Here is a 56,757-nt window from a genome sequence, read left to right on the forward strand (position 1 = left end):
ACCAAACCTTCCTTTCATTACTGTGTGAGACTTGATACTTTCGCTTTATGTGAATCCGGAGATCCACCCGCGTCGCGCATCAAGCGCCCACACTTATCGGCTGTTAGTTTTTAAAGATCATTCGTGAAGAAGCTCTGCTTTCTTCGCGTCCGTCATCAAACGGGAGGCGAATTATGCGATGCAGCCCGCAGCCCGTCAACCCCTCACCTGCAATTATTTTCAAAAAGTTGAGAAACGGAACGAGCAGTACTTTTTCAGCGTACCCGCAAATAGTTAGGTATCCAACACAATTTGCCGACCTGCCCCGACTACGAACACACGAAAGAACTGCCGCCGCCGTCTCGCATCAATTAAAGCTCTCTCGCCGGCCGCCGTTAAACTGGATATCCCGCCACTCAAACGATCGCTGCTCAATGGACGAATCAGCAGACCAGCAAGTCCCGAATCCCGCGCCAGCAGCGCCTTCGTCGGTCCTCAGCGCCGACGCGGTACCGGTAGGCACACCGCTCGAATGGCCGATCGTCGATGCAGACGGCTCGCTGCTTTTTGCAAGCGGCACAGTTCTCGCAACTGCCGACGAAAAAGCCTTTCTCTTCAAGCACTTCGAGCCGCGCCGCGGCGACCTGGCGGACGCGGCAGCACAGCCGGCAGCCGTAGCGGATACGCATGCCGAACCGCAAACACCGCTGACGCTCGCCGACATGCACGTCGAAATCGGGGCATTGGTTGGCGTACGCTTGCAAATGGGCAGCGGCGCGCCAATGCATCCATGCCGCATCATCGGTTTTGCGCCGAATCATTCGCTGTTCATCACTCCGCCGCTTCAGCAGGGGCGCATGCTTGCGCTCGGCCTCGGTGAAAACATCGACATCGTCGCGATTGCAAGTCAGGCGGTGTTCCGATTCGTATGCACCGTCGAAGCCGTCTGCCGCTCTCCGTTCGATTACGTGGTGCTGTCGCGCCCCGGCCCCATCCGGCGTCTGCGCGAACGCAAGTCGATACGCGTTCAAACGCATTTCGCGGTGCGCTTCGGCATCGGCGAAACCGGGGACACGTACGACGGTCTCGGCGTAGCGAAGAGCCTCAGCGCGCTTGGCATGTCGCTGATGGCGCCGTGGACCCTGGGTGCCGTCGGCGACCGGTTGCGCGTGGCTTTCCGGCTCGGATCGGCGGAGATGGACACAGAGATACAGACCACGGCCGTGATCCGAAACCTGCAGAAAAGCACTGGCGCCGATAGTTCTTCGGTACATGGACTCGAATTCGATCAACTCGAACCGGCCCAGCAGATAGCGTTGAAGGTCTTTGTGTTCGATCGTCAGGACGACGTGCAGCAGTGGTCGCACGGCTTCAAATGAACCCGCAGCAAGCAGTGCGCGAAGCGCGCTTGCCTATCAACCAATCAGTTCTTCCGGCGTGACGCGGCGTGCGCCCCAGGCGCTCGCCATCCGCTCGCAGCGGCCGAGCCGTATCGCGCCACGCTCGAAGTCGACGAATACGACTTCGTCTGCATCCAAGGGACGCGTCGCTTGATCAGTCGTGCGGCCGTCGGTCAGAACCCAAAGCCAGCGCTGTTGCGCCGGGTTGCGGCGCGCGCTGCGCCCGAGCAACTGCGTTGCGTGTCGAATGCCCGCAGCGAACGGCGTCCCGCCGCCACCGCCGACGGGCTCAAGCCAACGCTCGTTCCACCAGCGCGGCACTGCGGGGCCAAAGCGTAGGTCTGCGCCGGCGCCGCCGAAGCAGATCAGCGCAGCCTCGGCACGCATTGCACTCGCGCGATCGAACAGCGCAATCAGCAGACCTTTCGCGAGTGCGAGGCGCTGACCGGCCAGCATCGAACCGGAGCAATCGAGCACGAAACAATGCAGCACACCGCCGGGCGGAGTCTCGCGCACGAAACGCAGATCTTCGGCACGCAGCGCGGGTTGCCCGCGCTCTTCCCGCTGCTCTTTCGCTCGTCGCTGCCCACTCGCAGCAAACGTCTGCGGCCATGCGATACGGCGCGTTGGTTCGCCACGCGGATCTGCACGCACATTGCTGTGCGTCTGCGCCCGTCGCCGCCATCGGAAACCGCTGCGCGAGTCAGCGGCGGCGCCCTTCCGATGGCTCAGCGTTTTTTTACGTTAAGCGGTATGACGCCTTTGACGTGCGTCGTCGCGGATGGCTGCGGCGGCAGATAACCCCAATCGCCATCGCCGGCCTCGACATCGGATGATGAGGGCATAGCCGAACTCTGCGGTAAATCACGCGACAGTGCTTCGCCGCCAGCCGCATTGTCAGCGGTCGATGTATCCCGCTGACGCCGCCTGTGCACGAGCACCGCTTCGGCAACGCTATCCACATGCTGCGACGTTACAGCATCGCTCTGCTCCAGCGCCGCGAGCGCTCGCGCGGCGCGCAGCATCACCAGGTCGGCGCGCAAGCCGTCTACTGCGGCGTCGATGCACAACGCGCTGACATGCGCATGCACGGCGTCGTCGAAAGAAAGCTGCGCGAGCTTGTTGCGTGCTGCACGGATCCGCTCGACGTAATGCGCCTGCTCACGAGCGTAACCGGCACGAAAGGCCACCGGATCGAGATCGTATGCGAGCCGCGCCTTCACGATCTCTTCACGCACGCGCGGCTCGAAACAGTTCTGCAACTCGACCATCAAGCCGAAGCGGTCGATCAATTGCGGCCGCAACTCGCCCTCTTCGGGATTCATGGTGCCGATCAGCACGAAGCTCGCCTCGTGACTATGCGATACGCCGTCGCGTTCGACGGTGTTCACACCGCTCGCTGCGACGTCGAGCAACGCGTCGACGAGCGCATCGGGCAACAGATTCACCTCATCCACATACAGCACGCCGCGATGCGCCTTGGCTAGCAGCCCCGGCGAAAAGCGCACGGAGCCGTCGCGCAGTACGGTTTCGATATCGAGCGTGCCGATCAGACGATCCTCGCTCGCGCCCAGCGGCAGATTAACCAGTTGCCCTTCGGGCAGCAGCTCGGCGAGCGCGCGCGCAGCTGTCGATTTAGCCGTGCCTCGCGGCCCGCTCACCAGCACGCCACCCAGCCCCGGATCGATCGCGGCGAGCAACAGCGCTTGCTGCAACGGCGCCTGACCGATCAATGCGGAGAAAGGAAACGCCGGCCTTTGCGCGGGGTTTTGCGCAGGATTTGGCCGCGCATTTTGCGTGGCTGCATTCATGATTGCATTCCTTCAATCTGCTGTTCGCTCGCGAGCAGATGCTGTTCGACCTGCGCGCGATAGTCGCCGGGCGTCTGCCACAGACCTCGCTGCATCGCTTCCAGCAGGCGCTCGCAAATCGAATGTAACGCATGCGGATTGTGCCGCTGCAAGAACTCTCGCGTATCCGCATCGTTCAGATAAGCATCGGTGACGAGCGCATATTGATGGTCCGCGACCACACGCGCGGTCGCATCATAGCCATAGAGATAGTCGACCGTTGCTGCAATTTCAGAAGCGCCTTTATAACCATGGCGCTTTACACCGTCGATCCATTTCGGGTTGACCACGCGCGAGCGCACTACGCGCGCGATCTCCTCGTGAAGCGTGCGAACGCGCGGCGCGGCGGGGTTGCTATGGTCGGCGTGATAAACGCTCGGCTGATTGCCTGCAAGATGGCGTACGGCCGCGACCATACCGCCCTGAAACTGATAGTAGTCGTTCGAATCGAGCAGATCGTGTTCGCGGTTGTCCTGATTCTGCAATACGACATCCATCGCGGCGAGGCGTGTGCCGAATGCGTGACGCGCTTCTTCGCCGGTGCTTTTCTGCGTGTACGCATAACCGCCCCAAGCCTGATATGCATTCGCGAGGTCGGCATCGGTCTGCCATTGCTGCGAGTCGATCATGTCCTGCAAACCGGCGCCGTAAGCGCCGGGACGCGCACTGAATACGCGCCAGCCGGCGCGCTTGCGTGCCTCGGCCGCGTCCATACCGTGTGCGATCAATGCATCGCGTTCCCGCAGCACACGCTCGCGAATCGGGTTCAGTTCTGCAGGTTCGTTCAGTTCTGCAACGGCTTGCACCGCAGCATCGAACAGATGCATGACGTTCGCAAACGCGTCGCGGAAAAAACCGGATACACGTAGCGTGACGTCGATGCGCGGCCGGTCGAACGCTTCGATCGGCATGATTTCGAAGTCGGTCACGCGATGGCTGCCCGGCGCCCACTTCGGTCGCACCCCGAGTAACGCGAGCGCTTGCGCAATGTCGTCGCCGCCGGTGCGCATCGTCGCGGTGCCCCACACGGACAGACCGATCGCACGCGGGTAATCGCCGTGCTCCTGCAAATGCCGCTCGATCAACTGCTGCGCCGACTTGAGCCCGAGCGACCAGGCCGCTTGCGTTGGGACCGCACGCGTGTCGACCGAATAGAAATTTCGGCCGGTCGGCAGTACATCGGGTCTGCCACGCGATGGCGAACCGCTCGGCCCCGGCGGCACGAATCGCCCTTCGAGACCGCGCCTGAGATGCGTCATCTCCTGCGTACCGCATGCGTCGAGCCGCGGCAGCACGTCGTTGCGCAAGCGCTCGATCACGCGTCCTGCCTGCGGCAGCGGCGCCTTCGCCAATGCGCTCGACGTATCTGTATCCGTATGCGCTTGCGGCTCGCATAGGCTCCGCAGCATTTCCGCTGCGAACAGTTCCAGACGCTCGCGCGTATCGCCGCAATGCCGCCAGGGCGCATCGCTGACCTGTTGCAGAATGTCAGGACGCGGGCCTGTCCAGGCCGTGGACCAATCCACCGATAGCGGGTCGAAGAAGTGATCGATCTGCAGATCGCGCGCCAACGCATCGATCAACCCTGCGTTGCCACCTTGCCCATCGCCGACGGGAAAGCGCGCTAACGCAAGCAGCGTATCGCGTCGTTGCACTGCTTGCGGCGATTGGCCGAACGTATGCAAACCATCGCGAATCTGCGCTTCTTTCAACTCACACAGCCACGCATCGACGCGCGTGAGCAACACATCTTCGTCGTCTTCACCCTTCGGCTCGGACAGGCTCAATTCTTCATGCAGCTTATGTTCGACGATAGTCGCGAGGATCGTGCGCCGTAACAGCTTCGAGCGGCGCGGGTCGATCATCAGCGCTTCATAGTATTCGTCGACCTGGCGCTCGAGGTCCTGCAACGGGCCGTAACTTTCGGCGCGCGTGAGCGGCGGCATCAGATGATCGACGATCACAGCTTGCGCGCGGCGCTTGGCCTGACTGCCCTCGCCCGGATCGTTGACGATGAACGGATACAGATGCGGCATGGGCCCGAGAATCAGATCCGGCCAGCACGTATCGCTCAACGCAACACTCTTGCCGGGCAGCCATTCGAGGTTGCCATGCTTGCCGACATGCACGACCGCGTCGATGCCGAACTGATGACGCAGCCAGAAATAGAACGCGAGATACGCATGCGGCGGCACGAGTTCGGCGTCGTGATAGCTCGCGTAATCGCCCTGCTCGCGCGAACGCGACGGCTGAATGCCGACGAACACGTGGCCGCAACGCCAACCCGCAATCATGAAACGGCCGCGCCGCACGCTCGGGTCGTGCTCTGGCGAGCCCCAGCGCGCATTCAGCGCATTGCGCGCTTCGGCGGGCAGCGCGTTGAAATGGGTGAGGTAATCGGCCAGCGCAAAGCTTTGCAAAGCGGGCCGCAGATCGCGCACCACGGGATCGTTCGTCACGCCCTCGGTCAGCTTCTGCAACAGCGCGTCGCCGTTATCGGGCACGGCTGCCACGCGATAACCTTCGTCGCGCAACATCGACAGAATGCCGACCACCGACGCCGGCGTATCCAGTCCGACGCCATTCCCAATGCGACCCTCGCTCATCGGATAGTTGGCGAGAATCAGCGCGAGTTTCTTGTCCGCGTTGTCGAGCGAGCGCAGGCGGCACCAGCGGCGGCTCAACCCGGCAATAAAATTCACGCGTTCGTGATCGGGCTGATAACGCACCACGTCGACTTCCGTATGCGGACAGCGATACGCGAGTCCCTTGAAACTGATCGCGCGCGTGATGATGCGCCCGTCCACTTCGGGCAGCGCGATATGCATGGCGATGTCGCGCGAATTCAGGCCCTGATTGTCCTTGAGCCAGTCCTCGCGGTTGCCGCCGCTCAGAATCACCTGAAGCACAGGCGCGTCGCCGGCGAGCGCGAGCGGTTCGGGATCATCGATCGCGGACGCGGCGAACGCAGTCGTGTTGAGTACGAGCGCCGCGTTATGTTGCGCGCACAACGACTGTACGACTTCGCGACTCATCGCGTCTTTCAACGACGTAATCGCGATTGGCAGCGGGTTCACGCCTTGTGCGTCGAGCGCTTCGATCAGCGCGTCGAACACCGCTGTGTTGGCCGCCTGAAGATGCGCCTTGTAGAACAGTATCGCCGCGACGGGCGCATCGTGCCGCCAGCGCGCTTGCCAGTCGGCGATTGTCGGCGTGTCGCGTTGTGGATGGTAAAGCGACGCGGCCGGCAACGCGCGGGGCGGCCCAGGCTCGTGTCCCCAACCGAGCGCGCGATACGCGATGCAGCGCAGAAACGCCTCCGCATTCTGGGGACCGCCTTCCCGCAAATAACGCCACAACTGATGGCACAGATCCGCGTCCGCGGTGCTGCGCGCAAGCAGATTGGGATCTTCCTGCAGATCGCCCGAAAACATCGCGAGCGTTTGCTGTTTGCGCTCCGCTAGCGCGACGACCTGTTCGATACCGTACGGCCAATACGCTTCGCCGCCAAGATGATCGACTACGACGACGCGCGCGTGTTGCAGCACATCTTCGACGTAGAAATCCACCGACGCCGGTTGCCGCAGATACGTCACGTTCGCGAGGCGCACGCTCGGAAAGCCGTCGCCGAGACGAGGAAACACGCTTGCCAGCAGCGACAACGTGGTGTCCGCAGAACTGAGCACGACGATATCCGCAGGCCGCTGATCGATACGGATCACGCCTTGCGTATCGTCGACGAAACCGCCCGGCGTGGTGCGCAGCAGATGCATGTGCGCTTACGCCTGTTGCGCTGCGACGCCCGGCACCTGGGCGTTCGACACGCCCAGCGCCGCGTCGAACGCGCGCTGCAGCGCGGCTTGATCGAGGTCTTCACCGATCAGCACGAAGCGGCTTTCGCCCGCCTCGCCGGGTTGCCAGCGCCGATCGAAATAGCTGTCGAAGCGCCGGCCCACGCCCTGAATCACGAGACGCATTGCAGCGCCCGGCAACGCCGCGAAACCCTTTACACGGTAGATCGTGTTGCTCTGAACAAGCGCTTGCAGTGCGGCGATTACCGCGTCACGCGACAGCACGTTTGCATGCACCACTACCGAATCGAATTCATCGTGGTGATGATCCGCATCGTCCGCCGAGCCGTGATGGTCGTGGCGCAAGTGAATCGTTTCTTCCGATGCGGCTTCGAGCCCGAACAGCGTGTGCAGATCGAGCTGCCCCATGTGCGCGCGCACGACCTTCACTTGCGGCGGAATCTCCTCGCGGATCACGGCTTCGACCGCGTTCTGACGAGCCTCATCGAGCAGATCTGTTTTGTTCAGAATCACCAGATCGGCTGAAGCCAACTGATCTTCGAACAATTCGTGCAGCGGCGATTCATGATCCAGATTCGGATCGGCTTTGCGCTGCGCGTCGACAGCGAGCGGGTTTTCCGCGAACTGGCCGCTCGCGGCAGCGGGGCCGTCGACCACGGTAATCACCGCATCGACGGTGAAACTGTTTTTGATCTGCGGCCAGTTGAACGCCTGTACGAGAGGCTTCGGCAACGCGAGACCCGATGTCTCGATCAGCACGTGGTCGATCTGCTCACGGCGCTCGACGAGCTTTTCCATCACCGGAAAAAACTCCTCCTGCACGGTGCAGCAGAGGCACCCGTTCGCGAGTTCATACAATTGCCCTTCCGTTTCGACACCGTTCTCGTCGCAACCGATGCCGCAACCCTTCAGGATTTCGCCGTCGATACCGAGTTCGCCGAACTCGTTGACGATCACCGCGATGCGCTTGCCGCCTGCGTGCTGAAGAATGTGCCGCAACAGAGTGGTCTTGCCGCTGCCGAGAAAGCCCGTGACGATGGTGACGGGGATCTTGCGCATTTGAGTTTGCATCGTGAGGTCCATCCCAGTAGTTGCAGGCGCCGGCCGGCGTAGTCCGCACGCATGAGGTCCAGCGCGTGCCTCGGGCATGAACGACGGCCTTGCTACAACAGGAAAAACGCAGAAAACGGGTGTGAGGGCATGAGCGCAGCGCCGCATCCCCGCGACGTTCGCCCTTCGTGTTCCGGCCGGTATCCGGGCTGGCGAAAGCGCCGCTTCCCCTTCCCGGACGAGTGATTTCTCGCCCAGTGGTGATATGCCCACGCGGCCTTGCGCGTGGACACCGAAGCCGGCACTGCGACACCACGCAAACCGCCGTGACGTCACTTTTCGCTTACCGTTGCGGGGGCAGCACAGGTTGACCCAAACCGTGACAGGCGGGCGCCCTGTTTCCCGTTTAACTGCATGCGCACGAGCGCGCACACGAGCACCAGAAGTGCGTGCGAGTTTAGGCCGACCGTCTGGCGCCGTCAAGGAAACGCGGGCCCGGCGCGCTTATCGCACGGGCTTCTCGTGTGCTATCGTATGCGCGCGTTTGGTGCCCGCACATGCATTCGCGTGTGCAGTTAAACGGGAAACAGGCAGCGCTCCCGCGCTCAACCTGTGCTGTCCCCGCAACGGTAAGCGACCTGCGGTGCAATGTTCATGCTGCGCCGCGCATGCGTTTTCGATGCCACTGTCCGATACATTCGAACGAATGCGGGCGGGAAGGCAAAGCGCGTGAGGCCGCCAGCCCGGATACCGGCCAGATGCGGAGGCGGCCGTGCGTTTCTCGACGTCACGCCGCCGGCAGCCGGAATCCGCGAGGGACGGATGTGAAGGCGCTGAAGCACGGCGAGGCAGCCGGGTTCGCACCCGCGCGTGCCGTCGTGCGTGAAGACACCGCTTGAATGACTTCGATCTCCAATCACCTGGGCCCGTTCGCGCGCCGCACTGCATGGCGCATGCCGGCGGGGCGCGCAACGTCGTTGCCGTGCACGGTTAGCGAGGCGCGATGACACGCGCGTGGCTGATCGGCGCAGGGCCCGGCGACGTCGAACTGATGACGTTGAAGGCAACGCGCGCCCTCGCACAAGCCGACGTGATACTCGTCGACGATCTCGTGAATCCTGACGTGCTGCAATTTGCGCGCGCCGACGCGTCCATTGTTTACGTCGGCAAACGCGGCGGTCATCCGTCGACGCCGCAAGAAGGCATCGTCGCGCAAATGCTCGAGCATCTGCATGCTGGGCGCAGCGTCGCGCGACTCAAGGGCGGCGATCCGTTCGTATTCGGCAGAGGCGGCGAAGAGCAGCAGGCGCTGCATGCGGCCGGAATCGAGGTAGAGATCGTCAGCGGGATCACAGCCGGAATCGCGGCGCCCGCAGCTATCGGCATTCCGGTTACACACCGCGATCACGCGCAAGGCGTGATATTCGTGACCGGCCACGGCGCGGGCAGCAGCGAGCCGGATTGGGGGGCGCTCGCCGCCACTCACATGACCCTCGTCATCTACATGGGCATGCGGCGGCTGAACGATATCGTCAGCGCATTGCTCGCAGCCGGCATGCGCGCCGACACGCCGTGTGCGGCGATCGAATCGGCTACGCGTCCCGAGCAACGCCATGCGCTTTCGAGGCTTGGCGAATTCGCCGATGCCGTCGCGCGCGCGGGACTCGGCTCGCCTGCGATCGTGGTGATAGGCGGCGTGGCGTCGCTCGCGCTCGCGCGTGCCGCCGCGGCAAGCTCATCAGATGCGGCATCTTCGCCGGACGCGAAATGAAAACGCTTAGCGTGGGCATCGGTTGCCGCCTGCATACATCGGCGGACGAGATCGAAACGGCGGTGCGCGCCGCGCTCGGTTCGCACACGTTCGAACAGATTGCAACGGTAGCCTCTATTGAAACGAAAGCCGACGAGCCGGGCCTGCTGGAGTTCTGCGCGCGTCACGGGTTCGCGCTGCAAGTGTTCAACCGCGAGCAGATCCTCGCGATAGATGTGCACGAACCGTCGGCTGCCGCGCGCGAGCATCTCGGCGTGGACGGCGTATGCGAACCGTGCGCGTTGCTTGCGGTGGCCGCCGGTTGCACCGCACATCTGATCGCCCGCAAAACCGTTTACGCTGGTGTCACCGTGGCGATCGCATCGACCGCACCAGCGCCAGCACACAGTGTCACCACCATCCAACAGGACCTTCCATGAAGACCGATCCCGAATCGCATCAACGCATGACCGAACGCCGGCGTGAAGGCCACGAAAAGAAGCAGGCCAACGCGACCGTCGAAAAGGGCCTGCTGATCGTCAACACCGGCACCGGCAAGGGCAAGACAACCGCCGCTTTCGGCATGGCCGTGCGTGTGCTCGGCCACGGCATGCGGCTTGGCGTCGTGCAGTTCATCAAGGGCGCCCTGCATACGTCGGAGCGCGACTTCCTCGGCGCTATTGCCAACTGTGACTTCGTGACGATGGGCGACGGCTACACCTGGAACACGCAGAACCGCGACGCCGACATGGCCACCGCACGCAAAGGTTGGGATGAAGCACGCAGGATGATTGAAAGCGGCGACTATCAGATGGTCATCCTCGACGAACTGAACACCGTGCTCAAGTACGAATATCTGCCGCTCGACGAAGTGCTGTCCGTCATCAACGCGCGTCCGGCGATGCTGCATGTGGTCGTGACCGGCCGCCACGCGCCCGATGCGCTGATCGAAGCGGCCGACCTCGTCACCGAAATGCGCATCGTCAAGCATCCGTACCGCGAGCAAGGCGTCAAGGCGCAGCGCGGCGTGGAGTTCTGAACGTGTCCGCCTGCCCTGCGCTCTTTGTCAGCGCGCCCGCGTCGGGTCAAGGCAAGACCACGATCACCGCGGGCCTCGCGCGCTACCATCGGCGACTGGGGCGGCGTGTGCGCGTGTTCAAGACCGGGCCCGACTTTCTCGATCCGATGATCCTTGCCCGCGCAAGCGGCGCGCCCGTGCTGTCGCTGGATCTGTGGATGGTCGGCAAAGATGCCTGCCGCAATCTTCTCGCGCAGGCAGCGGACGAAACCGATCTGATCCTGATCGAAGGTGTGATGGGCCTCTTCGACGGCACGCCGAGCAGCGCCGATCTGGCGACCGAGTTCGGTGTGCCGGTACTCGCGGTGATTTCGGCGAAGGCGATGGCGCAAACCTTCGGCGCGGTCGCGTTCGGCCTCGCGAATTTCCGGCCTCAGGTCCCGTTTCATGGCGTGCTCGCGAACCGCGTCGGTTCCTCGCGTCACGCGCAGATGCTCGAAGAGGCGTTGCCGGCGACTCTGCGCTGGTGCGGGCACATTACCGCCAGCGACGAAATCGAATTGCCCGATCGCCACCTCGGCTTGCATCAGGCCGCGGAAATCGACGATCTCGACGCGCGTCTGGATCGCGCCGCCGATGCGCTCAGTCATACAGCGCTGGCCGGGCTGCCGCCCGCGGTGGAGTTTGGCGCGGCTACGCCACAAGTGCTTCCCCACCTTCTGCACAACAAAAAAATCGCCATCGCGCGCGATGCCGCGTTTTCGTTCATCTACCCGGCCAATGTCGCGCTGCTCGAAGCGCTCGGCGCCCACGTTCACTACTTTTCGCCGCTCGCTGACGAAGCGCCGCCCTCCGACACCGATGCGCTGTATCTGCCCGGCGGATATCCCGAACTGCACGCCGCGGCGCTCGCCGCGAATGCCCGCAGCGCCGCGGCGATCCGCGCACATGCGGCGGCCGGCAAACCGCTCGTCGCTGAATGCGGCGGCATGCTTTATCTGCTCGATAAGCTCACTGACACGCAAGGTGTCAGCACGTCGATGCTCGGCTTGCTGCCCGGTCACGCGACGATGCAAACACGCTTCACCGCGCTCGGCATGCAACAGATCGACAGCACGCATGGCCCCGTGACCGGCCACACGTTTCACTACTCGAAGCTCGGCACGCCGCTTTCGCCGTTGCGCTCAGCCACGCGGCCTCAAGCCGATGCACCCGGCGAGGCGATATACCGCGTCGGCTCGATTGTCGCGACTTACATGCACGCTTACTGGCCCTCCAACCCGGCCTTCACGGCCGCTCTGTTCAATGGCGAAGCCTTTTAACGAAGCCGACCGCGACGCGGTTTATCGCGCGATTTACGAGCGCCGGGACATGCGCCACTTCGTGCGCGATCCCGTCGATGCCGCGGTATTGCAGCGTCTGCTCGATGCCGCGCATCATGCGCCGAGCGTGGGCTTCATGCAGCCGTGGCGCATCGCGCGCATCACCGATCCCGCCTTGCGTACTGCGTTGCATGCGAACGTCGAAAGCGAACGGCTGGCTACCGCCGACGCGCTCGGCAAGCGCCGCGAAGAGTTCATGAAGCTGAAAGTGGAAGGCATGCTGGAGTGCGGCGAGCTGCTCGTCATGGCGCTGATGGACGGCCGCGAGCGGCATATTTTCGGCCGCCGCACGCTGCCGGAAATGGACCTCGCATCGGTGGCCTGCGCGATCCAGAACATGTGGCTCGCCGCCCGCGCCGAAGGGCTCGGCATGGGCTGGGTGTCTCTCTTCGACGTCGATGCAGTGCGTCGGCTCCTGAGCATGCCGGAAGGCGCGCGGCCGGTCGCGATACTATGCCTTGGCCACGTCGACCGCTTTTATAGCGAGCCGATGCTGCAAACCGAACGATGGGCGGAGCGCACGCCGCTCGCCGATTGCGTATTTGAAAACCGCTGGCCCGAAGATCCGATACCGAACGAGCAGTCGCCGCGCGACCCGCTGTAGCCGGCGTTATCTTTGCAACGGCGTCACCGAGACCACGTCCGGCAGGCTGCCTTCTGGATTCGGGCGCAATTTCACGCGCCAGTCGGTCGGTGCGTCGAACGGGAATTGCACCAGCGCGCTTCTGATCAGCGCGGGCGTGGCGTGCAACGGATCGGCGTCGCGGTCGGTACTGGCCGCGCTGACCTTGTACACTTCGCGCCCGCTCACACGTTCGAAAAACCGCAGCGTGAGCGTATGACGGTAGACGCGTGCGCCGAACAGCGGGACCGATGCGTCGGTCTGCGGGCCGCAATTGCCAGATGCACAGTCGCTCACACCAACGCCGATTTGTGCTGGCCGCGTCTCGTATCCGACCGAGAGCACGTAATGCGCAGGCCGCTCCGCCGTATCCGCGAAACCCTGCTTCGTCAGCTCGTCACGCAGCACGGTTTCGAACTGCGCATGGTCGACGCGCGCTTCCTGCATCGGCAGACGCGCGAACGTGTACGTCCGCTCGCCATCTAGTGCGGCTGCGGGCGTCGCGGTGTGCACGTCGGCGTGCATGCCGGTACATCCGGCGAGCGTCGCCGCAGCGAGCGCCGTACACACCAGAGTCGCTTTCATTGCGTTCACCGCTTTCATCGCTTTCACCGCTTTCATCGCTTCCATCGCTTTCACAGTTCGCTCCCCGATTCGATAAGACGCGCGCTCAGGCGTCATGACGCCGGCTCGCAGGCCGATCCAGTTGCGCTTCTTCCAGTGCCGGCAGATAGATCGTGACTGCCGTGCCCCGCCCGGGCGCGCTCACCACGTCCACTTCACCGCCATGGCGCGTCACCACTGTCTTGACGAAAGCCATGCCGAGCCCGGCGCCGCCCACTTCTGGCCGCTCTGTTTCGTGAAAACGTCTGAAGCGTTCGAATAGCTGTGCCTGCTGGTCTTGCGGAATACCATAGCCCTGGTCGCGGATCGTGCACGACACGCGTCGCGTCGCGCGATCCGATGCAACCGCCATAGTGAAACCAGCCGTCGCCGACGTGCGCGCGGGCACCTCGTTCGATAGCTCACAGGTGATATGCGTGTCGGGCGGACTGTATTTGACCGCGTTGTTCAGGATGTTGACGAGCGCACGCGTCAGGAGCGAACGATCGGCGCAGATCCAGTGGCCCTCGTCGCCGTTATCGTCCATATCGCGGCCTTCTGCCGATAGGTCCGTTTCCGTGTGCAACGCGATCCGCTTCGCGTGCGCTTGCGGCCAGACTTCATCGCTCGCGTCGATCATCAGCTCGGCGAGATTCACCGGCTCCAGCAGGTAGGTTTGCGACTCGGCGCGCGCGAGTTGGACGAAGTCGTCGGCGAGTGTCAGCGCACGTTGCGCATAGCGTTCGATGCGCTCGAGCAAGCCGCGCGCGAGCACCGGCTTCTCGCGGGCCCGATCGATCTCGACGAGCGCCAGGATCGACGCCTGCGGCGAGCGCATATCGTGCGACAGCAGCCGAAGTGCGTCTTCGCGCTGGCGCTCGGCGGCATGCAACGCAGAGACATCGACGAGACCGGCGATCCATCCAGTCGTCTCGCCCTGAGCATTCGTGCAGTTCGCATAACGCAGCAGATGATCGCGCCCGTCGGCGTCGCGCACCTCGACGCCCTGCGCCATCAGCGCGGCAAATTCGCGGCTCGTGGGATCGAGCAGCGCGGGCCAGTGCGCGCGGGCCAGCAGATCGTTTTCGGCATCCGATCCGGCTCCGCTATCGATGGCCTTGACGAACGTCAGGCCACCCAGCACCGCCTGCATGGAACGTCCCTCGGGCATCGGCGCGCCAAGACGTGCAAAGTGCGCCCTCGCGGCATGGTTCGCGATCAGCACGATGCCCTGCATGTCGCTCACGAGAATCGGCTCGGGCATGCTGTCCAGGCTGTCCCACATAAAGCGCTTCATGTCCTGCACGCGTTGTGCGGCTTGCGCCATCAGCGCCATGTGCTGTTCGAGCACGTCGCCGCCAAACTGGCGCCGGCGCTGCGGCGTTTGCGGCAGCAGATGCGGTTCGTCCGCGAGACGCTGCAACTCCTTGCGCAGATACGCCATCGTCATTTCGAGGCGGCGCCAGTTCCAGATCGGATAAACGGCCACCACGCCGAGAATCGCGGGCACGGGCGACAACCACAGCTGCGCGCCGTACAGCAGAATCGCACTGCCGGACATGGCAAGCAGGCACAGCGCGCCGGTCAGCAGCAGCGAGCGGCGCGGCGACAGCACGAGGAAACCGGCCAGCAACGCCGCGAGCGGAGCCAGTGAGACGACGAGCAGCAGCCATCGTGCGGCAGGCGCGACTTCGCGGCCGGTGAGCAGCGTATCGAGCACGTTCGCGTGAATATAGACGCCGGGCAGCGGCCCCAATGCACCGGATACCGGCGTGGCAAACCGGTCGTAAAGACCCGATGCGGTCACGCCGATTACGACGATGCGCCCGCGCAATTTCTCGGGCGGGACCTGGCCCGCGAGCACGCTTGCGAAACTGAGCTTCTCGTAGCTCTGTGCATTCGGGCTGAACGGGATCAGGAAGCGGCCGTCGCTCGCCGCGTCGTTGCGCGCACCCGTTCCCCGATCGCTTGCATCGCTCGCTGATTCCAGAGACGCGCGCCTCGCCGGCTGCACATTCAGCCCTAGCGCGCCGCGTTCTGCCGCCCGCGCCACCGTGAGCATCAACTGCGGCCAGCGCGAGTCGGCGTCGCCTTCGAACTGGGCGACGCTGCGCACGATGCCGTCGCTGTCCACTTCGAGATTGATATGCCCGAGGCCGGCTGCCGCGCGCACGAGCGGCGCCACCGGTTCGACGACGGCAGCGGGCGCGCCTCTCCCGGCATCCGTGAGGAGCACCGGCAGATAGGTCGGACTCAGCGCAATCGCGCGGGCAAGTTCGGCGTCGTCGGGATTGGTTTCGGTGAAGAGCACGTCGTAGACGACCGCGGCGGGCTTTGCCTTCGCGACCTGCTCGAGCAATCGGGCGTGAACGCTGCGCGGCCACGGCCAGCGGCCGAGTTGCGCGATGCTTTCATTGTCGATTTCCAGCACGACGATGTCCGGCAGCACCGCCTGCGCATGCAGACTCAGTAAGCGGTCGTACACCAGATGATCGACGCTCGCGCTCATGCGACCCAACGAACTGAGCGCGATCACGACGAGACCCAGGCATCCGATAGCCGCCCATTCGATCAGAAAACGACGGCCGGCGCGCCGTCCGAGACGGGCGCGCGGGTCGAGGCTCAAGCGCGTGGATGTGTTGGGCAAGGCGCGATGTCAGAAGGTAGACAGCCAAAAACAGCAAGCGGACCGGGTCACTTCCGGGCCAGTGAATCTACCAGCGTCAGCGCGCAAGCGTGAACGTGCGAACTGCGCTGGCCGTCGCGTACAAGCGCCCGTTTTCGAACTGCTCGGCAACGATGGTCCAGTAATAGACGCCTGGCGGCAGATCGCTCACCACCAGTTGCCCGCCCGTTAGATCCGCGCGGTCGACAATCGGATGGCGCAGATCGGCCGTCGTCGCCATGACGAAGCGAAAACGCGTTTGCGCCGACGCCGGCGCGCGGCTCACGAACCAGCGGAATTCGTAATCGTGGCCGCCCACGCGCGGCGCGGCCGACGCGCCGACCGCGAATTGACGTCTCTCGAAGGCATACACCTGCGGCAAACCTTCTAGCCCGTTCGCGTCGATCGCCGCAATGCGCACGAAATACGTGCCGTCTGCCAGATCGCCGAATTCCGCATGTGGCGCGCTCACGCGAAGGTCGCGGATGAGGTCGAGCTGGTCGGCGTCGCGGGAAATCTGCACGCGGTAGGTTGTTGCGGATGTTGCAGTTTCCGCGGCTCCGGCGGCCTCGGCCGGAATCAGATCGAAAGCCACCGTCTTGGCGTCCTGCACTCTCGCCGGCTCCTTGAGCGCAGGTGCTGGAAGCAGTGCAACTGCATCGCCTATCGCGGCGCCGGCTCGCGTCACGCTGCCGAAGCGTTCCGTGAGCAGTTGCGCCGACGCCTGCAGCGGCACGCCTGGCGGCGGTGCAGACTTGCGCGAAAGCGCCGCGACCGGATCGACGCCGACCGCGCCGTCCAGCACTTCGACAGCCGTGGTTTGCGCGTCGCCGTCGTAAGCGACCCTGAAGCGCGTCCCACGCACGCCCGCCACCACCGACGGCGAACGGATCTGGAAGCGGTCGTCTTTCTTCGTCGCATGCGTGACCTGGCTCTCGACCTGCCCGCGGCGCAGTTCCAGTTGACGGTCACCCGCGCCCGTCAGTGTGGTCCGCCGCAACCTGTCGATGTCGAGCGCGCCGTCCTGCGTCATCGTGAGATGAGAGCCATCCGACAACTCCAGTGTGACGAAACCGTTGGGTCCGGTGCGGATGCGATCGCCTTCGCCAAGCGTCGCGCCCGCCGTCAGCGGCAGATAAGGGCTCGCACCCGACGCATGTTCAGCTGGACCGCTCGTCGCGATCACACGTGCCGTCTCCGGGTCCTGCTTCAGTTTGTCGGCTGGCAGACGCAGCGCAATGCCGGCCGGCATGCGACGAGGTGCGGGCACGTGATTCAGGCGACTGAGCACGGCCCAGTCGGCGGTGTCGCTGAGATAGCGGCTCGCGATTTCATAGAGTGTGTCGCCTGCGTGCGTCACATAGGAAACATAGGCAGGAGGCGCAGCTTTCGCGCGCTGCTTGGGCGCCCGTGACGGCTGCGCATGTGCCGAAGCGGGCGCAAAGCAGGCGAAGGCGAAGAGTCCCGCGGCGGCTAGTACGGCGCTCGCGCGGCGGCCAGCCGAGCCGGTCCTGCCGCGTATCGCTGAAGCGTCGTCGACGGAAAACGTCACGCCTGCCCCGCTTGCGGACGGTCTGCCGCTGGCGGTGTATCGCTTGCTGACTCCAGCCGCTCCAGCCTGTAGCCATAGCCGTATATCGGCGTCAGACGGTAGCCGTGTTCAGGCCGCAGGCCGAGCTTGCTGCGCAGCATCGACACGTGCGTGTCCATCGTGCGCGACGGGATGTCCGTCGCCTGCTTCCAGACGACGTCGAGAATATGCGCGCGCGACAGCGGCCGGCTCAGATGCTGGAACAGCAACAGCGCGAGTTCGAACTCCTTCTGGGTGACCGCCACTTTGGTGCCGCGCACCACTACATGCTTGGCATGCAGATCGAACTCGAATTCGCCGAAGACTTCCGTCGCCGCCGACGGCTTCAGGTGATAAGCGCGGCGCAGCAGCGAACCGACGCGCGCGAGCAGTACGGCGGCCGGGACCGGCTTGACGACGTAGTCGTCGGCGCCGATGTTCAGGATCGACGTAATGTCGCTCTCCTGGCCGCGGTTCGTCATGAACAGCACGGGCAAGCGTTCTGACAGGCTTTCGCGCACCCAACGCAACACTTCTTCGCCCGACATGTCAGGCACATTCCAATCGAGCACGAGCAGATCGAATGTCTGGCGCCGCAACTGCCGCACCAGTTCGCGTCCCGCAACGTATGCATGACAGACGTGGCCCGCTGCCGACAGCGTTTGGCAAACCAGATCGGCTTGCGCCGAATCGTCATCCAGGACAGCAATTCTCATAAAAACCCCGCAACGCGACTTCGTCGTTTGTTCGTCGTTCGTTCGTCGTTGCCGGTAATGGGCGCAGCGGCGTATCGGCGACCGCGGCCATTACCGGCAAGCCGGCGGATCGACCGGGATGCCGGTGCTCGCTGGCACCGGCGATCCGGCCTTTCATTCATCTTCAGTTCGAAGTTTGTTTGACTCTCTTTCGACTAATGGTCCTTCGCCTCGCGCCCCGTACAACCCTGCTGCCACCCCATCTCAAAATTAGCGCGCATTTTTCGATTTGGGAGCGGCGATTATCAAACCGCCGATAATCATAATCGAAAAGACGGTCGATCTTTGCTGAATGCCATTAAACGGTTCAGCGGCGGCTGCCGGCTCGCATGCTGCTTTTGCCGGTTTTGCGCGCCGTTCCCGACGCCTCTCAGGTCCCGCCGGCCAGTTTCGGCCCGTATGGGCCTGCCATTAAAAAGGTGGTCTCTCTCGCACACTGCAGGCCCCGCGCCTGTCTTTTTCAAACCGCGACAAGCTTTTCGGGAAACAGCGATTTGACAATTTGAGTGAGTATAGAAACGGTCTCAAAATAAATCGTTTAAGGATTGTTAAATCGGTGCTGCCGCTGTTGTAGATTTGCAATGAAGCTGTCGAGTCCGCACAAACCAGTCAAAAAACAATGGATCAGTGGATGGACACCTCGCACTGTGACGGCGTGCAATTAATCGCGGAGCAAAGCTTTCAGGTTATGTCTTGGGCAACCGCTCAATACACCGAGTCGCGCTCCGATTGCCCGGGCGCCCCGCGCGTTTCGCGGCATGGGTCGTTGCGCGCCGGCCGTCGAGAGCAAAAAAAACGGCGTCGTGCCTGGTCAGGACGACGCCGTAAAAACATCACACGCTCGCGGGGGCTACCTCACGAGTGCACAGAAAGTAACCGCTCAGAAATTCATTCTCAAGATGAAAGAACTACGTTTGTAACGAACGACGCGGTAGATATTACGCAGGCCATAACAACCATCCCGAAGTTGCAATGCCGCGCGACATCGAACCCTGGGGGATGAACGGTGCGGACATGTGAACATTTACAGACGGCGATGATTTGTTACAGACGGACGTGAAAGCGAAAAACTCGCACGCCAGTGCTGCATTCTCTCGAGCATGAGTCACGCGACTCCCGGCCGCATCGAAAGCTGCGAAAGCTTGCGGCCGACCCTCACGCTGCCCGCTCTGCCCGGTCAACACAGCGACGAGCGCCGTTCAGACCACGCGCGGGCGCAATGTGTTCGAGCTTGACGGGCAAGGTACCCGCGACGTTCACACCGATTGCCTCAGCAGCGGCATACGAGAGATCGATGATCCGTCCGTGCACGAACGGCCCACGGTCGTTGATCCGCACGACCACCGAACGTTCTCGCCCCACTGCCGTCACTCGCACACAGGCGCCCAAGGGCAAAGTGCGGTGCGCCGCGGTCAATGCGTGCATGTTGTAGCGCTCGCCGCTCGCGGTGCGGCGACCATGGAATACCTTGCCGTACCACGACGCGAGGCCAGTCTGCAGAAAGCGCCTGCTGCAAGCGCAAGCCGACGCGGCCGGCGAATCGTCATCCGCGGACTGCGCGTCGGACTGCGGCTCGGATTGCGGCTCGGCAGCCGATAAGCTCGGCGCAAGTGCTGCGGCCCGCTCGTCATCATCGTTGTAGCTACCTTGCAATGCATGAGGCGCCGTTTGCCCGACTGTACGAATGGCCGGTTCGGCGCTGCTCAGGGCGGAGCGGTCAACGACCGACGGCGCGCAACCCGCCAACGCCAACACACAGCCAAGCGACGCGAGCGTGAGACCGAGAGGATTTGCAGCCACGCGGAGAGAACCAATGAAACCGGTTGAGCCGGTGCAGTTGGTGAAGCGAAAAGTCATAGGGCATTACACTGCGCAGCGCGCTGCACGAAACAGCACGCCGCGTCGGTCCGGTTCGAGGAAAGCGGCAATGCCGCGTGGGCACCGGCTTAAGGGCGCTTCGGAAGATAGAGGAGCGGATCGACAGGCTTGCCGCCGTCGCGCACTTCGAAATGCAAAGACGCGTCGCCGTGGGAGTCCGACGAAAGCTCGGCAATCGCCTGCCCTTTCTTGACGAGCGCGCCGTCTTTCACCAGCAACGCGCGGTTGTTGGCGTAGGCGGTCAGCAAATGCGAGTCGTGCTTGATGATGATCAGCAGACCGTAAGCCGCAATGCCGCCGCCCGCGTAGACGACCCTGCCGCTCGCCGCCGCTCTCACCTGTGCGCCGGCGGCCGCAGCGATCGCAATACCCCTGGTTTTTCCTGCGGCGAACGGCGCTTCAACCGGCCCGTTAACCGGCCATGCGAGTCGCGCTTTGCCGATGGGCGCGACGCTCTGCACTGCGTTCGCGCGGGGTTCTGGGCTTGCAGGCGTGCGCGCATTCAATCCGGCAGGCGCGCTGGCAACTCCCGGCGGCGGCGCGACACGCAGCAGTTGCCCGGCATCCAGCGCGCCATCCGACGACAGATGATTCCACTGCGCAATAGCCGCTGCATCGCGGCCAAAAGCGCGGGCGATGCCGGTCAAGGTATCGCCCGAATTCACCCGATAGAACCCAGCCGGAACCATTGCCTCATTAGGCACTGCCGGCAATGCAGGCACTGCTGGCACTGCGGGCGCCCAGCTGGAGGGCCACGCCAACGGCGGACTCGCAGGCGGGCCGCTCGGCGCGAGCAGGGAGCAACCGCTCAGCGCGCCGGCCAACGAGAAGACGAGCAGGATTGGGACAGCCGGTGTGGCGAAACGGGGCAAACAGATTTTCATTAGAGCAGTGGGCGAGATCGGGGTAGTGCAAGGCGGCGCATCGGGCTACCGTTGCTGCGGCGGCGCGGCGATCGGCACGGCCGTCGGCGCGGCCGTCGGCACGGCGGCCAGCACGGCGAGGTCCGCCTGTCGAACACGCTGCGCAGTCGGCGCGCGCGTTCATTGCGGGCGAGAACATCAGCAATCGTGTTTCTTTGCGTGGCCCGGCGGGCAATGAGTGCCGCGATTGAAGCGATAAGCATCGTCGTGGCCTGCTTCACGCGTGCGCCGCCCTTCCCACTCGTCGCGGCTCCACGAACGGTGACCGTCCCAATAACGTCCGCCGTGCCAGCCTTGTGTCGCTGGAGCATTCGCAGTCGTGCGTGCGGACGGGCTGAGTTCGAATCCAAAGCTCTTTGCCTGAGCGATGACGGTCAGGCTCATCGCGCAGCCGAATCCGATCGAAAGACAGATACGTTTCATACAAGAGTCCTAACTAAATAGACGTGATTGCAATCAGCAACGCGAACGACGCTCTGCGTCAGCCACCGGGCTGCCCTTAAAAAGACCGTTTTTTATGTCGCGCGCAGAAATTCGTCGTTGAACTGCACGCAGCAAACGGGCCGATGTCATGCACCGGCCCGCGTCTTCACAGGCTCGCTACGCGGCGTAACGGTTACGGCTTGGCGGGCGCTGCTTCGTCGGACCCCGGTGCGGCATCCTGTTCGCCGCCTGCAGCCGATGCTGCATGGTGCGAATGCTTGTGCGAATGCTTATGCGCGTGCTTGTGTTGCTTCGTGGTGTGGTGTTGCTTGACTGCCGGCGTTGCTTCCTGCTGGGTAGCAGCAACAGCAGCTTGCGACGATGCCGCGACCGGTGCCGAAGCCTGCGCAAACGCTGCGATCGAGAAAAGGCCGGCAACAGCGGCGGCGACGAAATGCTTGTTCATAACGGTTATTTCCTTAACGTACTGCGTTGACTGACCTGATGACGGTCGCGTGTTCAACGAGTACGGCAAGCAACCGTTGACGGCAGGCAGACAAACTCCGCGTTTCTTGACGACTTGTGACGTCTTTGAACAATGCGGAGTCAAATTTGGGAATATTGGATACCGGAAAACGTCGGCATTCAGTGGTGGATGAGTGCGCGACCCGCGCGCACTGTCCCGAAAACGGGTCGCGTCACCTTCCGCCTTCGAGCTCGGGCATCGGCGCGAACAGCGCGTCGATATCGTCGTCGGAGAACTTGGCTGCGCCGGCGGCGTCTTCCGAAAGAATGCTGTCTGCAAGCCCTGCCTTTTGCTCCTGCAATTCCACGATCTTTTCTTCGATGCTGCCCGCCGCGATCAGTTTGTAGACGAACACGGGCTTATCCTGTCCGAGTCGATGCGCACGGTCGGTGGCCTGATTCTCGGCGGCGGGATTCCACCACGGGTCGTAGTGGATCACGGTATCCGCAGCGGTGAGGTTCAGCCCCACGCCGCCCGCCTTCAGGCTGATCAGGAACAGTGGCACCTCGCCTTGCTGAAAGCGCTCGACGGGCGTGATCCGGTCCGTTGTGTCGCCGGTCAGGATCACATAGGGAATCGCCGCTTCGTCCAGCGCCTCGGCAATCAGCGCGAGCATGCCGGTGAACTGCGAGAACAACAGCACGCGGCGTCCCTCTTCGATCAGCTCCGGGAGCATGGACAACAGCAGGTCGAGTTTGGCGGAGCGCATACCTCGTGCGCCCTTTTCCGCCTTATCCGGGCTCGCCGGTTTCGCCGCTGCGTCCTCGCTGCGTTCGACGCCCTCCCCCGCGGTCCTGAGCCTGCGCACCAGTCGCGGATCGCAACACACTTGCCGCAGCTTCAGCAGCGCGTCGAGCACGATGATGTGACTGCGCGCGAGGCCCTGTGCGCTGACGGCCGCGCGCACCTTCTCCTGCATCGCCGTTCGCACGGTTTCGTACAGATCGCGCTGCGCGCCTTCCAGGTCGACAGAGCACACAATCGTCGTCTTGGCCGGCAACTCCTTCGCCACCTCGTCCTTGCGACGCCGCAGCATGAACGGCCGGATGCGACGCGCAAGCAACGAACGGCGCACGCCGTCGTTATTCTTTTCGATCGGATTGCGCCAGCGGCGCGTGAAATCCTTCTGGCTGCCAAGAAAACCCGGCAGCAGAAAATCGAACTGCGACCACAGTTCGCCCAGGTGATTTTCGAGCGGCGTGCCGGTCAGACACAGCCGGTGCCGCGCGTTCAAGCCGCGGATTGCCTGCGCGGCTTTCGTCGTCGCGTTCTTTACGTACTGCGCCTCGTCGAGAATCAGCAGGTGATATTCGTATTCGGCGAGTACCTTCTGGTCACGCCATAGCAACGCGTACGTCGTCAGGATCAGTTCATGTTCGCCGATCTGATCGAAGCGCTGCTTGCGTTGCGGGCCGTTCAGCACCAACACCTTCAGTTCGGGCGCGAAGCGCCGTGCCTCCTCGCGCCAGTTGTGCACGAGCGTGGTCGGCACTATGATCAGCGCCGGCCGGTCGAGCCTGCCCGCTTCCTTCTCGGCGAGGATATGCGAAAGCGTCTGCACGGTTTTGCCAAGGCCCATGTCGTCGGCAAGGACACCGGCGAGACCCTGCTCGCGCAGATACTGCATCCAGTTCAGACCCTGCTGCTGATATGCGCGCAGTTCAGCGCGCAGACCGCGAGGCACCGGCACCTCGCGCAAGCCAGGACCGGCTTGCAGACGCTGCGCGAGTTCTCGGATGGAATCGTCGCCGCGAAATTGCCAGCGTCCCGTATCGCTCAATGCCTGGAGGCGGCCTGCGTCCACCGAAGGCACGCGCAGCGGCGCGCCCTCGGCGAGACTCGCACCGAGCGAATCGAACAGATCGACCAGCACGCGCACCACCGGCTTCAACCGGTCCGCGCGCAGCCGCAGGCGCTTGTTCTCTTCGGTCTTCAGTTCAATCGGCTCGTCGTCGGCGATCGCCTCCAGCGTACCGCCCAGCCAGCGCCGGTCGCGGCGGAACAGATCGGCGAGCAGCGGCTCGAGCCGCACATTGCGCTCGCCGATGCGGATACCCATTTCAAGATCGAACCAGCCGTCGCCCGCCTGATGCGCGGTGCCGTCGATCGCGTCGATCTCGATCACGTTGTAGCGGAACTCGGGCGCCATCGTCACACGCCAGCCTTTGCTGACGAGTTCCGGCACCGCATCGCTCACAAACGAGGACCAGGCGTCCGCATCGGCCAGGCCGAGCATCGTATCGGGCAGCTGCCGCGACGTGAACACGCGGCTCGTGGGCACCTTCTGCAACCCGCTTTTGCGAAGTTCGAGCAGGCGCTTCTTCTCGACCTCGTAGCGGCGGCGGATATGAATGACGTCGCCGCCCGGCATGGGCACGAGTGTCACGCTGCTGTCCACGTTGATGCTGACGCCGTCGTAGTCGAAGCTCACGCCGGCCAGTTCGACGGCCAGGCCTTTGGCCTTTCCGGCGGACGGCAACGCGTGGCTATTGAGCGTGAGCACCGGCACCGGCTCCACGTCGATCACCCGGATCGCCCGCGAGTCATGCGTGGGCGGCAACGGCAAGTCGGGCGCAACCTCGCGCAGCACCGACGCGACAAGGGGCGCTTCGGCGAGCGAGATCGGCGGCATTGCGAGGTAATCGGGCAATTGCTGGAACGGTAGCGACGAGCGGACCACACCGGCCTCGTTCGCCACGCCGTCCACATACCAGACGGGCTCGGTCGGCAACACCATACTCGCGCGCGGCTCGGTGCACAGAACCGGGCGCAGCCGCTGGTCGGCAAGCGGCTCCCATTCGATGCGCCCAGGCCGGTCGGCCGCACGCGCGAGCGGCGTGGGGCCGTCGTGACCGGGCGCAATCCCGAAGTCGACGAAGAGGCGCCCGGTGGCAATGAGCTTTTGCAACATCTCCGCGCCGTTCGTGCCACGCAGAACGAATTGCCCGAAGTCTTCGCGGGAACGGCCGAGCCACAGGCCGCGCAAGATGGACAGATCTTCGTCCGATACGAACCCCGGTTGCTTGACGAGCGCCGCTTCGACGTTACCCCACGTTTCGCCGACGGAGACGATCCGACCGTCCGGATGGCAGCGCGCGCGGTGCAGCACGACCTCGTGCCGCATGTGGAAGTCGGACCAGTTCAGCCGGTAGGCGAGCGTCTCGGTGCGCGCGGCGCTTGCCTTCTGGACGGCGGCATCGGCGGCTTCCGCGCGTGCCCGGAAGCGTTCGAGCCAGCTGACCAGTTCGGGACGCACGCCAGGTTGCAAAGCAGTAGGTTCCGCCGATGCGGATCGGGCGAAAACGGCGGCGCTGTCTTCGCGCTCATTGCCGTCCACGTCGATGATGTGGTCCATCTCGTCGTGGTATTCGAGCTCGGCCAGCAGCAGCGCGGCGACGTGCTTGCAATTGCGGCCGACCGGGCAGGTGCAGTCGCTCTGCGCCCACGGCAAGCCGCCGTCGGTGCGAAAACGGACCCGCGTTCTGTAAGGCAGCGGCTGCGAGCCTTGTACGTCGCCAGTCAGCGTGGCCCCGTGCCATGCGACTTTGCTGACGGGCCCGACCGCGCGCGCCTTGGCGACGGTGTTCTCACCGAGCCATTCTGCAATCCGTTCCCGATCAAAGAAAACTGACGACATCAGGGTGCATCCTCTTCAAGCCGGCGAAGGCAGGCGGCGCGGAAGGCAACTGCCGGCGGACGGCGCAGTCCACCGCTTCGTTCACCCGGAGCCAGGCTGCCAGCGATAACCGGCCATTTTACGCGTCGGAGCGAATTGGCTGTGCGAGGCGGCGCTCGCGTGGGGCGAGCCTGGTGTGGGGTCTGGTGTGCGTTGGCCAGTGTCCGCGTTCGAACCGCTCTCAGCGAGGCGGTTGCTAGCGGGGGCGCGCGCCGTTCTCGTCGTTCTCGCCGTTCCCGTTCTTCGGGTCGTACCGGTCCTGCCCGCCCTTCTCGCCGCTTCTCGCCCCGCCGCCGGGCGGCGCGCCGACGAGCACCTCGACACCTGCGGATGTCAACACTTGCGCAAGCGCCGGAGCGGGAGCTTCGTCGGTAACGAGCAGGTCCACGCAATCGGCAGCGAACGCGTGCAGCAGCGCGCTGTGTCCAAATTTGGCGTGGTCCGCCGCGACCACGCGACGCTCCGTCTGAGCGAACGCCGCGAGCGAATACGCGACGTCGGCGGGAAGCGCGTCCATGAAATGCCCGTGCATGTCGATCGCGGTCACCGAGACGATCGCGTAACGCACATGAAACTGGCGCAGAAAAGCCTGAACGCTGTCGCCGATCGCGGCGCTGTCGTCGGCACGCAGTTCGCCGCCCGCGATGAACACGCGGTTGCCGTTGCGCGGCGCGAGCAGCCGGGCCACTTCGATGGAGTTGGTCACGACCGTGAGCCGCGAGCGCGCCGTCAGCGCCCGCGCGATATGCACGCAGGTGCTGCCGCCGTCGAGAATCAGAGAGTCGCCGTCGCTCACCAGTTCAGCGATGCGCGCGCCGATCGCCCGCTTGCCCGCGAGGCTGGCCGCCATGCGCCGCTCGAACGGCGGTTCGTCGAGGCGCTCGGGCAGCATGATGCCGCCGTGGACCTTTAGAAGCAGGCCCTGCGCAATCAACGGTTTGATATTGCGGCGAATAGTCTCGTCGGAAACCTCGAAGCGCGCCGCGAGACCGGTGATCGTACAGGTGCGTTGCTCGCGGACAAGCTGCAGGATTTCGCTCTGGCGTTGGGTAGAGAACATGGAGTGCGCAAATGTGGGATTCGGTGAGTCTAGCAAAAACCACGGTTCACAGTGGCAATTCTCATTGATTCCCACACAAAGCCACACATTTAAATCTGCGGCGATCGCACCGCCGTTGACTTAAGGTAAGCACCGCGCGATCGGCGCCTGCATAGGATGCCTCGCAGTTGATAAATGACATCTTTATGTCGGATACCACCTTTGATTTTGCAACAGCCTCCCGGTTGCATTATGTGCATTTATGCGGCAACCTCCGCGTATCACTCCCTCTAATTCAACACATGTCCACATCCATCCCTCAGCACGCGCGCGTCGTCATCATCGGCGGCGGCATCATTGGTTGCTCGGTTGCGTACCACTTAGCGAAGCTCGGCTGGACCGACGTCGTCCTGATGGAACAAGGCCAGCTTTCCTGCGGGACGACGTGGCATGCGGCCGGTCTCGTCGGCCAGTTGCGGGCTCAGGAAAGCATGACGAAGCTGATCCGCTATTCGACCGCGCTCTACGCGGAACTCGAAGCCGAGACGGGTCTTGCAACGGGCTGGAAACAATGCGGCTCGCTGTCGGTGGCCCGCACTGCCGAGCGGATGACTCAACTCAAACGCACCGCTGCCGTGGCTCGCGCCTACGGCGTGGCCTGCGACGTGATCAGCGCGCGCGAGGCCGGCGATCTATGGCCTGTCATGCGCACCGACGACCTGCTGGGCGCGGTCTGGCTGCCCGGCGACGGCAAGGCGAATCCCACCGATCTGACGCAGGCCCTGGCTCGCGGCGCCCGCATGCGCGGCGCGCGCATCGTCGAGAACACGCGCGTGACGGCTATCCACACACGCGACGCGCACGGCGCGCGAGAAGCGGCTGGCGTTACGTGGCACAACAAGAACGGCGACGAGGGCACGATTGGCGCCGAGATCGTCGTGAATTGCGCCGGCCAGTGGGCCAAGGCCGTAGGCCGCCTGTGCGACGTGACGGTGCCGCTGCACTCGGCCGAGCACTATTACATTGTCACCGAACGCATTGCCGGCGTTCACCCCGACCTGCCCGTCATGCGCGATCCGGACGGCTTCATCTATTTCAAGGAAGAAGTGGGCGGCCTCGTCATGGGCGGTTTCGAGCCCAACGCGAAACCGTGGGGCATGCAAGGCATTCCCGAACACTTCGAATTCCAGCTGCTGCCCGACGATTGGGATCAATTCGAAATCCTGATGACGAACGCGCTGCAACGCGTACCCGCGCTCGAAACGGCGCAGGTACGCCAGTTCTACAACGGTCCCGAATCGTTCACTCCCGACAACAACTTCATGCTCGGCGAGGCGCCCGAGTTGCGACACTTTTTTGTCGGCGCGGGCTTCAACTCGATGGGCATCGCCTCGGCGGGCGGCGCCGGCATGGCGCTGGCCGAATGGATTGTGGCGGGCGAGCCGACCATGGATCTGTGGCCCGTCGACATTCGCCGCTTTGCGCGCTTTAACGGTAACGACACATGGCTGCACGATCGCGTGAAGGAAACGCTAGGCCTGCACTATGCGATGCCGTGGCCTAATCGCGAACTCGACAGCGCCCGTCCGTTTCGACGCTCGCCGCTGTACGCTCTGCTGCGCGAGGACGGCGCGTGTTTCGGCAGCAAGATGGGCTGGGAGCGCGCGAATTTCTTCGCACCGACGCGCGACGAAGCACGCATCGACTATGCGTTCGGCCAGCAGAACTGGCTGCCGTTAAGCGGCGCCGAACACCGTGCGTGCCGTGAAAGCGTTGCGCTCTTCGACATGACGTCGTTTTCCAAATTTCTTGTCAAAGGCCGCGACGCGCAAAGCGTCCTGCAAAACCTGGTTGCGAACGACGTCGACGTGCCGCCGGGCACCACGGTCTACACCGGCATGCTCAACGAGCGCGGCAATTACGAATCGGACTTCACGCTCACTCGCCTCGCCGCAGATCAGTACCTGCTCGTTACCGGCACCGCCCAAACCACGCGCGACTTCGACATGATCGACAAGGCAATTCCGCGCGATAAGCACTGCGTGCTCGTCGACGTGACGAGCCAGTATGCGGTGCTCGCCGTGATGGGGCCACGCTCGCGCGAACTTCTGCAAAGCGTGTCAAAAGCAGACTGGCGCAACGAGTCGTTCGCGTTCGGCCAAAGCCGCGAAGTCGATATCGGCTATGCAACCGTGCGCGCGACCCGCCTCACCTATGTCGGCGAACTGGGCTGGGAGCTGTACGTGCCGGTCGAATTCGCAATGGGCGTGTACGAGATCCTGCATGAAGCCGGCAAGGCGTTCGGCCTCGTCAATGCGGGCTACTACGCGATCGACTCGCTGCGCATCGAAAAAGGTTACCGCGCATGGGGCCGCGAACTCACTCCGGACACGAACCCATTCGAGGCGGGCCTTGCATTCGCATGCAAACTCGACACCGACATTCCGTTCCGCGGCCGCGACGCACTGCTCGAACTACGCGGCAAACCGCTGCGCCGCCGCATGGTGGTGCTGACCGCGGACGGCGCAGCAGATCGCATGCTCTGGGGCGGCGAAGCGATTCTGCGCGACGGCAAGCCGGTCGGCTTCGTGAGTTCGGCGGCATTCGGCCATACGCTCGGCTGTCCGGTCGCCATGGGCTACGTCAACAACTCCGATGGCGCTGCAGACTCCGCGTATCTGACGAGCGGCGCATATGCGATCGACGTAGCCGGCGAATTGCTGCCGGCTACTTTGCACCTGAAGGCGCCTTACGATCCCCGCTCCGAGCGAATCCGCAACTAGCACGCGGCGTCTAGCGTCCGCCGCGCGCCATGCTCGAAAACACGCCGTCGCGGCGGATCAGGCCATGAAACAGCGCCGCCGCGAGATGCAGCAGCACCGTGCCGAACAACGCAAAAGCAAGCCACGTGTGCAACGCGCGCAGCACCGCGAAAAGCTCGACGTTATGCGGCGCGATCGGTGGCAAATGAAACGGACCCCATAGCGTGAGCGGATAGCCCGCCGCGGACAGCATCGCCCAGCCGATTAGCGGCATCGCAAACATCAGCGCATAGAGCACCGCGTGCGAGCCCTTCGCCGCCATTTTTTGCGATGCGGGCATGTCGTGAGGCAATGGCGGACTGCCGCGCCGTAAGCGCACGCTCGCGCGTATCACCACGAGCAGCAGCAAAGCGATGCCAAGCGGCTTGTGAATCGCAATCAGCGTGTCATGCGCGCGCGACACGGTTGCGACCATGCCGACGCCGATAAACAGCATCGCGACGATGAGCGGCGCCATCGTCCAGTGCAAAAACCGCGCTAGCGGACTGAAGTGCGTGCGGGTCCGCGTCATGAGCGCTCTCCATGTGTCGTCGGGGTATGATGAACTTCCGGATGCAGCGTTTCCTCGCGCGTGCGTCGCTTGAACGACAGCGCATAGGCCGCCGAGCGCGCGGCAAGCAAAGGATCGTCGGACGGCGCGATGCCCGCCGGCACGATCGTCGGGTCGAAGTTGACGTCGCGGCAAGCACCGTTTTCCTGCGACGTGCTGCGCTCGATCACGAGCGTCCCCGCGTCGATATTCTCCCGATCGGACGGCCATTGAAGCGTGGCGTCGTCGGTGGGGTCGCCCGGATGGGCAACGGTCAGGATCAGATGCCAGCGCAACGGGCCGCCCTGCAGCCGCTCGTCCAGGTCCGCCGCGAGAAAATTCTTCTCGCCCTTTTGCGCGTCCGTAATCGGCGCGTACGGCGTCTCGGGCACCATCGCCCAGCGCACCGCGCGCGTGTCGCCGGCCTGGTTGGTGAAGCGGAACGCGTTGATGCCGTAGTACGCGGCGTTCGCAAGGCTCGACGAAGGCGGATGCGCCTTCACCCACGTCTGGAAAGGTTGCGTCTCCGGATTGCCCGCATAAAAGGCCTTGAGCCGGGCCGGGTCCGGCTTGCCGGTCGCCGGATCGGGCGTTGCGGCAAGCAGTTGCTGATAGAACTGCTCAGGCGTATGCACGGCGAAGACCGGCGTCGAGTTCATTCCGGTGCGCCACTGCTCGCCGTCCTTCAATTGAAAGAGCAGCGCGAGACTGCGCACCGGAGAACTCGTATCGGGCGCCGACGGATTGCCGCCGGGCACCGCAAAGCGTCCGGTGACCGGCGTGCGTCCGGGCGCAAATACGACCGCGCGCGAGACGCGCTCGCCCTGGCCGTTACTGTCGAAATAACCTTCGACGCACAGGCCCTTCGCATGATTGCGCCGATAGCCCGGATGCGGTTGACCCGCCACGGCCTGAAGCGTATTGACGATGCGCGGCGCGCTCAGGCGTTGCGGCGTCAACCACCCCGCCGTATAAGCAAAGCCCCCTGCGGACAGAAGCACGACGGCGCCTATCGCGGCAAGCCGGCACGGCACGCAGCGAGGTAACTGATCGGGAACGGTGTTTTTTGTCACGGAGACTCCTTGCTGAATCGAGGCGTTTATTGGCTAACACGCGCGGCGCAAGTCTATTCCGTTCGATTTCCGGCGCGCCCGTTCGCCACGCGCGCCGGCCGTCGGCATTTCAACGCCCTCAATTCATGCTGTCCGTCGGCCTGGCGTCGCTCGCGACGCGGTTCGCGGCCGCCTCGGCAGCAAGCGCCTGCTTGTGCTGTTCGACCATATGCGCGAAGACCGGGCTGACGTCCGGATATGATGCGTCAGTCACGTAATCGAGACCGTTCTGTTGTGCCTGGATCAGTTCCTGGTAGACCTCGGCACGGGTCTTTCCCTGCGCGAAAACATTCGACGAAGCGGCCAGAACGACGACGGACAATGCGGCAAAAGCGATCTTCTTCATGATGAACTCCGGTGAGTTGGTTGCGGGTTTGCATCAGGGAGAACCACACCTCACCGGCTTTTATTCCTGCGTAAGCCACGTGGAAAAAACATTTCCGTTGCGCGGAATAAAGCACTTCGCGAACGGGTTTGCTAGCTTCCGCGACGCTGCAATGGCACAGTAAAAGATGTTGCGCAAACCCGGTGACGAGAACGGAATAAACCGCAGCGCGGCGGTGTTTGCACCTCAATAGCCGGATTTTGCCCGGAGACCTTTTCCCATGAACCCGACCGACGCCCCCAACGATTCGCCGCTTTCCGAAGCCGACATTCAGGCCTACGCCGACGGCACGTTGTCGCCGGCGCGCGCCGCGTTTCTGCGCGACTATCTCGGCCGCGATCCGGCGGAAGCCCGCCGGGTCGCCTTTTACGGCAAGCTCAACGAACAGATGCAACGCTCCTTTCAGACCGCCGACGAACCCGAGGCCAGCGCATTCAACGGGCGGCGCAACGCCGGCCGCCGCTGGCGCAGCGCTGTAACGCTGCGCTTGCGCAAGCCGCTCAGGGTGCTGGTCGCATTAATCATCGCGTGCGTCGCCGTGAGCGGCTGGTTCGCGGCCACCGAGGTCACGCGCCAGGCGCTTAACAACGCGGCCATCATGGCGTTGGCCGAAACCGCCGCCGCCCCGTTTCCCGCCGGATCGCCGACTCGCAGAGATCCGTCCGCCCCCAACCTCGAAGCGATCGGGCTGCGGCTCGTGGATCAGCGCGTCGTGTCGCTCGGTCTGCTGCAGCGCGCTACCGAATTCATCTATTTGAATGGCGATAACGAGCCGGTCGTGGTGCTGTCGACGCTCGCACTGCTCGCGCCTTCTCAGCCGCAATGGTCGGCGCGCCGCATCGGCGATGTACGTCTGTTGACATGGACGGCGCAGCGGCAGCGCTTCGTGGTCGCCGGCAATGCACGCACACACGGTCTGATGCGCGCCGCCGACGTCATGACCATGCAATGAAACCGCACGATCTTGCGGCGAGTCGCTTGATCAACGGAATAAAATTCGTTCACGCGTGTTTGCACTACAAACGCGTGCGACGCCCGACGAAGCGCCGCCGCTCCGTGTCCACGAGAGGCCCCATGACCGGGATGAATAATGGATGTTCGTGACGAGTTGATGGAACACGTGCCGCGCTTGCGGCGCTATGCGCGGGCGCTGATCAACAATCGCGACCTCGCGGACGATCTGGTGCAGGACACGCTCGAACGCGCGCTCGGCCGCACCGAAATGTTCCAGGCCGGCACCGATCTGCGCGCCTGGTTATTTACGATCATGCACAACGTGTTTGCGAATCAGGCGCGCAAGGCGTCGTCGCGCGCGGTACACGTGGCGGTCGACGACGAAAGCGTGCATGAAAGCGAGTTCGCCGTGCCGGCGCAACAATCCCGTTCGCTGGAAATGCGCGATCTCGACTACGCGCTGCAGCGTTTGCCCGTTGAGCAGCGCGAAGTCGTGCTGCTGGTCGGGCTGGAGGAAATGAGCTATGCCGACGTCGCGCTCGCGCTGAACGTGCCCATCGGCACGGTCATGTCGCGGCTTTCGCGCGGACGCGAACGGCTTCGGGCATTGATGGCGGGCAGCCAGCCCGGTGCGAAATTACAGGTGGTGCGATGAGCGAGCAAATTACGCCAGTTAGCGAAGAAGAACTGCACGCCTATGTGGACGGCACGCTGTCCGAGGAACGACGTGCGGAGGTCGAGCGCGCGCTCGAACAGAATCCGGATCTGGCCACGCGCATCAGCGATTATTTCTCGCTGAACAGCATGTTCCATGAGCGCTACGACCGCGTGCTGAACGAGCCTGTGCCGAAGCGCTTGCAGCCGGGCGCGCCGCGCCGCTCGCGCGTCGCTGCCAACTGGCCGCAGTTCGCGGGCATGGCGGCGGCGCTGGTAATGGGCATTGGCATCGGCGTCGGCACGCATATGGGACGCGACACGTTGCCTTCGGTGGCGGGTTCGTCCGACACGCGCCCTGTCAGTGCGGACAGCACCGAAGTACTCGCGCGTCAGGCTGCGGTTGCGCATGTCGTCTATATGCCGGCGGTCGACCGGCCCACCGACATGAACGCGGATCACGAGCAGGACTTCGTGAAGTGGCTGGCGAGTCGCCTCGGCACGAATGTGCATCCGCCCATGTTGTCGAAGGCAGGCTTCGCGCTGTCGGGTGGCCGCCTGCTGCCTGGTCCGGACGGCGACACCGCGCAGTTCATGTATCGCGGCCAGAATGGCGAACGGGTGACGCTGTGCATCTCGCGCCGCAAGGTGAACGCGAACACGACAGCGTTCAAGCTGTATCAGGACGGGCCGGTCAACGTGTTCTATTGGGTTGACGGCGATTTCGGCTATGCGGTGTCAGGCGGTATCGATCGCAAGCAGTTGCTGCAACTGTCGCATGACGTGTACTCGCAATTGACGGCAGCGGCGCCGCCGTCGAGCTGATGCGGGTACGGTCTATTGTGTTCGTCAGCGCGAGCTCGACTTCACTAGCTCGCGCGGCGTGATGCCGAGGAGCCGCCCCATCCAGTGCGCCATATGGCTCTGGTGTGCGAAGCCCGCGTCGAGCGCGACCTGGCTGGCGCTCAGCCGGCCTTGCAGCAACAACGTTCGCGCGCGTTCTACGCGCCGCTGCACCACATATTGATGCACAGGCACGCCGAGCGTCGCGCGAAACAGCACCTTGAAATGCGGCACGCTGAGGTCGGCAAGCGCGGCAAGCTCGCTCAACGTGAGACGCCGGTCGAGATGTGCTTCGATAAACTCCGTCACACGCGCCGCTGTCCGCGGTGCGAGCGTGCGCCGCTTGTTGTCTAGCGACGCAGCGCCGCCAATCAGCCGCACCACGATTGCCGTACACAGACTTTCGGCATAGAGCGGGTCAGACGCGACGTCTGCTTCCAGTTCCGCGCGCAACGCCCACGCCAGGTGCTGAAAGCGCGGATCGCGCATCTGGAATTGCGGGAGAATCTGCGCGCCGTCTGGTTTGCGCGCCAATTGTTCAGCGGTCCTGCGCGCGAAATCTTCGCCGATCCAGATGCTGAAAATCGTGCAGGCCGATTCATCGCTCCACTGCCCGTCGAGTCCTGCCGGAATCACGTCGGCGTCGCCGTGCGCCTGAATGCGCGAGTGCGGTTTCTCGTTGCAACGACAGTGCGCGCGGACAGGCGCGCCCACATGCACGCCGATTCGATGATGATTGAACGCAGGTATCCGGTGCACGCCAGCTGACACGTTCACCAGCTCCGCGCCGAAACCCTGCCAGCCGAGCAGTCGGCTCGAGCGCAGCGCAATACGGGAGCCGGTATGCGCGGGTGGGATCTGCGTGCGGGTCTCTGGGACGGCATTCATCGTTTATCTCGCGGATGGCAGTCGGTCTGCGGGCATTGTGCATGGTTTTTAGCGCCTACGCTCAGTACGCCTCCTGACTTCCCGTGCGCAGCGCCGACGAGCAACGAGTCATCCGAATCTGCTCATGGGCATCCTTGCATGCGCGTTTTGCGCTTGGCGCGTCCTTATGATCCTCTCATGACGATCCGGTAAGGAGCACCTGATGTTCGTGATTTTTGGAGCCGGCGGCAATGTCGGCAAAGTGAGCGTAGCCGCGTTGCGACGCGCCGGGCGAGACGTGCGCGCCGTGGTTCATAGCGTGGCGCAGGCGGATGCGTTCGAGCGAATCGGCTGCGATGTCGTGGTCGCGGATTTGCACGACCGGGCTGCGGTGGCGCGCGCATTGGAAGACGCGCACGCGGTGCAGGTTGTGTGTCCGCTGCCGCGCCATGACGAAGACCCGGCGAACGCGATGCGCAACATGATCGATGTGAGCGTCGAAGCATTGCGTGCGAATCCGCCACCGCACGTACTCGCGCTTTCGGATTATGGCGCCGAGCACCCGAGCGGAACGGGCATCACGACGCTTTTCCACTACCTCGAAACGCAACTCGGCACCGTCGACACCCGGTTGACGTTCCTGCGCGCGGCTGAGCATATGCACAACTGGGCGCGTGTGCTGCCGCTCGCATTGTCCAAGGGCGTGTTGCCGAGCCTGCATCATCCGCTCGAAAAGCGCTTTCCTACTGTGGCTGCGCAAGATGTCGGCGCACTGGCGGCTCAATTGCTGCTCGACGGCGAGCCGCGTGAGCGTTCGCCTCGCGTGGTGAGCATAGAAAGTGAAGTACGCGTCAGTGTGAAGGACGTTGCGCACACTATCGGCGAACTGTCGGGCCGGCCTGTCGTGCCGCACGCGGTGCCGCGGGAGCAATGGGCCGCGATGCTCGGAGGCGCGGGCTTGAGCGAGCAACACGCGCGGCTCATTGCGGATCTGTACGACGCGCACAACGCGGGACGCATCGACGTGCAAGCGCGCGTTAGTGAACGGCGATTCGGTCCCACTACGTTGGCGCAGGCGTTAGCGGCGATCATGCCGCAGGACGCGGCACAGAACGGTTGATCGAGGACCACGGAGATGTCGACCTGCCCCTTGAGATGCGAGGCGAGAAGAATGCCCACTCGTGCGAGCGGCCTGCTCGCGCTCGTGCTGACGTTGTCGGCACTGGTGGGCTGGCGTGCGCTTCGGGATCTGCTCAATGCGATTCCCGATAGCAACGATGATTTTGGTTTGTTTTAGGCGGTGTTAATGCGCTGATATGACGGCCGCAGCGGCAGGCCCAAGAACATCAGGTATCGCGTCGACTAACTGACGAGTCCCCGTCATTCGAACGAATCAATGCGCTTGAATGCGCGGCCGTTCACTCAAGGCAGACACTCAGCCAAAACGTGTTTGCTATCCCACGACACCTTTTGCTGCCTCGCGCCCCGCAACCGCATGAAAAACCTCGCGGGCGATTTTATTTTTTTCTTTAGATTCAGCGGCTTATGTGAGTATCGCCAGCTCAGCAGGTCTACGTTGGCACACCCTATGCAATTACCCCTGTGAGCGCGACAAATAGTGCTCTTCCATCCAGACCGAAGACCCTCACAGGAGATTTACCATGAGCTCGCTGACCATCAAAGACATCGCCCACACCGAAGAACTTTCCGCCAAGGCTCTGTCCGCTGTACGCGGCGGCAGCAACTACAACGCAGGAAACCTCAACCTTGCCTACGGTGGCGGCTTCGCCAGCCCGGGCGTCGTGGTCGCACCCGTCACGCAGACGGACACGTACACGAAAGTCGAGATCCCGACGATCCAGAACTTCGGCGGCCTGCAGTTCGCCAAGGCGTAAGTTAAGCGCCGCGGAGAGTCGCGCTGACAGCGGATGCCGTTCGATCCGATCGAGGTGCGCTCTCCCCGCTTGCACGTCGAACCACACTCGTTAAACCGAAACTGAAACAGCTCCAGGAGACCTACCATGACCTCACTGACCATCAAAGATATCGCCCATACCGAAGAACTGTCCGCCAAGGCCTTGTCCGCTGTACGCGGCGGCAGCAACTACAACTTCGGAAACGGCAATGTTGCCTATGGCGGCGGCTTCGCCAGCCCGGGCGTCGTAGTGGCACCCGTCACGCAGACTGACACGTACACGAAAGTCGAGATCCCCACGATCCAGAATTTCGGCGGCCTGCAGTTCGCCAAGGCGTGAGCTAAGCGCCGCGGAGAGTCGCACCGACATCGGATGCCGTTTCATCCCATAGAGGTGCGCTCTCCCCGCTTGCACGTCGAACCACACTCTTTAAACCGAAACAGAGAAGCAGTTCCAGGAGACCTACCATGACCTCGCTGACCATCAGAGATATCGCCCACACCGAAGAACTGTCCGCCAAGGCTCTGTCTGCTGTACGCGGCGGCAGCAACTTCAACTTCGGGAACTTCAATGCTGCTTATGGTGGCGGCTTCGCCAGCCCGAGTATCGTGGTCGCACCGGTTACCCAGATCAGCACGTACACGAAAGTCGACATTCCCACGATCCAGAATTTCGGCGGCCTGCAATTTGCCAAGGCGTGAGTCCACGGATCGGGAGTCGCAAGACCGGACCCGCATGATGGATCCTTTGCAGGTCTGACGGCTTTACTCCTGGGGAGCGCAGTGGGATGGCCACGCGGTTGGTCCAGCCATCGCAGTTCGTTCTCCTTCCGAACCCTCCGGACCTGTCACCGAGGTTCGGATCTCGGGGCCCGCCGGCCAGTCCGCCCGGCGGGATTTTTTGCGCGCTGTAGCTCAAGAGCCAGGCGATCGCGAACATGCGGGCTTGGCATTCTCTCCATCGAGAATGTGCACGGCGACAGATGGTGGAGCATGCACGGGTACAGGCCAATGCCCTTACGGTTCTTCGCCCACGGCGGTCGTCGACGGGCTCATTGACGCCAAAATCTGGTCACGGCAAGCCGCAAGGATTTCGTCGGCCAACGGCGAATCGTCCGGGCAGGCGCGCGACATGACAATGGCACCGACCGCATGCGCCAGCATGTCGAGGGACCTGGCTCGCGCCTGGCCCGTGTCCGCACCGTCCCCCGCACCGCCTTCGGGGCAGAGCACAGTCAACAGGTTCTCAATACCGGCCGCAAACTCGGCCCGAACTGCGTCTGACTGACGTGCGGCATCCCCACCCAGCGCAGCCATCGTGCAGCCGGTCGCGCGGGCGTCGCGGTGCTCGCGGGAAAGGTAGTACCGCACGAACTCAGGTGCGTCGGCACCCGCGCTCAGCGCCACGGTCTGCGCAATACCGCAGGCCGCCGACTCCGCCATCAGATCGGACTTGGAGCCGAACTGCTTATAAAAGCCGCCGTGCGTGAAGCCGGCGGCTGCCATCAGATCGGCAACCCCCACCCCATCGTAGCCGCGCTCCCGAAACAGCTTCGACGCCGTCTCGACGACGTGTTCCCGGTTGGCCTGCGCCTGTGCCTTGGTGATCTTCATTTCGTGACCACAGTGGTTCATGTGTTCGAAGGTTCGATTATACATTGATGTCGATCATCATCAAAACCTTGACACGTTAGATTATGATCGTCATCATTGCGTCCATTGCCAACCCAGAAACTGACCGACATGACCGGAACGACGCTTTTCGAGCCCTACGCCCTTGGCCGCCTGACGCTTGCCAATCGCTTTGTCATGGCACCGCTAACCCGTAATCGCGCGGGCGCGGGGCTAGTGCCCAGCGAACTGGCCGCGACCTATTACGGCCAGCGCGCTTCGGCGGGTCTCATCATCACGGAAGCCACCCAGGTGTCGGCCCAGGCACAGGGCTATCAGGACACGCCGGGCCTATACACGTCTGAGCAAATTGCCGGCTGGCGCAAGGTCACCGAGGCCGTGCACGCCAAGGGTGGGCACATCTTCGCGCAGCTCTGGCACGTCGGACGCGTTTCGCACGCCGACGTCCAACCCGGCGGCGCTGCGCCGGTCGCGCCTTCGGCGATTCGCGCGGAGACGAAAACCTTCGTCAACAACGGATTTGTCGATGTATCCCAGCCACGTGCGCTGGCGCTTGTCGAATTGCCGGGCATCGTGAACGATTTCCGTCAGGCTGCGGCCAACGCAATTGCGGCCGGCTTCGACGGCGTGGAAATTCACGGTGCGAACGGCTATCTGCTGGAGCAGTTCATCAAGGACGGGGCCAACCAGCGCACTGACGCCTACGGCGGCTCTGTCGAGAACCGTGCGCGCCTGTTGCTGGAAGTCGTCGCGGCCGTGGTGAAAGAAATTGGTGCCGATCGCACCGGCGTGCGCATTTCGCCTGTTTCACCGGCAAACGGCATTTCGTGCAGCGATCCTCAGCCGCAGTACGACTACATCGCGGCGCAGCTCAGCGCGCTGGGCATCGTCTACCTGCACGTGGTCGAGGGTGCGACGGGCGGCCCGCGCGATTTCGCACCGTTTGACTACGACGCACTGCGACAGCGGTTCAGGCAGACCTATCTCGCCAACAATGGCTACGACCTGGAGCTCGCCACCGCCAGGCTCAACGAGGGCACCGCAGACCTGTTCGCGTTCGGTCGTGCCTTCATCAGCAATCCCGATCTGGTCGAACGCCTGAAGACCGGCGCCCCGCTGGCTCAGCCCGATTTCGCCACGCTCTATGGTGGCGGCGCCGCGGGCTACACCGATTACCCAGCCATCACCGCTTGAGGCGCGCAGCGCTTGCGCCCCATCCAAACGCTCATTTGAAGGAAACTACTCATGACCACGCTTCCGACTGTTCTCGTCACCGGCGCATCCTCCGGCATCGGTTCCATCTACGCCGAGCGCTTCGCACGCCGCGGCCACGACCTCGTGCTCGTTGCACGCGACAAGGCGCGCCTCGATACGCTGGCCGCACGCCTGCGTGAAGAAAGCGGTGTTGCCGTCGAAGTGCTGCAGGCTGACCTGACCCAACCGGGGGACCTGGCCGCAGTCGAGACCCGACTGCGCGACGACGCTAGCATAGGTATCCTGATCAATAACGCGGGGATGGCTCAGTCGGGCGGGTTCCTGCAGCAGACCAGCGAGGGCATCGAACGCCTGATCACGCTCAACACCACGGCGCTGACGCGGCTGGCAGCCGCGGCCGCTCCGCGTTTCGTCGAGTCGGGCACAGGCGCGATCGTCAACATTGGCTCGGTGGTGGGCTTCGCGCCCGAGTTTGGCATGTCGATCTACGGCGCCACCAAGGCGTTCGTGCTGTTTCTGTCGCAGGGATTGCACCTCGAGTTGTCGCCCAGCGGCGTTTATGTGCAGGCGGTGCTGCCGGCAGCGACCCGTACGGAGATCTGGGAGCGCGCCGGCATCGACGTCAATTCGCTTACCGAGGTGATGGAGGTCGGCGAACTGGTTGATGCGGCGCTCGTCGGTTTCGACCGCCGCGAACTGGTCACCATCCCGCCGTTGCATGTGGCCGGCCGCTGGGAGGCGCTGGATGGCGCGCGTCAAGGGCTCCTGTCGGATATTCGACAAGCGCACGCGGCCGATCGCTACCGGTCAGAAGCCTGAACACTTTGGCCCCTGTCTACGCGAAAGCCAGCCATGCCTAATCGACCGATACCCCCGCTCAGTTCTTGAGATGTAGCTCGATGACCATCACGCACACACAACGCTCACGCGCGTTGCAGACGATCGACTCGACCGGCAGGGTTAGCCAGTCGGCAATGTCCTATGCCCGCGCACAGAACAGCCATGTCAGGGCGGCCGGAACCACTTTCGCTTACCGCGAGCTTGGCCCGCACGGCGGCATTCCGCTGATCCTGCTCAACCACTGGGGCGCCGTGCTGGACAACCTCGATCCGCGCATCGTCGATGGCCTCGCTCGCAAGCATCGCATCATCGCGATCGACTATCGCGGAATCGGGTTATCTGGCGGCCTCACGCCCTTGACCGTGGACGAGATGGCGCGCGACACCATCGCGTTGATCCACGCGATGGGTTTCAGTCAGGTCGATCTGCTCGGCTTTTCGCTCGGCGGTTTCGTCGCGCAGGACGTGGCGCTAAAGGCGCCGGACCTGGTGCGCAGGCTCATCCTCACAGGTACGGGGCCCGCGGGCGGTCGGGGCATCGACCGTGTGGGGGCCAAGTCCTGGCCATTGATGCTCAAGGGCCTGTTGACGATGCGCGATCCCAAGACCTATCTGTTCTTCACCTCCACCGCTAATGGCCGCCAGGCAGCGAGCGCGTTCCTGAAGAGGCTGAAGGAACGCACGGCGGAGCGCGACAGAGGGCCGACACCCCGCGCGTTGCTTCGTCAGCTCAAGGCGATCAAGGCTTGGGGCCGGCAGGCGCCGCAGGATCTCGGCCGCCTGCACATGCCTGTCCTGATCGCCAATGGAGACAACGACATCATGGTGCCTACCGCCTTGAGCCACGATATGGCGCGCCGCATTCCCAACGCGCAGTTCGTCATTTACGAGGACGCAGGACACGGAGGCATCTTTCAGTATCACGCGGACTTCGTGATCAAAGCGCTGGAATTTCTGGCGCATTGAAAACATCGCGGCCGGCGACAGGTACCCAAAACTGGATTTAGAACACCATGAAAGCGCTCACCTTCAAACGCTACGGCAAGACACCCGAAATCGGGTTCGCCGAAGTGCCCCGCCCCACGCTCAAGCCTGATGAACTGTTGGTACAGGTCCACGCGGCGGGGTTGAACCCGATCGACAACATGATTCCGTCGGGGACCTTCAAGCCCGTCCTCAAATTCGAGTTGCCCGCTACGCTGGGCAGCGATATTGCCGGCGTGGTGACCGAGGTCGGCAGTAACGTGACGCGTTTCAAACCGGGCGATGCAATCTTTGCCAGCCTTTTCGATCTCGGCAGGGGCTCGATCGCTGAATTCGCGGCGGTGCCGGAGAGCGTTGCTGCGTCGAAGCCGGTCAACCTCGACTTTGTGCAGGCTGCGGCAGTACCGATGGTCGCGCTCACCTCGTGGCAGGCGTTGAAAGAGCGCGCCCATCTTCAAGCCGGCCAGAAAGTTTTCATTCCTGCCGGGTCGGGCGGCATTGGCACGTTTGCGATCCAGCTCGCAAAGCACTTCGGCGCTCGGGTGGGAACGACAACCAGTACGGGCAACGTACAACTGGTAACCAGTCTGGGTGCAGATGAGGTTGTCGACTATAAGAAGCAGGAGTTCGAGAAAGTTCTGGACGGCTACGACGTTGTGCTTGGCACCATCAGAGGCGATGCGATTGAGAAATCCATGGGCATTCTCAAACCGGGGAGCAAGATCGTGTCGCTCATCGGGCCGCTGGACGCAGCGTTCGCCCGCGCCCGCAGGCTGAACTTTATTTTGAGGTTGGTGTTCGGGCTAATGAGCCGCAAGATCATGCGGCTCGCGAAGAAGCGGGATGTGGCGTATTCATTTCTCTTCATGCGCCCCGACGGAGCCCAACTCTCTGAAATTGGCGAACTCCTCAAGTCGGAACAGGTTCGTCCAATGATCGACAAGGTGTTTCCGTTTGGGCAGGCGAAGGAAGCGCTCGAATACCTGGCCCAAGGACGTGCCAAGGGCAAGGTCGTCGTGAGAATGAAGTGAGTTCTGGAGGGGCGTAGCTTTGGGGCGCAGGTGCAGACGGCCTCGAGTGCGAGCGAAGCGTTAGCCCGTCTGGCGGCCGATGACCGCGCTAACGCACGACGCATATGAGGGTCACTGGAAACCGGATCGTTCGACCGATGTGGCGATGCTTCGACGGGCGCTCGCGCTCAGAAAACGCCCCGACATTCCACATGAGGCCGCAGTCTCTCCGCGAGATGCAATTCGCCCGTTATAGCGGTCCGAGCCGCACTCCTGCCTCGTCATTCGAACGGGTGTTGCTTACGGCCAGCGATAGGCCAGCACGCGTTCAAGCGGATAAGCCAATTCCCTCACCTCTCCGAGTTGATTGCCTCCGAACAGGTAGACGTTGTGGGCGTCCGATCGGATAAAGAACCCGACATGCCCTTTCCATTCGACAGCGTCGTCGGCAGTCAACACAGCAACACAACCATATCTGGGCGCATCGAGCGGATTGCCCCATGAGAGCCACGAGCGAGCCAAGGCCGATCCCGTTCCAGAAATGCCTGACTGCTTCATACACCAGTTGAGGAATGACGAGCACCACGAAATCTTGTCGTCATAACCGGCGAGTTGAGTCGTGTTGTTGTATTCGGCAATCCTCGGGTTGGATTCTCCTGGTCCGTAACGGCTGACGCCCCGTTCCATAAACGCAATATCCAACCAGGCAGGCGTGAATCCGGTCGCTGCTGGCTCGTAACGAAACCCTTCACGCATAAATGTGCTCCGTACAGATGATCCTGTTCGAGTGGGCCGTAGATTGCATGTGGCTGTCCGGAATTGCGGTCCAATAACGGTCGCCGTATGACCGGTGTGGCCATTCTCAGGGGTAAGTGACAAAGCCGGCTTTTGTCATGCATTGGATCGCAGTTGCTGCTTCTCTTGCGCCCGTCGGCTAATAAACCGACATGTAACACGCGCCAGAGTACACCGCGACTTGTTTGTTCCATCAAGATCGCTTCCAACACCAAAGGGTATTCAATTCGGAGCTTCGATAGACGACGCTCAAAGTACCTTTGCTGAGGGAGAGCGGCCGATACCCTCTGTAACTTGCAGACGCAGGCCTTAACCCGAAAGAGTCCGAGCTGCGACGTTGCCAGCGTGTTTGCAGACGATCAAGGGCTGCCTTTCTTGTCCGCGCTCTCATATCGAATGAACTGCCTTGAATCCTATGTCAGTATGGTCACTTCAAGCACGATTTAATATCCGTTGGAGTCATTGATCGTTTGCACGACCCTGCGAAGGGGCCGTCCGAGTTCGCGTCGTTATGCAGGGTTAATAGTTGACGCAGCACTCTGGATTTAACTTTTCCGTTACACTTTCCAACAAAAGTTGTCTTGCGGCGGTTTTTAGGAATTTGGTGTTGGGGTATTATTCGGCCAGCGCAAAAGCGCCAAAGAAAAAATCGGCTGTTTGCCACGCTGGGGGCTTCAATGAGTTTTAATAACGCTAGTGACGGAATCTCCGCGTCAGGAGGTTCTATTGCGGGACTATTGAGTGGCGCGGAGTCATTTGCCGGAGTCGCAAGTAGTTTAGGCGGACCGGTTGGCAGCTCATATGCAACGGGAGTCGTTAATCAGGCGGCACGCGCGGTTCAACTGGCCCAGACGGCGTCGAACCTGATCGGCAAGACGCCCTCAGCCGTCGCAGACGCCATCAATTCGCTTGCAACCAAGCCCCAGCTCACCCAGCAGAATCGCTTCATGTCGATTCGGACGCCGCTCGGCCCGGATGTGCTTCTGGTCACCGCGTTGGTGGCAGACGAGTATCTGAACCGGCTGCCAGAGATTCATCTCGATCTTATATCACAGCGACGCGATATCCAGATTGACTCTCTCGTCGGCCAAGTCGTTTCTGTCTCGCTTAAGCCTGAACAGGGCGGACTGCTTTCCGCAGTGCCAAAGAACCCTAACCAGTCCGAGCGCTTCTTTCACGGCTTTGTCATTTCCTTTTCGCGCGTTGGTAATTCTGGCACTGTTACGCGCTACCAGATGACGGTCGTGCCCTGGCTATGGTTTCTCAGCCGCTCGACAGACTGCAGAATTTTCCAGAATAAAACGCCTTCGGATATATTGGCGGAAATATTTTCCGAGTTCGGATTTAGTGATTATGAGTTGAACCTGCAAGGCCAATATAAACCGTTCGAATACATCGTGATGTATCGCGAGTCGTACTTCAACTTCGTGGCACGCCTGATGGAGCAGGAAGGGCTTATCTGGTGGATTCGTCACGAGAAGGACAAACACGTCCTCGTGATCAGCGACAGCAATGCGGGCTTCAGGGCGATCGACGGCCTCGCCGAGATTCCGTTCTACGCGGACAGCGCGGCGAGTGAGAAAAACGGCATCTCGCAGTGGAACGAAGCGTTCAGCTTCCGCGTCGGCAAGATCACTTATCGGGACTTCAACCATCGCACACCGTCGACGCCCCTCCTCCATGTGGAGGTTCCGTCGACCTTGTCGAATCCGAATATCCAGAACACTGAGCGGTACGAATATCACTCGCTCTACGACCACGGCGACGACGGGGAGCGTTATGCGCGCATTGCAATGGAGGCTGAAGAGGCACAGGCCCATCATTTCAATGGTGCATCGTACGTTCAGAAGCTTGACCCGGGCCTGAAATTCAAACTGGTCAATCATCCGGTATCGGCCTTCAACAACAAGGACTTTGCCCTTCTGCACGTACGGCACGAAGCTGCCAACGACTACACACACGAGTCGCACGAACTTCCGTATCGCAACTCGTTTTCGTGCCTGCCGGTGGATATTCCCTATCGGGCCGAACGGCGCACGCCGAAGCCTTACATGTACGGTACGCAGTCGGCGGTGGTGGTCGGGCCGGAAGGCGAGGAAGTCCACACCGACGGCAGTTCTGTGAAGGTCCATTTCTTCTGGGACCGCCGTGGCAAGCAGGATGGTAGCGACTCGATGTGGGTGCGTGTGGCCCAGTCGTGGGCGGGCGGGGGCTGGGGCGGGTCGGCAATGCCGCGCACGGGACAGGAAGTGCTCGTCGCGTTTAACGAGGGCGACCCTGACAACCCGATCATCGTCGGTCGCGTCTTCAACGGAGAGAAAACCAACCCCTACCACCACACCGCGGGCCGGACGATGGGGTTGCGCAGCAAGACCATCAACGGCGACGGGTTCAACGAACTGAAGTTTTCGGATGTCGCCGGATCGGAAGAGGTCTTCATCCACGCCCAGAAGAATCTGAACACCGTCGTCAAGGATAGCGAGACGCGCTCGATCGAAGCCGGAAATCGGCTCGTGAGACTGCACGCAGGCGATGAAACGAAAGACATCGCCAAGGGTAGCTTGACGGAGACGATCGCGAAGGCGCGCGCGACGACGGCCAATACGATCGATACGAAAGCGGTCGGCGGTGAAGCTGGGCCTGGCAACCAGATGCATCAGGCGACGGACAAGATCGAGCATCGCGTCGGCGCGAGCATCATCACGATGAAGCCCGACAGCATCAAGCTGTCGCACGGTGCGTCGAGCATCCTGATCAACCAGAGCGGAATTTTCCTCGACGGGCCGGTAATTCACCTGAACCAAGGCCTGTTTGTGACGCCGGAGCAGGCGCTGGCCATCCAGTGGGCGCAGCAGCAGGCGATCATCGCGGCGGGTCTGGCGAGTCCGGATCCGAAGGTGCGTGACGCGGCGAAGCGGCTGCAGGCATCTGTCAAGGCGCAGCAGATGGCGAAGTTGGCGGACGCAGTTTATTCGCCCGGTACGGCGCCGCCCGGATGGTCGAACATCAGCAATGACCCTGAGGCTCTGAAGAAACTCGGTCTAAGGCCCGAGGATCTTAAAATTCCCGGTAGCAACTTCGGCTCACAGGCATATGCGCCCGATCCCGCAGTGTTCGGCGACAGCATGAAGCCGACAGTCGCCTTCAAGGGTACCGAGCAGTTGACGGGCGAAGACATGGCGAACAATCTCGCACAGGGCCAAGGCAAGCTGTCGCCATACTATGCTCAGGCTGTGAAGATCGGCAGTCTCGTGGATGAAAAAGACATGGCGTCAGGCGTTGAGATGACCGGACACTCGCTCGGAGGAGGGCTGGCCGCAGCGGCGTCCGAAGCCAGCGGATCAACCGCCACGACATTCAACGCAGCAGGTTTGAACTCAGCGACGCTTCCGTTGTACGGCGCATCGCAGGTCAATTCATCTATCACGAACTATCGGGTAGACGGCGACATTCTGACCGGGATGCAGGAAGGCAAACTCGGTCCGATTAGCGACGCCACTGCGGCTGTAATGCCCAAGGCAGTCGGTGAACAGATTGACATTCCAGGCAGCGCGATGACCACGTTATCGCGTCACAAGATGGCGGAGGTCAACGCGGGCATGGAGTCGACAGTCGCGGACCAGCAGTCGTCGCTGCTTCAACTACTTGGAACGCATTAGATGAAATATCGAAAACTCGCAATTGCTGGGGCATTCGCCGCAGCAGTGTGCGTCGCTACCCCGCTCTGGTGGCCAACTCAGGCACAGGAAACGCATATGTCCGGATTCAAACGCTATCCTCCCGAGGACTTTTTCTCAGGCCCAGAACTGGAGTTGGCCCACGCGATCCGGGACGGTGACCTTGCACACACGAAGGCACTGATTTCAAAGGCCAACCTTGATCTGGTAGGCAACAAGGAGATGACCTTGCTTGCGTTCGCCGTGCAGGAAACAGTTCCCGTCAAGAACGACGCAGGAAATGTTCGCTATCAGATCGTGAGCGAACTGGTGCGGCATGGTGCGAAACCACAACAATCGTTTGGTCTCACCAAAGACAATGTTGCGTATCTCGCGGCGCGCGCCGACTCGCCAAACCTCCTCAAGGCACTGCTAGCCGGCGGCATGAGTCCTGATCTCAGGTACGACGGCAACACGCCCCTTCTCTTTGCTACAGCCGATGATAATCTTCTGCCGCAATTGCGCGTGCTGGTGGAGAACAACGCGAACGTGAACATCAAGGATTCGCTCGGCAATACGGCGATCTTTGACGCTACGCGGATCCGGCAATGGGACGCTGTCGATTACCTGCTTGCACACAAGGCAGACCCAACGGTCACCAACGATGTCGGAGTTTCCTACGCAAAATCGTTGAGCAAACAGCTACAGAAAACGCCCAAAGACTCCCCCCAGATGGAGCGCATCGAAGCGATCCGGAAAAAAATCATCGACGCAGGCGCAAAGTGGCCGACAGCTTAACGCAAGGTCTTACAGCGGATGGGGGGTGGATGTCGCGCTGGAAAACCATGGCCGTTATGTTGATAGTCATAGCGGCTGCGACGATCGTCGCTTTCCGGTGGGTTAATCAGGACGAGAAGCCCGGGCAATCGGACTTTCGAAGATACCCACCGACGCGCTTCTTCACTGGCGCATCGCTCGAGCTTGCGATCGCGATTCGGGATGGCGATCTCGCCCGTACAAGGGAACTGATACCGAAGGTCGACTTGAGCCTGGTAGGCAGGAAAGAAATGACGATGCTCGCGTTCGCCGTCCAGGAAACGGTCCCCGTCAAAACGGACGCAGGCAACGTGCGCTATCAGATCGTTAGCGAACTGGTCCGCCATGGTGCCAAACCGGAGCAGCCATTTGGTCAAACCAAAGGCAACGTTGCGTATATCGCCGCCCGGGCTGACTCACCCGCCCTGCTCAAGGCGCTCCTGGCAGGAGGCATGAGCCCTGACCTGCGATACGACGGGGACACTCCCCTGCTTTTCGCAGTTGCCGAAGACAATCTTCTACCTCAATTGCGCGTGCTCGTAGAAAACAACGCAAATGTGAACCTCAAGGATTCGCTTGGCAACACCGCGATTTTCGGAGCCACCCAAATCCGCCAGTGGGACTCCGTTGACTATTTGTTATCGCACAAAGCCGACCCTACCGTCGTCAATGACGGTGGCGTGACATACGCCAAGGTGCTCAAGATTGAGCTTGACAGTACGCCGAAAGGCTCTCCCCAGCTTGAGCGTATCGAGGCGATACGCAAGAAATTAATCAGCGCAGGCGGGAAGTGGCCGACGGCATGAGAGGTACCCGAGATGAAAAACGCAGGGTTGCCGGCATGAGACGACATCCCTAGGTAGCGCGATGACCACGTTATCGCGTTGCAAGATGGCGACGGTTAATGCAGGGTTAGACGACAGTGTTAGGCGGCCCCTGCTCGCGATCGCAAAGCGAATCGTGGCGGCCGGGGATACATGCCGCCGAGGAAAGTCAGCGGTGGCGCGGCACGCAGTCGCAGGACGCAGGCAACAGGTATGCAAACCACAAGCAGCGGATAGAACACAACCATGTCACGTTATCAGATGAACGATGCCGCCATCGATCTGCCCGAGCAGTTCAAGGACGGCACCATGCACCTGTTCACCGTAGAGCGCAACGGCATCAACGCGTTCACCTTTGTCGTGTCACGCGCTGATATGGACGAAAGCGATACGGTAGATACGTTCGCGCATAAGCTCGTCCAGCAAATGCGCAAAACACTGCCCCGCTTCGAACTGAAAAACCTGCGAGCAAGGGAAGTCGACAGTGAGACGGCGAGAGAAATCGACTATATCTGGGTCTCTCAGGGCACGCCGTTACACCAGCGACAGACCGTTGTGATGGCGCGGGGAGCCTCAGGCACGAAGCCCCGTGCAATCAGTTTCATAGGGACGTGCCCGAACGGCTTTACGCCGGAGTGGGCAGAGGAATACCAGAAGCTGGTCGGGAGCGCGAAACTTGCCAAGCGGGGAGCTGGACCGTTCGCGAGCCGTATGCTTCCTGCTGACGCAGACGGGCTGGTCTTCGTTCTGCGAGAGGCCGACGGGTCGCTGGTAGTCGTGCCGACGTTGTCGCAACTCTTCGGTTATAACATCGCGGACGCGCTCGACCCCAAGGTCGCGTTCTTCGATCACACGGGGGCACCGATCGGGCTCGAGCGGACAACGGAACTAGGAGAAGGCTGGGCGCATCCCGACGGCGAGCGCTATATGTTCTGGACTCTCGACCCGGCGACTCACCCTCGCCTTGCCCATCGGCTCGACGCTGTACGCAGCGTCAGTGGCATCAGCAGTCTGTCTAGCGTCGACGCCGTGCGCCGATATCTGGCTGATGTGTCCGTCTCTGTACCCACGAAACCGGCGGTTAGCTGATGGATTCGCTACTCGCCGCAGCCCGACTCGGAGACCCGGTCGCGCACACAGCTTCCAAAGGCTGGATGCTCGCCGGTCTGATCGGTGGCGCATTGCTTGGTGCAGCAGTCGTAGCGCTTACGGGCGGCACAGCATTGATCGCGCTGGCCGCAGTGGCAGCGGGAGCTGCTGCCGGTGGTGGTATCGGCGAAGTACTGGGCACGATGTCCTGGGCGCCCCGACACGTCACGGGCAGTCTCATATCCGGATCACCAAACGTCTTCATCAATAGCCGCTCAGCTATCCGAGCGCACATCAGCAACGCGCTTTGTAGCGACCACTCAGGTGCTCCACAGGTCGTCGCGCAGGGTTCGAGCACCGTCTTCATCAACGGCCAGCCCGCAAGCCGCAAGGAGGACATGCTTGCATGCAGCGCGGTCATCAGCGACGGCTCGCCCAATGTATTCATTGGCGGTGCACGCCAGACGACCGATGACATCAGCCCGGAGGTTCCGGCCTGGATGAACTGGGCGATGCTCGGCGTGGGAATTGCCGCGGCGGTCGTGCTCGCGGGGCCCGTTGTCGGCCTGATCGGCGCAGCGGGCGGATTCGCCGGCGGGGAACTCGGCTCTGCGGTCGGCGGCGCTGTTTTCGGTGAGGGTTCGGATGGCCAGAAGTGGTCGATGCTGGGTGGATCGCTCGTTGGCGGTGGACTCGCCGGCAAGGGCGCAGGCATGCTCGAGGCGCCCAAAGAGCCTGTTCCCATCGCTTCGCTCGAATCGCCAAAAGAGCCTGTCGCCGCGCCGGTTTCGCGCTTTGACTATACGGTCGATAAGGTGCCCGCTGACCTCGAACCCAACACGGCTGGCGTCTACGGGTACATGCCCAAGGAAGGGACCGAATTTCACCAGTCAAAGTGGGGTGTAGACTGGACCGACCCCGAAGCAACAGCGGGTGCGACCGCGAAGCGGATCGACTATCACGAGGGTATGGAACAGAAAGAGGCCTGGATCGCGGACCAGAGAAGCGCGGGCGTGCCGGACGAAGAGATAGCCCAGCAGATAACCAATAGTCGCAACGCAGACCGCCTTTCCTACTACACGGAAGAGCAGTTGCCGGGCGTATACGCGCGCAACCTGGCCAAGTATGGTGACAAGATGGGCCCGAGCTACGATTATCTGATCGAGAGCGGCAAGACACCTCAACAGATCATTGAAAGTGCAACACGCACGAACCCGACCATGGACATCCTCACGGGCATCGCGAAAGTCAAATGAACGAAACACAGATCATCGTCCGTACCCTGCCGAACCGTCCGAGACTTGTGCTGGACAAGCCGACGGGCAGCCTTACTCCCGTCAGCGGGTCAGAGTCTTTGCCCGTGCGCGGTTTTGCCTTTCCCGTGGAGGGCAAGACATTTGTGCAGTACGCTGAAGACGGAAGGTTGTACCTTCAACTCGGCGAGCCGCGCTGGGAGGTTGGCCCGTCGAGTGACGTGAGCTATGGCCATAACTTCGACAGCAAGACGACGACGTTCACCATCAACGGATTCAGCCTCGAATATGAGGCATGGTGGGCGCACGATCCAACATTCAACAAGTTTGCGCCGGAACGTGATCAGGACGAAGACCCCCTTGCCTACGTGTATCACCTGTACAGGAATGACGAGGAACGGGAGGACTACATTCGCCGCATGATGCAAGGCTGAAGGCTCGCGATTCTCGTAATGAAGCCCCTCGGTCTCGCGCTTGGGAATTTGCCACCAAAGACCATCGCTTGCACCTGCGATCCTGGGGCCTTCTCACCGCACACAGCTACGCATAAATACCGATTCCCGCCTACTCATTCTCATCGAAGTAATGCCCAAACTTGAGCTGCTTCGTACGGATATAGCGCTCGTTTTCCTCGCGCATCGGAATGGCGAGCGCGACGCGTTCGCAAACCGGAATCCCGTGTTTTGACAGCGTGTCGAACTTTTCGGGATTGTTGCTCATCAAGCGGACCGAGGTCACTTTCAGCGTGCGCAAGATGCCCGCCGCCGAGTCGTATTCGCGTGAATCGTCCGGCAGACCGAGATCGAGATTAGCCTCGACGGTATCGCGGCCCTGCTCCTGCAGCGCATAAGCGCGGATCTTGTTCGACAGACCGATGCCTCGGCCTTCGTGCCCACGCAGATACAGAAGCACGCCGCAGCCTTCGGCCGCGATATAGCGCAGCGCAAGATCGAGTTGCTCGCCGCAATCGCAGCGGTACGAGCCGAGCACGTCGCCCGTCAGGCATTCGGAGTGCAAACGTGTCAGCACCGAAGACCGGTTCGCGACGTCGCCCATCACGAGAGCAAGATGTTCGGCGCCGCTTTCGACCACGCGAAACACGTAAGAGGTGAACGTGCCGTAGCGCGTGGGAAGCGTGGCGGTGGCGTCGAGAACGACGCATTCGCCGTTGATGGCGCCGTCTACTACGGGCGACGGATCGTGAGACGTGAGCATGGCGTTAGACAAAGGTGCTGAACATGAACCCGATGAAACCGGGGATAAGGTACGGACAGGAGTTTACCGCTAATCGGCCGACCTCACCGTATGCCCATGCATGGCGCAACGATCTTGCACCAGCGAAGCGCCCAACTCACCGCAAGTGCAATAGTTTGAGGCCGCACTACCCGAAGTAAACGCTTCGCGCGCTCCAGGTATTCCCGAACACACTCGCTGGCGTCTCGCGCCTATACTGGAATTGCTTGGTCCTCGACAGCCGCCGCGCCGGCGTGCTGCACCGCGAAACGGAGCCGCTCCATGACAACCGTTGCACAGCTTCTTAAAACCAAACCGAACAACACGACCGTCTACACGATACGGGCCGACGACTCCGTGTACGAAGCGATCAAGCTGATGGCTGAGAAAGGCATTGGCGCGCTCGTCGTGACGGACGGCGACAGCATCGCGGGGATCGTCACCGAGCGCGATTACGCGCGCAAGGTCGTGTTGATGGACCGGTCTTCGAAGGCCACGCCGGTGCGCGAGATCATGAGCAAGGCCGTGCGCTTCGTGCGCCCCGAGCAGACCACCGACGACTGCATGGCGCTCATGACCGAGCGGCGTATGCGCCACTTGCCGGTGATCGAAAACGACAGACTCGTGGGAATGGTGTCGATCGGCGACCTCGTGAAGAACATCATCGCCGAACAGCAGTTCACCATTCAGCAACTCGAGTTCTATATTCACGGCGAGCGTCCCTGACGCGCCGCGCCTGCCGCATGTACGAGCCGCAAAAAAAGCCCAATCGCTGAACGGTTGGGCCAAGCTACCTTGCGGCAGCGGAGGTTCCTGTGAATTCCTGGGCGGTATGTGACACCGCGCAACGCTTTGCCTGGCATGCAGGCTACGGCGCCGTGTGACGCGGTGTCGGCCATGGACCTGAGTCTTTGCGTTAGCCCGCCCAACGTGTCAGAACCACGTGATTCGGTATTTCAATCCCGCTGGAAGACCGCGCGCCGTCTGATCTAGCGGCACGCTCTCCTACTCAAATCCAGAATTGCAATGCTTGCGGCAGCAGCCGTATCGCGCTTGATGAATCCAACGCTCTGCGGCCTTAAGAAACTGGCCGGCCGGTTGCAGACTCAACTAGCGGAGACTGCCGACGCGGCCAAGCTGCAGAATCTTAGTTGCCGAAATAAACCGACTTCGCGCCAGTCATGGGCTCACGCACGCCGCCCGATTGCGACGAGCCATTCGCGACGCCGCCGTAACCGCTGGTGTCGGCAACCGGCAATTGCGTTTGCGCAACTGCAGGATTTTGCGCCTGGACGCGACGCTCGGCGGCCTGGACGTCGGCCGGGTAGTTCGGGTCATTGCTGACTGCCGGGTTGTAACCTGCCTGTTCCAACTGGATCAGCTCGTTGCGGACTTCCGCACGCGTCACGGGTTGCTGGCTCGATTGAGCGAACGATGCGACCGGAGCGGCGAGAACTGCTGCAATGGCGACTGCCTTGATAAGCGATTTCATGGTTATTACCTCCAGACTTGGTTTTATTTGCTGCTTGCCACACCGTGTGGAAGCGAGTGATTCCAGTCTAGTCACCGGCGCACCGAGGGAAAACCCCTAATTGTGAGATACATAATTGTCGTAATCGAAAAAGTCAGCCGGAATTGCCGCCACGCAAAATGCCGCTTGCATCGTTGCCGTAATAATTTCGCCGACGTCCACGCCTGCCTTCCTTTTGGTCAGAAGCTGCGGTCAATTTTGCAAATTGCCGCCGAGGTCGGCGTGAGGTGCAAGAAGCAGCTTGCGCGGACCACTGACGAACGCGCTGCCCGGCTCGAAGAAACGCAGCGGCCGATGCGTTTCCCGCGACAAGCCAATGCGTGTCGTCACACCGACCGGCATATCGCCTTTTTCGATGACACCGATCCACAGGTCGCGCCCGCTGCAAAGATCCTGGCCGTCGAACGATTGGCCGATGCCCAACGCCATAGTGAGGCGGCCGGGTCCGCGCGCCAGGTCGCGCAACGGCACGCCGGGGCGGCGCGCTTCCATCAGCGGCAGGCCCTCGAGCGGCTCTATCGCGCGAATCAGAATGCCCGCGCCGATTTTCTCCGCTTCGGCAGACATATTGAGCATGTACGATAGGCCGTAGGTGAGCCGCACGTAGGCGTAGCCGGGCGCGAGAAACATCGAGCCGTTGTATGGACGGCGTCCGATGAACGCATGGCTGGTCGAATCGCCTACCGGATATGCCTCGGTCTCGACGATGCGACCGCTCATACGCCCTTCGGGCAGGTCGTGCACGAGGTATTTGCCGATCATGAAACGCGCGAGGTCAGCGGCCCCCACGGGCAAATCGTTACGCGACAACGGGATGATGGGAAGCAATGATTTGCTCATGCAGCGTGCCTTTTTGAATGCGTTGGTGGTTGCAGTGACTGGTGCGTGGGTTCGTCCGCGGGCTGATGCATTGGGTAGTCCACGGTAAGTCCACGTTAGTCCACCGTTAGTCCACTTGTTGGGAACACGGGACGCCACGGCCTACACCAGCCCGCCCGGATATGCAGCAAAGCTTTGCTCATCATGGCTTCACCGTTGTAGCAAAGCCTCATTCCGGGCACCGCCGCATTCACCCTGGAACCAATTGGAGTATCGTTTGCTTCCGGCCCTAAGCAAGCCTGCACCGGCTCGCGCGGGCTTCGGCCCGTCGAAGCAGCCAAAACGAGCTCGCCAGACTCAAGCATTTGCAAGACCCGCAGTGACGTCCTTCCGATTTGATTCCGCTGTACCCGTAGTGCAACACATGGTCTCCGCCAGGGGACGAGCATATTCACGACAAGGAGAAACTCGCATGAAAGCATCCACGGCAATGAAGATGGTCGGCGGCGCGCTGATCGTATTGGCATCGCTCAACGCATCCGCACAAAGCAGCGACGCTGCGGCGTCCGCACCGGCAACCGCGGCGTCGTCGGCGGCAACGGGCAAGCAGGCCAAGGCTGCCAACCGTGCGCTCGGACGCAAGGTCCGTAGCGCGCTCGCCAAGACCAAGGGCTTGAGCGTCGCGAACATCAACGTGCGCGCACGCGGAGGCGCTGTGACGCTGGCCGGCACGGTGCCTGACCAGTCGCAAGTCGACATCGCAACGCAAGCGGCGCAAGGCGTGGCCGGCGTGACGTCGGTGAAGAACGCATTGACGGTTCGCCCGGTCGGCCAGTAACGACCAGAAGCCGGCGCTCGCGTGGCGCCGGCTGCAACCTCGGCAGGTGCCGGCGTCGAGCTGCCTGACGTTGGCACTCTGCCGGGCGTAACAGGCTCGAGCAACTCTTTCAGCAGTGTCGTCGCATTTTGACGCGTCACGGTTCGCAGTTCGCTGTCTGCAGTCCACGGTCGGCAATCCCGGCCAGACCATTCCAGCGCGGCCTCCAGCTTGGCAATTCCCTGCCCAATCTCGTGCTGCCAGGACCCGCAGCGCCATCAACAAACCTTCCCCGCGCCTGATAAAAAGCTCTACCATCCAAACCGTTGCACCATCCTCCTAACGCACCGGTTTAATTCGTCGCTCCCGTTTCCAAAGCCCGCCTCGTCGCACGATTCACGAACAAGTACCAGACAAAAGGATGCCCGATGGCCAAGCCGCCGACCGTCTTGCCCCGCTGGACTCTCGCCGTGCCGCTGGTTGCGTGGATCGTACTGGGCGCGGCCTACGCGTTGCCGGGCAACCAGTTACTGCTCGTGCTAGTGGGTATCGCGCTCTGCGCCGCGGTGTTCACGGCAGTGCATCACGCTGAAGTGGTCGCGCACCGCGTCGGCGAGCCGTTTGGCACGCTAGTTCTCGCTGTGGCCGTGACCGTGATCGAGGTCGCGCTGATCGTCTCCGTCATGCTGACGTCCGGCCCCGAGAAAGCGGGCCTCGCACGCGATACCGTGTTCGCCGCGGTCATGATCGTCTGCAATGGGATCGTCGGACTGTGCGTGCTGGTGGGCGGCATCCGCCACCGCGAGCAGGATTTTCAGAGCCGCGGCGCGGCTGCGGCTCTCGCCGTGCTGGCCTCCCTATCGGTGTTGACCCTCGTCATGCCGAACTACACGACGACGAGCGTCGGCCCGATGCTGTCGCCGTCGCAACTCGCTTTCGCCGGCGCGTCGTCGCTAGTGCTGTACGGCGTGTTCGTATTCGTCCAGACGGTTCGCCATCGCGATTACTTTCTCGCCGGCGTGCCCGACGAAGACGTGCACGCCGCGCCGCCCAGCGCCGGACTCGCGCTTACGAGCGGCGGCCTGCTGGTGGCGTGCCTCGTCGCGGTGGTGCTGCTCGCGAAAGTGTTGTCGCCGGTCGTGGAGACAGCGGTTCAGAATGCCGGCGCGCCGCCGGCGGTGGTAGGCATCATCATCGCCGCGCTGGTGTTGCTGCCGGAAGGTCTCGCCGCCGTACGCGCGG

51 protein-coding genes and 2 riboswitches (1 of these 53 only partly in view) are annotated in these 56,757 nt (G+C 62.4%); of the genes, 28 read left to right on the forward strand and 23 right to left on the reverse strand.

Annotated elements, in window-relative coordinates; genetic code table 11:
• The first annotated feature begins 413 nt into the window (after positions 1-413).
• Entirely contained in the window at positions 414-1,358 is a 945-nt protein-coding gene (locus ACTJLB_RS22520; RefSeq protein WP_410802372.1) for a flagellar brake protein, read from the forward strand.
• Positions 1,359-1,394: 36 nt separating this feature from the next.
• Here ACTJLB_RS22520 and ACTJLB_RS22525 read toward each other — a convergent pair whose 3' ends face one another.
• From ACTJLB_RS22525 to cobW, 4 genes are all read right to left on the reverse strand, one after another.
• Positions 1,395-2,033: a vWA domain-containing protein gene (locus ACTJLB_RS22525; protein WP_392395278.1), complete on the reverse strand. Its 639-nt coding sequence runs from the start codon at positions 2,031-2,033 to the stop codon at positions 1,395-1,397.
• A gap of 74 nt (positions 2,034-2,107) precedes the next feature.
• A complete protein-coding gene (locus tag ACTJLB_RS22530; RefSeq protein WP_440784499.1) occupies positions 2,108-3,190 on the reverse strand; it encodes an ATP-binding protein in 1,083 nt (360 codons plus the stop codon).
• Positions 3,187-7,002 (reverse strand): cobaltochelatase subunit CobN, encoded by a 3,816-nt coding sequence (gene cobN / locus ACTJLB_RS22535; protein WP_440784501.1) that lies wholly within the window; start codon positions 7,000-7,002, stop codon positions 3,187-3,189. Before cobN ends, ACTJLB_RS22530 begins: the two co-directional genes overlap by 4 nt.
• Positions 7,003-7,008: 6 nt before the next feature.
• Positions 7,009-8,112, reverse strand: a complete 1,104-nt coding sequence (gene cobW, locus ACTJLB_RS22540; RefSeq protein WP_087754427.1) for a cobalamin biosynthesis protein CobW — start codon at positions 8,110-8,112, stop codon at positions 7,009-7,011.
• A 157-nt stretch (positions 8,113-8,269) separates the two neighbouring features.
• Positions 8,270-8,550, reverse strand: a riboswitch (cobalamin riboswitch).
• Positions 8,551-8,619: 69 nt separating this feature from the next.
• Positions 8,620-8,864: riboswitch (cobalamin riboswitch) on the forward strand.
• A gap of 230 nt (positions 8,865-9,094) precedes the next feature.
• Between cobW and cobA the strand changes: the two genes are divergently transcribed.
• Genes cobA through bluB form a run of 5 tightly spaced genes read left to right on the forward strand, consistent with a single transcriptional unit; the run spans position 9,095 to position 12,845 of the window.
• Positions 9,095-9,862: a uroporphyrinogen-III C-methyltransferase gene (cobA, locus tag ACTJLB_RS22545; protein ID WP_440784502.1), complete on the forward strand. Its 768-nt coding sequence runs from the start codon at positions 9,095-9,097 to the stop codon at positions 9,860-9,862.
• Positions 9,859-10,281, forward strand: a complete 423-nt coding sequence (locus ACTJLB_RS22550; protein WP_440784503.1) for a cobalamin biosynthesis protein — start codon at positions 9,859-9,861, stop codon at positions 10,279-10,281. The genes cobA and ACTJLB_RS22550 overlap by 4 nt, the downstream gene beginning before the upstream one ends.
• On the forward strand, positions 10,278-10,880 hold the full coding sequence (gene cobO / locus ACTJLB_RS22555) for a cob(I)yrinic acid a,c-diamide adenosyltransferase (RefSeq protein WP_020071504.1): 603 nt from the start codon (positions 10,278-10,280) through the stop codon (positions 10,878-10,880). The genes ACTJLB_RS22550 and cobO overlap by 4 nt, the downstream gene beginning before the upstream one ends.
• 2 nt (positions 10,881-10,882) lie before the next feature.
• On the forward strand, positions 10,883-12,181 hold the full coding sequence (locus ACTJLB_RS22560) for a cobyrinate a,c-diamide synthase (RefSeq protein WP_440784504.1): 1,299 nt from the start codon (positions 10,883-10,885) through the stop codon (positions 12,179-12,181).
• On the forward strand, positions 12,165-12,845 hold the full coding sequence (gene bluB, locus ACTJLB_RS22565; RefSeq protein WP_440784505.1) for a 5,6-dimethylbenzimidazole synthase: 681 nt from the start codon (positions 12,165-12,167) through the stop codon (positions 12,843-12,845). The genes ACTJLB_RS22560 and bluB overlap by 17 nt, the downstream gene beginning before the upstream one ends.
• A gap of 6 nt (positions 12,846-12,851) precedes the next feature.
• Here the strand turns inward: bluB and ACTJLB_RS22570 are convergent, their stop codons facing one another.
• From ACTJLB_RS22570 to ACTJLB_RS22615, 10 genes are all read right to left on the reverse strand, one after another.
• Complete coding sequence (locus tag ACTJLB_RS22570) at positions 12,852-13,493, reverse strand: DUF4136 domain-containing protein (protein ID WP_440784612.1); 642 nt, start codon at positions 13,491-13,493, stop codon at positions 12,852-12,854.
• Between the two features lie 40 nt (positions 13,494-13,533).
• Complete coding sequence (locus ACTJLB_RS22575) at positions 13,534-16,113, reverse strand: CHASE2 domain-containing protein (RefSeq protein WP_440784506.1); 2,580 nt, start codon at positions 16,111-16,113, stop codon at positions 13,534-13,536.
• Between the two features lie 76 nt (positions 16,114-16,189).
• The gene (locus ACTJLB_RS22580; RefSeq protein ID WP_440784508.1) at positions 16,190-17,683 is read right to left on the reverse strand and encodes a FecR domain-containing protein; all 1,494 of its coding nucleotides are present in this window, start codon (positions 17,681-17,683) and stop codon (positions 16,190-16,192) included.
• Positions 17,680-18,417, reverse strand: coding sequence for a response regulator transcription factor (locus ACTJLB_RS22585; RefSeq protein WP_087754416.1), 738 nt, complete (start codon positions 18,415-18,417; stop codon positions 17,680-17,682). Before ACTJLB_RS22585 ends, ACTJLB_RS22580 begins: the two co-directional genes overlap by 4 nt.
• A gap of 1,194 nt (positions 18,418-19,611) precedes the next feature.
• Positions 19,612-20,256, reverse strand: a complete 645-nt coding sequence (locus ACTJLB_RS22590) for a septal ring lytic transglycosylase RlpA family protein (protein WP_440784509.1) — start codon at positions 20,254-20,256, stop codon at positions 19,612-19,614.
• Positions 20,257-20,402: 146 nt separating this feature from the next.
• Positions 20,403-21,218, reverse strand: a complete 816-nt coding sequence (locus ACTJLB_RS22595) for a peptidoglycan DD-metalloendopeptidase family protein (protein ID WP_440784510.1) — start codon at positions 21,216-21,218, stop codon at positions 20,403-20,405.
• A 177-nt stretch (positions 21,219-21,395) separates the two neighbouring features.
• The gene (locus ACTJLB_RS22600; protein WP_440784511.1) at positions 21,396-21,680 is read right to left on the reverse strand and encodes a hypothetical protein; all 285 of its coding nucleotides are present in this window, start codon (positions 21,678-21,680) and stop codon (positions 21,396-21,398) included.
• 193 nt (positions 21,681-21,873) lie between these two features.
• Positions 21,874-22,146: a hypothetical protein gene (locus ACTJLB_RS22605; RefSeq protein ID WP_440784513.1), complete on the reverse strand. Its 273-nt coding sequence runs from the start codon at positions 22,144-22,146 to the stop codon at positions 21,874-21,876.
• Positions 22,147-22,378: 232 nt separating this feature from the next.
• Positions 22,379-25,843, reverse strand: a complete 3,465-nt coding sequence (locus ACTJLB_RS22610) for a DEAD/DEAH box helicase (protein WP_440784514.1) — start codon at positions 25,841-25,843, stop codon at positions 22,379-22,381.
• Between the two features lie 235 nt (positions 25,844-26,078).
• Positions 26,079-26,942 carry a DeoR/GlpR family DNA-binding transcription regulator gene (locus ACTJLB_RS22615; RefSeq protein ID WP_440784515.1) on the reverse strand — a complete coding sequence of 288 codons (864 nt, stop codon included), beginning with the start codon at positions 26,940-26,942 and terminating at the stop codon, positions 26,079-26,081.
• A 281-nt stretch (positions 26,943-27,223) separates the two neighbouring features.
• On the opposite strand from ACTJLB_RS22615, the gene ACTJLB_RS22620 reads away from it, so the two are divergent.
• The gene (locus tag ACTJLB_RS22620) at positions 27,224-29,704 is read left to right on the forward strand and encodes a GcvT family protein (RefSeq protein ID WP_440784516.1); all 2,481 of its coding nucleotides are present in this window, start codon (positions 27,224-27,226) and stop codon (positions 29,702-29,704) included.
• A 10-nt stretch (positions 29,705-29,714) separates the two neighbouring features.
• On the opposite strand, the gene ACTJLB_RS22625 is transcribed toward ACTJLB_RS22620, so the two are convergent.
• The 3 genes from ACTJLB_RS22625 to ACTJLB_RS22635 all read right to left on the reverse strand — a co-directional run bounded on the left by ACTJLB_RS22625 (position 29,715) and on the right by ACTJLB_RS22635 (position 31,730).
• Positions 29,715-30,254 carry a cytochrome b gene (locus tag ACTJLB_RS22625; protein ID WP_408422026.1) on the reverse strand — a complete coding sequence of 180 codons (540 nt, stop codon included), beginning with the start codon at positions 30,252-30,254 and terminating at the stop codon, positions 29,715-29,717.
• Positions 30,251-31,345: a catalase family peroxidase gene (locus ACTJLB_RS22630; RefSeq protein WP_440784517.1), complete on the reverse strand. Its 1,095-nt coding sequence runs from the start codon at positions 31,343-31,345 to the stop codon at positions 30,251-30,253. The genes ACTJLB_RS22625 and ACTJLB_RS22630 overlap by 4 nt, the downstream gene beginning before the upstream one ends.
• Before the next feature lie 118 nt (positions 31,346-31,463).
• The gene (locus tag ACTJLB_RS22635; RefSeq protein WP_020071520.1) at positions 31,464-31,730 is read right to left on the reverse strand and encodes a DUF4148 domain-containing protein; all 267 of its coding nucleotides are present in this window, start codon (positions 31,728-31,730) and stop codon (positions 31,464-31,466) included.
• Positions 31,731-31,989: 259 nt separating this feature from the next.
• Between ACTJLB_RS22635 and ACTJLB_RS22640 the strand changes: the two genes are divergently transcribed.
• The 3 genes from ACTJLB_RS22640 (at position 31,990) to ACTJLB_RS22650 (ending at position 34,202) form a co-directional block, all read left to right on the forward strand.
• Positions 31,990-32,721 (forward strand): anti-sigma factor family protein, encoded by a 732-nt coding sequence (locus ACTJLB_RS22640; protein WP_392395260.1) that lies wholly within the window; start codon positions 31,990-31,992, stop codon positions 32,719-32,721.
• Positions 32,722-32,859: 138 nt separating this feature from the next.
• Positions 32,860-33,378, forward strand: a complete 519-nt coding sequence (locus tag ACTJLB_RS22645; RefSeq protein WP_020071522.1) for a sigma-70 family RNA polymerase sigma factor — start codon at positions 32,860-32,862, stop codon at positions 33,376-33,378.
• On the forward strand, positions 33,375-34,202 hold the full coding sequence (locus ACTJLB_RS22650; protein ID WP_020071523.1) for an anti-sigma factor family protein: 828 nt from the start codon (positions 33,375-33,377) through the stop codon (positions 34,200-34,202). Before ACTJLB_RS22645 ends, ACTJLB_RS22650 begins: the two co-directional genes overlap by 4 nt.
• A gap of 24 nt (positions 34,203-34,226) precedes the next feature.
• Here the strand turns inward: ACTJLB_RS22650 and ACTJLB_RS22655 are convergent, their stop codons facing one another.
• Entirely contained in the window at positions 34,227-35,108 is an 882-nt protein-coding gene (locus tag ACTJLB_RS22655; protein WP_408167301.1) for an AraC family transcriptional regulator, read from the reverse strand.
• A gap of 202 nt (positions 35,109-35,310) precedes the next feature.
• On the opposite strand from ACTJLB_RS22655, the gene ACTJLB_RS22660 reads away from it, so the two are divergent.
• From ACTJLB_RS22660 to ACTJLB_RS22680, 5 genes are all read left to right on the forward strand, one after another.
• Positions 35,311-36,207 carry an NmrA family NAD(P)-binding protein gene (locus ACTJLB_RS22660; RefSeq protein ID WP_440784519.1) on the forward strand — a complete coding sequence of 299 codons (897 nt, stop codon included), beginning with the start codon at positions 35,311-35,313 and terminating at the stop codon, positions 36,205-36,207.
• Positions 36,208-36,258: 51 nt separating this feature from the next.
• Positions 36,259-36,384, forward strand: coding sequence for a hypothetical protein (locus ACTJLB_RS22665; protein ID WP_310357890.1), 126 nt, complete (start codon positions 36,259-36,261; stop codon positions 36,382-36,384).
• Positions 36,385-36,748: 364 nt separating this feature from the next.
• On the forward strand, positions 36,749-36,982 hold the full coding sequence (locus ACTJLB_RS22670) for a hypothetical protein (RefSeq protein WP_087754404.1): 234 nt from the start codon (positions 36,749-36,751) through the stop codon (positions 36,980-36,982).
• 126 nt (positions 36,983-37,108) lie between these two features.
• Positions 37,109-37,342, forward strand: a complete 234-nt coding sequence (locus ACTJLB_RS22675; RefSeq protein WP_440784520.1) for a hypothetical protein — start codon at positions 37,109-37,111, stop codon at positions 37,340-37,342.
• Between the two features lie 128 nt (positions 37,343-37,470).
• Positions 37,471-37,704: a hypothetical protein gene (locus ACTJLB_RS22680; RefSeq protein WP_020070438.1), complete on the forward strand. Its 234-nt coding sequence runs from the start codon at positions 37,471-37,473 to the stop codon at positions 37,702-37,704.
• A gap of 315 nt (positions 37,705-38,019) precedes the next feature.
• On the opposite strand, the gene ACTJLB_RS22685 is transcribed toward ACTJLB_RS22680, so the two are convergent.
• Positions 38,020-38,616, reverse strand: coding sequence for a TetR/AcrR family transcriptional regulator (locus tag ACTJLB_RS22685; RefSeq protein ID WP_440784613.1), 597 nt, complete (start codon positions 38,614-38,616; stop codon positions 38,020-38,022).
• A 129-nt stretch (positions 38,617-38,745) separates the two neighbouring features.
• Between ACTJLB_RS22685 and ACTJLB_RS22690 the strand changes: the two genes are divergently transcribed.
• The 4 genes from ACTJLB_RS22690 (at position 38,746) to ACTJLB_RS22705 (ending at position 42,703) form a co-directional block, all read left to right on the forward strand.
• Positions 38,746-39,828, forward strand: a complete 1,083-nt coding sequence (locus ACTJLB_RS22690) for an alkene reductase (RefSeq protein WP_440784521.1) — start codon at positions 38,746-38,748, stop codon at positions 39,826-39,828.
• 51 nt (positions 39,829-39,879) lie between these two features.
• On the forward strand, positions 39,880-40,668 hold the full coding sequence (locus ACTJLB_RS22695) for an SDR family NAD(P)-dependent oxidoreductase (RefSeq protein ID WP_131317525.1): 789 nt from the start codon (positions 39,880-39,882) through the stop codon (positions 40,666-40,668).
• A 155-nt stretch (positions 40,669-40,823) separates the two neighbouring features.
• Positions 40,824-41,654, forward strand: a complete 831-nt coding sequence (locus tag ACTJLB_RS22700; protein ID WP_440784522.1) for an alpha/beta fold hydrolase — start codon at positions 40,824-40,826, stop codon at positions 41,652-41,654.
• A 47-nt stretch (positions 41,655-41,701) separates the two neighbouring features.
• Positions 41,702-42,703 (forward strand): NADP-dependent oxidoreductase, encoded by a 1,002-nt coding sequence (locus tag ACTJLB_RS22705; protein ID WP_440784523.1) that lies wholly within the window; start codon positions 41,702-41,704, stop codon positions 42,701-42,703.
• A gap of 279 nt (positions 42,704-42,982) precedes the next feature.
• Here ACTJLB_RS22705 and ACTJLB_RS22710 read toward each other — a convergent pair whose 3' ends face one another.
• On the reverse strand, positions 42,983-43,438 hold the full coding sequence (locus ACTJLB_RS22710; RefSeq protein WP_408201397.1) for a TIGR02594 family protein: 456 nt from the start codon (positions 43,436-43,438) through the stop codon (positions 42,983-42,985).
• A 716-nt stretch (positions 43,439-44,154) separates the two neighbouring features.
• Between ACTJLB_RS22710 and ACTJLB_RS22715 the strand changes: the two genes are divergently transcribed.
• From ACTJLB_RS22715 to ACTJLB_RS22740, 6 genes are all read left to right on the forward strand, one after another.
• A complete protein-coding gene (locus tag ACTJLB_RS22715) occupies positions 44,155-47,136 on the forward strand; it encodes a type VI secretion system Vgr family protein (protein ID WP_440784614.1) in 2,982 nt (993 codons plus the stop codon).
• On the forward strand, positions 47,137-47,931 hold the full coding sequence (locus ACTJLB_RS22720) for an ankyrin repeat domain-containing protein (RefSeq protein WP_440784524.1): 795 nt from the start codon (positions 47,137-47,139) through the stop codon (positions 47,929-47,931).
• 29 nt (positions 47,932-47,960) lie between these two features.
• Positions 47,961-48,755, forward strand: coding sequence for an ankyrin repeat domain-containing protein (locus ACTJLB_RS22725; protein WP_440784525.1), 795 nt, complete (start codon positions 47,961-47,963; stop codon positions 48,753-48,755).
• Positions 48,756-49,019: 264 nt separating this feature from the next.
• On the forward strand, positions 49,020-49,862 hold the full coding sequence (locus ACTJLB_RS22730; protein WP_440784526.1) for a DcrB-related protein: 843 nt from the start codon (positions 49,020-49,022) through the stop codon (positions 49,860-49,862).
• Positions 49,862-51,118: a PAAR domain-containing protein gene (locus tag ACTJLB_RS22735; RefSeq protein WP_440784527.1), complete on the forward strand. Its 1,257-nt coding sequence runs from the start codon at positions 49,862-49,864 to the stop codon at positions 51,116-51,118. The genes ACTJLB_RS22730 and ACTJLB_RS22735 overlap by 1 nt, the downstream gene beginning before the upstream one ends.
• Positions 51,115-51,549 carry a hypothetical protein gene (locus tag ACTJLB_RS22740; protein ID WP_440784528.1) on the forward strand — a complete coding sequence of 145 codons (435 nt, stop codon included), beginning with the start codon at positions 51,115-51,117 and terminating at the stop codon, positions 51,547-51,549. The genes ACTJLB_RS22735 and ACTJLB_RS22740 overlap by 4 nt, the downstream gene beginning before the upstream one ends.
• Before the next feature lie 130 nt (positions 51,550-51,679).
• Here ACTJLB_RS22740 and ribA read toward each other — a convergent pair whose 3' ends face one another.
• A complete protein-coding gene (gene ribA / locus ACTJLB_RS22745; protein ID WP_020070431.1) occupies positions 51,680-52,330 on the reverse strand; it encodes a GTP cyclohydrolase II in 651 nt (216 codons plus the stop codon).
• Between the two features lie 300 nt (positions 52,331-52,630).
• Between ribA and ACTJLB_RS22750 the strand changes: the two genes are divergently transcribed.
• A complete protein-coding gene (locus tag ACTJLB_RS22750; protein ID WP_020070430.1) occupies positions 52,631-53,074 on the forward strand; it encodes a CBS domain-containing protein in 444 nt (147 codons plus the stop codon).
• 421 nt (positions 53,075-53,495) lie between these two features.
• Here ACTJLB_RS22750 and ACTJLB_RS22755 read toward each other — a convergent pair whose 3' ends face one another.
• Together ACTJLB_RS22755 and ACTJLB_RS22760 are read right to left on the reverse strand one after the other, a co-directional pair.
• The gene (locus ACTJLB_RS22755) at positions 53,496-53,840 is read right to left on the reverse strand and encodes a DUF4148 domain-containing protein (RefSeq protein ID WP_020070429.1); all 345 of its coding nucleotides are present in this window, start codon (positions 53,838-53,840) and stop codon (positions 53,496-53,498) included.
• A gap of 231 nt (positions 53,841-54,071) precedes the next feature.
• A complete protein-coding gene (locus tag ACTJLB_RS22760; protein WP_440784529.1) occupies positions 54,072-54,719 on the reverse strand; it encodes a DNA-3-methyladenine glycosylase in 648 nt (215 codons plus the stop codon).
• Between the two features lie 451 nt (positions 54,720-55,170).
• On the opposite strand from ACTJLB_RS22760, the gene ACTJLB_RS22765 reads away from it, so the two are divergent.
• A complete protein-coding gene (locus ACTJLB_RS22765; RefSeq protein ID WP_020070427.1) occupies positions 55,171-55,536 on the forward strand; it encodes a BON domain-containing protein in 366 nt (121 codons plus the stop codon).
• A 407-nt stretch (positions 55,537-55,943) separates the two neighbouring features.
• Positions 55,944-56,757: the 5' portion of a calcium:proton antiporter gene (locus ACTJLB_RS22770; protein WP_440784530.1), read on the forward strand. The gene runs 269 nt beyond the window's last position; only the first 814 of its 1,083 coding nucleotides appear in the window; its start codon is at positions 55,944-55,946; the stop codon falls past the right edge of the window.

The sequence above is a fragment of the Paraburkholderia sp. 22098 genome (genome assembly GCF_052045935.1).
GTDB classification, from domain to species: Bacteria; Pseudomonadota; Gammaproteobacteria; order Burkholderiales; family Burkholderiaceae; genus Paraburkholderia; species Paraburkholderia caledonica.

What these genes read in the sequence shown, in the direction of transcription:
- ACTJLB_RS22520 (WP_410802372.1), top strand. Translation starts at nt 414, where the DNA reads ATGGACGAATCAGCAGACCAGCAAGTCCCGAATCCCGCGCCAGCAGCG.
- ACTJLB_RS22530 (WP_440784499.1), bottom strand. Translation starts at nt 3,190, where the DNA reads ATGAATGCAGCCACGCAAAATGCGCGGCCAAATCCTGCGCAAAACCCC.
- cobN (WP_440784501.1), bottom strand. Translation starts at nt 7,002, where the DNA reads ATGCATCTGCTGCGCACCACGCCGGGCGGTTTCGTCGACGATACGCAA.
- cobW (WP_087754427.1), bottom strand. Translation starts at nt 8,112, where the DNA reads ATGCAAACTCAAATGCGCAAGATCCCCGTCACCATCGTCACGGGCTTT.
- cobA (WP_440784502.1), top strand. Translation starts at nt 9,095, where the DNA reads ATGACACGCGCGTGGCTGATCGGCGCAGGGCCCGGCGACGTCGAACTG.
- ACTJLB_RS22550 (WP_440784503.1), top strand. Translation starts at nt 9,859, where the DNA reads ATGAAAACGCTTAGCGTGGGCATCGGTTGCCGCCTGCATACATCGGCG.
- cobO (WP_020071504.1), top strand. Translation starts at nt 10,278, where the DNA reads ATGAAGACCGATCCCGAATCGCATCAACGCATGACCGAACGCCGGCGT.
- bluB (WP_440784505.1), top strand. Translation starts at nt 12,165, where the DNA reads ATGGCGAAGCCTTTTAACGAAGCCGACCGCGACGCGGTTTATCGCGCG.
- ACTJLB_RS22570 (WP_440784612.1), bottom strand. Translation starts at nt 13,493, where the DNA reads ATGGAAGCGATGAAAGCGGTGAAAGCGATGAAAGCGGTGAACGCAATG.
- ACTJLB_RS22585 (WP_087754416.1), bottom strand. Translation starts at nt 18,417, where the DNA reads ATGAGAATTGCTGTCCTGGATGACGATTCGGCGCAAGCCGATCTGGTT.
- ACTJLB_RS22595 (WP_440784510.1), bottom strand. Translation starts at nt 21,218, where the DNA reads ATGAAAATCTGTTTGCCCCGTTTCGCCACACCGGCTGTCCCAATCCTG.
- ACTJLB_RS22600 (WP_440784511.1), bottom strand. Translation starts at nt 21,680, where the DNA reads ATGAAACGTATCTGTCTTTCGATCGGATTCGGCTGCGCGATGAGCCTG.
- ACTJLB_RS22605 (WP_440784513.1), bottom strand. Translation starts at nt 22,146, where the DNA reads ATGAACAAGCATTTCGTCGCCGCCGCTGTTGCCGGCCTTTTCTCGATC.
- ACTJLB_RS22610 (WP_440784514.1), bottom strand. Translation starts at nt 25,843, where the DNA reads ATGTCGTCAGTTTTCTTTGATCGGGAACGGATTGCAGAATGGCTCGGT.
- ACTJLB_RS22615 (WP_440784515.1), bottom strand. Translation starts at nt 26,942, where the DNA reads ATGTTCTCTACCCAACGCCAGAGCGAAATCCTGCAGCTTGTCCGCGAG.
- ACTJLB_RS22620 (WP_440784516.1), top strand. Translation starts at nt 27,224, where the DNA reads ATGTCCACATCCATCCCTCAGCACGCGCGCGTCGTCATCATCGGCGGC.
- ACTJLB_RS22625 (WP_408422026.1), bottom strand. Translation starts at nt 30,254, where the DNA reads ATGACGCGGACCCGCACGCACTTCAGTCCGCTAGCGCGGTTTTTGCAC.
- ACTJLB_RS22635 (WP_020071520.1), bottom strand. Translation starts at nt 31,730, where the DNA reads ATGAAGAAGATCGCTTTTGCCGCATTGTCCGTCGTCGTTCTGGCCGCT.
- ACTJLB_RS22640 (WP_392395260.1), top strand. Translation starts at nt 31,990, where the DNA reads ATGAACCCGACCGACGCCCCCAACGATTCGCCGCTTTCCGAAGCCGAC.
- ACTJLB_RS22645 (WP_020071522.1), top strand. Translation starts at nt 32,860, where the DNA reads ATGGATGTTCGTGACGAGTTGATGGAACACGTGCCGCGCTTGCGGCGC.
- ACTJLB_RS22650 (WP_020071523.1), top strand. Translation starts at nt 33,375, where the DNA reads ATGAGCGAGCAAATTACGCCAGTTAGCGAAGAAGAACTGCACGCCTAT.
- ACTJLB_RS22655 (WP_408167301.1), bottom strand. Translation starts at nt 35,108, where the DNA reads ATGAATGCCGTCCCAGAGACCCGCACGCAGATCCCACCCGCGCATACC.
- ACTJLB_RS22660 (WP_440784519.1), top strand. Translation starts at nt 35,311, where the DNA reads ATGTTCGTGATTTTTGGAGCCGGCGGCAATGTCGGCAAAGTGAGCGTA.
- ACTJLB_RS22665 (WP_310357890.1), top strand. Translation starts at nt 36,259, where the DNA reads ATGCCCACTCGTGCGAGCGGCCTGCTCGCGCTCGTGCTGACGTTGTCG.
- ACTJLB_RS22670 (WP_087754404.1), top strand. Translation starts at nt 36,749, where the DNA reads ATGAGCTCGCTGACCATCAAAGACATCGCCCACACCGAAGAACTTTCC.
- ACTJLB_RS22675 (WP_440784520.1), top strand. Translation starts at nt 37,109, where the DNA reads ATGACCTCACTGACCATCAAAGATATCGCCCATACCGAAGAACTGTCC.
- ACTJLB_RS22680 (WP_020070438.1), top strand. Translation starts at nt 37,471, where the DNA reads ATGACCTCGCTGACCATCAGAGATATCGCCCACACCGAAGAACTGTCC.
- ACTJLB_RS22685 (WP_440784613.1), bottom strand. Translation starts at nt 38,616, where the DNA reads ATGAAGATCACCAAGGCACAGGCGCAGGCCAACCGGGAACACGTCGTC.
- ACTJLB_RS22690 (WP_440784521.1), top strand. Translation starts at nt 38,746, where the DNA reads ATGACCGGAACGACGCTTTTCGAGCCCTACGCCCTTGGCCGCCTGACG.
- ACTJLB_RS22695 (WP_131317525.1), top strand. Translation starts at nt 39,880, where the DNA reads ATGACCACGCTTCCGACTGTTCTCGTCACCGGCGCATCCTCCGGCATC.
- ACTJLB_RS22700 (WP_440784522.1), top strand. Translation starts at nt 40,824, where the DNA reads ATGTCCTATGCCCGCGCACAGAACAGCCATGTCAGGGCGGCCGGAACC.
- ACTJLB_RS22705 (WP_440784523.1), top strand. Translation starts at nt 41,702, where the DNA reads ATGAAAGCGCTCACCTTCAAACGCTACGGCAAGACACCCGAAATCGGG.
- ACTJLB_RS22710 (WP_408201397.1), bottom strand. Translation starts at nt 43,438, where the DNA reads ATGCGTGAAGGGTTTCGTTACGAGCCAGCAGCGACCGGATTCACGCCT.
- ACTJLB_RS22715 (WP_440784614.1), top strand. Translation starts at nt 44,155, where the DNA reads ATGAGTTTTAATAACGCTAGTGACGGAATCTCCGCGTCAGGAGGTTCT.
- ACTJLB_RS22720 (WP_440784524.1), top strand. Translation starts at nt 47,137, where the DNA reads ATGAAATATCGAAAACTCGCAATTGCTGGGGCATTCGCCGCAGCAGTG.
- ACTJLB_RS22725 (WP_440784525.1), top strand. Translation starts at nt 47,961, where the DNA reads ATGTCGCGCTGGAAAACCATGGCCGTTATGTTGATAGTCATAGCGGCT.
- ACTJLB_RS22730 (WP_440784526.1), top strand. Translation starts at nt 49,020, where the DNA reads ATGTCACGTTATCAGATGAACGATGCCGCCATCGATCTGCCCGAGCAG.
- ACTJLB_RS22735 (WP_440784527.1), top strand. Translation starts at nt 49,862, where the DNA reads ATGGATTCGCTACTCGCCGCAGCCCGACTCGGAGACCCGGTCGCGCAC.
- ACTJLB_RS22740 (WP_440784528.1), top strand. Translation starts at nt 51,115, where the DNA reads ATGAACGAAACACAGATCATCGTCCGTACCCTGCCGAACCGTCCGAGA.
- ribA (WP_020070431.1), bottom strand. Translation starts at nt 52,330, where the DNA reads ATGCTCACGTCTCACGATCCGTCGCCCGTAGTAGACGGCGCCATCAAC.
- ACTJLB_RS22750 (WP_020070430.1), top strand. Translation starts at nt 52,631, where the DNA reads ATGACAACCGTTGCACAGCTTCTTAAAACCAAACCGAACAACACGACC.
- ACTJLB_RS22755 (WP_020070429.1), bottom strand. Translation starts at nt 53,840, where the DNA reads ATGAAATCGCTTATCAAGGCAGTCGCCATTGCAGCAGTTCTCGCCGCT.
- ACTJLB_RS22760 (WP_440784529.1), bottom strand. Translation starts at nt 54,719, where the DNA reads ATGAGCAAATCATTGCTTCCCATCATCCCGTTGTCGCGTAACGATTTG.
- ACTJLB_RS22765 (WP_020070427.1), top strand. Translation starts at nt 55,171, where the DNA reads ATGAAAGCATCCACGGCAATGAAGATGGTCGGCGGCGCGCTGATCGTA.